This window comes from uncultured Alteromonas sp. (genome assembly GCF_963976965.1).
Taxonomy (GTDB): domain Bacteria; phylum Pseudomonadota; class Gammaproteobacteria; order Enterobacterales; family Alteromonadaceae; genus Alteromonas; species Alteromonas naphthalenivorans.
Map to the genome: position 1 here is coordinate 173,014 of NZ_CAXBMP010000004.1, position 57,671 is coordinate 230,684.

General features: G+C 43.8%; 54 protein-coding genes (2 of these 54 only partly in view). 37 read left to right on the forward strand and 17 right to left on the reverse strand.

Features of this window, described 5'->3' with window-relative positions; all coding sequences use genetic code 11:
• Positions 1-210 carry the 3' end of an urease accessory protein UreG gene (gene ureG / locus AAC006_RS05110; protein ID WP_013786524.1) on the forward strand. It extends 402 nt beyond the left edge of the window, so only the last 210 of its 612 coding nucleotides appear in the window; the start codon falls outside the window, past its left edge; it ends in the stop codon at positions 208-210.
• A gap of 793 nt (positions 211-1,003) precedes the next feature.
• A complete protein-coding gene (gene ppiC / locus AAC006_RS05115; protein WP_013786522.1) occupies positions 1,004-1,282 on the forward strand; it encodes a peptidylprolyl isomerase PpiC in 279 nt (92 codons plus the stop codon).
• 56 nt (positions 1,283-1,338) lie between these two features.
• On the opposite strand, the gene AAC006_RS05120 is transcribed toward ppiC, so the two are convergent.
• Complete coding sequence (locus AAC006_RS05120) at positions 1,339-2,037, reverse strand: hypothetical protein (protein WP_013786521.1); 699 nt, start codon at positions 2,035-2,037, stop codon at positions 1,339-1,341.
• Positions 2,038-2,144: 107 nt separating this feature from the next.
• Positions 2,145-2,345 (reverse strand): DUF6435 family protein, encoded by a 201-nt coding sequence (locus AAC006_RS05125; RefSeq protein ID WP_013786520.1) that lies wholly within the window; start codon positions 2,343-2,345, stop codon positions 2,145-2,147.
• A gap of 403 nt (positions 2,346-2,748) precedes the next feature.
• On the opposite strand from AAC006_RS05125, the gene AAC006_RS05130 reads away from it, so the two are divergent.
• The 5 genes from AAC006_RS05130 to speA all read left to right on the forward strand — a co-directional run bounded on the left by AAC006_RS05130 (position 2,749) and on the right by speA (position 8,311).
• Complete coding sequence (locus AAC006_RS05130) at positions 2,749-3,906, forward strand: NAD(P) transhydrogenase subunit alpha (protein ID WP_013786519.1); 1,158 nt, start codon at positions 2,749-2,751, stop codon at positions 3,904-3,906.
• 2 nt (positions 3,907-3,908) lie between these two features.
• Positions 3,909-4,193: an NAD(P) transhydrogenase subunit alpha gene (locus AAC006_RS05135; RefSeq protein ID WP_013786518.1), complete on the forward strand. Its 285-nt coding sequence runs from the start codon at positions 3,909-3,911 to the stop codon at positions 4,191-4,193.
• Positions 4,194-4,204: 11 nt separating this feature from the next.
• Complete coding sequence (locus AAC006_RS05140) at positions 4,205-5,593, forward strand: NAD(P)(+) transhydrogenase (Re/Si-specific) subunit beta (protein ID WP_013786517.1); 1,389 nt, start codon at positions 4,205-4,207, stop codon at positions 5,591-5,593.
• 241 nt (positions 5,594-5,834) lie between these two features.
• Positions 5,835-6,275 carry an arginine decarboxylase gene (locus AAC006_RS05145; RefSeq protein WP_126873994.1) on the forward strand — a complete coding sequence of 147 codons (441 nt, stop codon included), beginning with the start codon at positions 5,835-5,837 and terminating at the stop codon, positions 6,273-6,275.
• Positions 6,276-6,400: 125 nt separating this feature from the next.
• On the forward strand, positions 6,401-8,311 hold the full coding sequence (speA, locus tag AAC006_RS05150; RefSeq protein WP_013786515.1) for a biosynthetic arginine decarboxylase: 1,911 nt from the start codon (positions 6,401-6,403) through the stop codon (positions 8,309-8,311).
• A gap of 83 nt (positions 8,312-8,394) precedes the next feature.
• On the opposite strand, the gene AAC006_RS05155 is transcribed toward speA, so the two are convergent.
• Positions 8,395-9,543: a serine hydrolase domain-containing protein gene (locus AAC006_RS05155; protein ID WP_126873995.1), complete on the reverse strand. Its 1,149-nt coding sequence runs from the start codon at positions 9,541-9,543 to the stop codon at positions 8,395-8,397.
• 206 nt (positions 9,544-9,749) lie between these two features.
• Here AAC006_RS05155 and AAC006_RS05160 point away from each other — a divergent pair, with 206 nt between their 5' ends.
• The 3 genes from AAC006_RS05160 to AAC006_RS05170 are packed head-to-tail and all read left to right on the forward strand — an operon-like array spanning position 9,750 to position 12,567.
• Positions 9,750-11,162, forward strand: coding sequence for an Ada metal-binding domain-containing protein (locus tag AAC006_RS05160; RefSeq protein WP_126873996.1), 1,413 nt, complete (start codon positions 9,750-9,752; stop codon positions 11,160-11,162).
• Positions 11,163-11,200: 38 nt separating this feature from the next.
• Entirely contained in the window at positions 11,201-11,686 is a 486-nt protein-coding gene (locus AAC006_RS05165; protein ID WP_126873997.1) for a methylated-DNA--[protein]-cysteine S-methyltransferase, read from the forward strand.
• Positions 11,677-12,567 (forward strand): DMT family transporter, encoded by an 891-nt coding sequence (locus tag AAC006_RS05170; RefSeq protein ID WP_013786511.1) that lies wholly within the window; start codon positions 11,677-11,679, stop codon positions 12,565-12,567. The genes AAC006_RS05165 and AAC006_RS05170 overlap by 10 nt, the downstream gene beginning before the upstream one ends.
• A gap of 155 nt (positions 12,568-12,722) precedes the next feature.
• Here the strand turns inward: AAC006_RS05170 and AAC006_RS05175 are convergent, their stop codons facing one another.
• Positions 12,723-14,144, reverse strand: a complete 1,422-nt coding sequence (locus AAC006_RS05175; RefSeq protein WP_126873998.1) for a diguanylate cyclase — start codon at positions 14,142-14,144, stop codon at positions 12,723-12,725.
• 200 nt (positions 14,145-14,344) lie between these two features.
• Between AAC006_RS05175 and glmU the strand changes: the two genes are divergently transcribed.
• The 5 genes from glmU (at position 14,345) to AAC006_RS05200 (ending at position 20,358) form a co-directional block, all read left to right on the forward strand.
• Positions 14,345-15,703 carry a bifunctional UDP-N-acetylglucosamine diphosphorylase/glucosamine-1-phosphate N-acetyltransferase GlmU gene (glmU, locus tag AAC006_RS05180; protein ID WP_126873999.1) on the forward strand — a complete coding sequence of 453 codons (1,359 nt, stop codon included), beginning with the start codon at positions 14,345-14,347 and terminating at the stop codon, positions 15,701-15,703.
• A 245-nt stretch (positions 15,704-15,948) separates the two neighbouring features.
• Positions 15,949-16,728 (forward strand): DeoR family transcriptional regulator, encoded by a 780-nt coding sequence (locus AAC006_RS05185; protein WP_126874000.1) that lies wholly within the window; start codon positions 15,949-15,951, stop codon positions 16,726-16,728.
• A 2-nt stretch (positions 16,729-16,730) separates the two neighbouring features.
• Positions 16,731-18,563, forward strand: coding sequence for a glutamine--fructose-6-phosphate transaminase (isomerizing) (glmS, locus tag AAC006_RS05190; protein ID WP_126874001.1), 1,833 nt, complete (start codon positions 16,731-16,733; stop codon positions 18,561-18,563).
• Positions 18,564-18,591: 28 nt separating this feature from the next.
• Complete coding sequence (locus AAC006_RS05195) at positions 18,592-19,248, forward strand: hypothetical protein (protein WP_126874002.1); 657 nt, start codon at positions 18,592-18,594, stop codon at positions 19,246-19,248.
• Positions 19,249-19,470: 222 nt separating this feature from the next.
• Complete coding sequence (locus tag AAC006_RS05200; RefSeq protein WP_126874003.1) at positions 19,471-20,358, forward strand: hypothetical protein; 888 nt, start codon at positions 19,471-19,473, stop codon at positions 20,356-20,358.
• A gap of 71 nt (positions 20,359-20,429) precedes the next feature.
• Here the strand turns inward: AAC006_RS05200 and AAC006_RS05205 are convergent, their stop codons facing one another.
• The 3 genes from AAC006_RS05205 to AAC006_RS05215 all read right to left on the reverse strand — a co-directional run bounded on the left by AAC006_RS05205 (position 20,430) and on the right by AAC006_RS05215 (position 25,587).
• Entirely contained in the window at positions 20,430-21,110 is a 681-nt protein-coding gene (locus AAC006_RS05205) for a hypothetical protein (protein ID WP_126874004.1), read from the reverse strand.
• Between the two features lie 183 nt (positions 21,111-21,293).
• Entirely contained in the window at positions 21,294-22,799 is a 1,506-nt protein-coding gene (locus tag AAC006_RS05210; RefSeq protein WP_244360145.1) for a carboxypeptidase, read from the reverse strand.
• Between the two features lie 319 nt (positions 22,800-23,118).
• Positions 23,119-25,587: a TonB-dependent receptor gene (locus tag AAC006_RS05215; protein ID WP_208804571.1), complete on the reverse strand. Its 2,469-nt coding sequence runs from the start codon at positions 25,585-25,587 to the stop codon at positions 23,119-23,121.
• Between the two features lie 238 nt (positions 25,588-25,825).
• On the opposite strand from AAC006_RS05215, the gene AAC006_RS05220 reads away from it, so the two are divergent.
• Genes AAC006_RS05220 through AAC006_RS05230 form a run of 3 tightly spaced genes read left to right on the forward strand, consistent with a single transcriptional unit; the run spans position 25,826 to position 28,046 of the window.
• A complete protein-coding gene (locus AAC006_RS05220; protein ID WP_208804569.1) occupies positions 25,826-26,437 on the forward strand; it encodes a DUF2796 domain-containing protein in 612 nt (203 codons plus the stop codon).
• Positions 26,438-26,477: 40 nt separating this feature from the next.
• The gene (locus AAC006_RS05225; RefSeq protein WP_126874006.1) at positions 26,478-26,897 is read left to right on the forward strand and encodes a MerC domain-containing protein; all 420 of its coding nucleotides are present in this window, start codon (positions 26,478-26,480) and stop codon (positions 26,895-26,897) included.
• Positions 26,898-26,918: 21 nt separating this feature from the next.
• A complete protein-coding gene (locus AAC006_RS05230; RefSeq protein WP_339890837.1) occupies positions 26,919-28,046 on the forward strand; it encodes a GTP-binding protein in 1,128 nt (375 codons plus the stop codon).
• Between the two features lie 120 nt (positions 28,047-28,166).
• On the opposite strand, the gene AAC006_RS05235 is transcribed toward AAC006_RS05230, so the two are convergent.
• The 3 genes from AAC006_RS05235 to AAC006_RS05245 are packed head-to-tail and all read right to left on the reverse strand — an operon-like array spanning position 28,167 to position 29,984.
• On the reverse strand, positions 28,167-28,922 hold the full coding sequence (locus AAC006_RS05235) for a DUF3299 domain-containing protein (protein ID WP_339890839.1): 756 nt from the start codon (positions 28,920-28,922) through the stop codon (positions 28,167-28,169).
• 15 nt (positions 28,923-28,937) lie between these two features.
• Positions 28,938-29,393: a hypothetical protein gene (locus tag AAC006_RS05240; RefSeq protein ID WP_339890840.1), complete on the reverse strand. Its 456-nt coding sequence runs from the start codon at positions 29,391-29,393 to the stop codon at positions 28,938-28,940.
• A gap of 3 nt (positions 29,394-29,396) precedes the next feature.
• Entirely contained in the window at positions 29,397-29,984 is a 588-nt protein-coding gene (locus AAC006_RS05245) for a DUF3299 domain-containing protein (protein WP_339890842.1), read from the reverse strand.
• A 203-nt stretch (positions 29,985-30,187) separates the two neighbouring features.
• Here AAC006_RS05245 and AAC006_RS05250 point away from each other — a divergent pair, with 203 nt between their 5' ends.
• The 4 genes from AAC006_RS05250 to AAC006_RS05265 all read left to right on the forward strand — a co-directional run bounded on the left by AAC006_RS05250 (position 30,188) and on the right by AAC006_RS05265 (position 34,750).
• The gene (locus AAC006_RS05250; RefSeq protein WP_339890843.1) at positions 30,188-30,946 is read left to right on the forward strand and encodes an ABC transporter ATP-binding protein; all 759 of its coding nucleotides are present in this window, start codon (positions 30,188-30,190) and stop codon (positions 30,944-30,946) included.
• Positions 30,946-32,181 (forward strand): ABC transporter permease, encoded by a 1,236-nt coding sequence (locus tag AAC006_RS05255; RefSeq protein WP_126874009.1) that lies wholly within the window; start codon positions 30,946-30,948, stop codon positions 32,179-32,181. Before AAC006_RS05250 ends, AAC006_RS05255 begins: the two co-directional genes overlap by 1 nt.
• A 143-nt stretch (positions 32,182-32,324) precedes the next feature.
• On the forward strand, positions 32,325-33,662 hold the full coding sequence (locus tag AAC006_RS05260; RefSeq protein ID WP_126874010.1) for a serine hydrolase domain-containing protein: 1,338 nt from the start codon (positions 32,325-32,327) through the stop codon (positions 33,660-33,662).
• Positions 33,663-33,757: 95 nt separating this feature from the next.
• Positions 33,758-34,750, forward strand: coding sequence for an LLM class flavin-dependent oxidoreductase (locus tag AAC006_RS05265; RefSeq protein ID WP_126874011.1), 993 nt, complete (start codon positions 33,758-33,760; stop codon positions 34,748-34,750).
• 111 nt (positions 34,751-34,861) lie between these two features.
• Here AAC006_RS05265 and AAC006_RS05270 read toward each other — a convergent pair whose 3' ends face one another.
• Positions 34,862-35,377 (reverse strand): cupin domain-containing protein, encoded by a 516-nt coding sequence (locus tag AAC006_RS05270; RefSeq protein WP_201299285.1) that lies wholly within the window; start codon positions 35,375-35,377, stop codon positions 34,862-34,864.
• A gap of 407 nt (positions 35,378-35,784) precedes the next feature.
• Here AAC006_RS05270 and AAC006_RS05275 point away from each other — a divergent pair, with 407 nt between their 5' ends.
• From AAC006_RS05275 to AAC006_RS05285, 3 genes are read left to right on the forward strand one after another with little or no spacing between them, the layout of a single operon-like run.
• Positions 35,785-36,807, forward strand: a complete 1,023-nt coding sequence (locus tag AAC006_RS05275; RefSeq protein ID WP_339890846.1) for an ABC transporter substrate binding protein — start codon at positions 35,785-35,787, stop codon at positions 36,805-36,807.
• A gap of 19 nt (positions 36,808-36,826) precedes the next feature.
• The gene (locus tag AAC006_RS05280; protein WP_339890848.1) at positions 36,827-38,728 is read left to right on the forward strand and encodes an ATP-binding protein; all 1,902 of its coding nucleotides are present in this window, start codon (positions 36,827-36,829) and stop codon (positions 38,726-38,728) included.
• Between the two features lie 47 nt (positions 38,729-38,775).
• Positions 38,776-39,864 (forward strand): diguanylate cyclase, encoded by a 1,089-nt coding sequence (locus AAC006_RS05285; protein ID WP_339890850.1) that lies wholly within the window; start codon positions 38,776-38,778, stop codon positions 39,862-39,864.
• Positions 39,865-39,888: 24 nt separating this feature from the next.
• Here the strand turns inward: AAC006_RS05285 and AAC006_RS05290 are convergent, their stop codons facing one another.
• Positions 39,889-40,887 (reverse strand): NADP-dependent oxidoreductase, encoded by a 999-nt coding sequence (locus AAC006_RS05290; RefSeq protein ID WP_339890852.1) that lies wholly within the window; start codon positions 40,885-40,887, stop codon positions 39,889-39,891.
• Positions 40,888-41,222: 335 nt separating this feature from the next.
• Here AAC006_RS05290 and AAC006_RS05295 point away from each other — a divergent pair, with 335 nt between their 5' ends.
• Positions 41,223-42,578 carry an outer membrane protein transport protein gene (locus tag AAC006_RS05295; RefSeq protein WP_126874014.1) on the forward strand — a complete coding sequence of 452 codons (1,356 nt, stop codon included), beginning with the start codon at positions 41,223-41,225 and terminating at the stop codon, positions 42,576-42,578.
• A 105-nt stretch (positions 42,579-42,683) separates the two neighbouring features.
• On the opposite strand, the gene AAC006_RS05300 is transcribed toward AAC006_RS05295, so the two are convergent.
• The gene (locus tag AAC006_RS05300) at positions 42,684-43,568 is read right to left on the reverse strand and encodes a LysR family transcriptional regulator (protein WP_339890855.1); all 885 of its coding nucleotides are present in this window, start codon (positions 43,566-43,568) and stop codon (positions 42,684-42,686) included.
• A 361-nt stretch (positions 43,569-43,929) separates the two neighbouring features.
• On the opposite strand from AAC006_RS05300, the gene AAC006_RS05305 reads away from it, so the two are divergent.
• From AAC006_RS05305 to AAC006_RS05315, 3 genes are all read left to right on the forward strand, one after another.
• The gene (locus AAC006_RS05305) at positions 43,930-44,937 is read left to right on the forward strand and encodes a 5'-methylthioadenosine/S-adenosylhomocysteine nucleosidase (RefSeq protein ID WP_339890857.1); all 1,008 of its coding nucleotides are present in this window, start codon (positions 43,930-43,932) and stop codon (positions 44,935-44,937) included.
• A gap of 339 nt (positions 44,938-45,276) precedes the next feature.
• The gene (locus tag AAC006_RS05310; RefSeq protein WP_126874016.1) at positions 45,277-47,382 is read left to right on the forward strand and encodes a TonB-dependent receptor; all 2,106 of its coding nucleotides are present in this window, start codon (positions 45,277-45,279) and stop codon (positions 47,380-47,382) included.
• 246 nt (positions 47,383-47,628) lie between these two features.
• Positions 47,629-48,921, forward strand: a complete 1,293-nt coding sequence (locus tag AAC006_RS05315) for an NAD(P)/FAD-dependent oxidoreductase (protein WP_126874017.1) — start codon at positions 47,629-47,631, stop codon at positions 48,919-48,921.
• A 97-nt stretch (positions 48,922-49,018) separates the two neighbouring features.
• Here the strand turns inward: AAC006_RS05315 and AAC006_RS05320 are convergent, their stop codons facing one another.
• On the reverse strand, positions 49,019-49,597 hold the full coding sequence (locus tag AAC006_RS05320; protein WP_339890858.1) for a YceI family protein: 579 nt from the start codon (positions 49,595-49,597) through the stop codon (positions 49,019-49,021).
• 22 nt (positions 49,598-49,619) lie between these two features.
• Positions 49,620-50,147, reverse strand: coding sequence for a cytochrome b (locus AAC006_RS05325; RefSeq protein ID WP_339890860.1), 528 nt, complete (start codon positions 50,145-50,147; stop codon positions 49,620-49,622).
• 262 nt (positions 50,148-50,409) lie between these two features.
• Here AAC006_RS05325 and AAC006_RS05330 point away from each other — a divergent pair, with 262 nt between their 5' ends.
• The 4 genes from AAC006_RS05330 to AAC006_RS05345 all read left to right on the forward strand — a co-directional run bounded on the left by AAC006_RS05330 (position 50,410) and on the right by AAC006_RS05345 (position 52,464).
• A complete protein-coding gene (locus AAC006_RS05330; protein WP_013786477.1) occupies positions 50,410-50,703 on the forward strand; it encodes a hypothetical protein in 294 nt (97 codons plus the stop codon).
• A gap of 52 nt (positions 50,704-50,755) precedes the next feature.
• Positions 50,756-51,319: a CBS domain-containing protein gene (locus AAC006_RS05335; protein WP_013786476.1), complete on the forward strand. Its 564-nt coding sequence runs from the start codon at positions 50,756-50,758 to the stop codon at positions 51,317-51,319.
• 183 nt (positions 51,320-51,502) lie between these two features.
• Positions 51,503-51,952, forward strand: coding sequence for a hypothetical protein (locus AAC006_RS05340; protein WP_013786475.1), 450 nt, complete (start codon positions 51,503-51,505; stop codon positions 51,950-51,952).
• An 86-nt stretch (positions 51,953-52,038) separates the two neighbouring features.
• Positions 52,039-52,464 (forward strand): hypothetical protein, encoded by a 426-nt coding sequence (locus tag AAC006_RS05345; protein ID WP_013786474.1) that lies wholly within the window; start codon positions 52,039-52,041, stop codon positions 52,462-52,464.
• Between the two features lie 42 nt (positions 52,465-52,506).
• Here AAC006_RS05345 and AAC006_RS05350 read toward each other — a convergent pair whose 3' ends face one another.
• Complete coding sequence (locus AAC006_RS05350; protein WP_339890862.1) at positions 52,507-53,463, reverse strand: alpha/beta hydrolase; 957 nt, start codon at positions 53,461-53,463, stop codon at positions 52,507-52,509.
• A 138-nt stretch (positions 53,464-53,601) separates the two neighbouring features.
• Here AAC006_RS05350 and arfB point away from each other — a divergent pair, with 138 nt between their 5' ends.
• The 4 genes from arfB to AAC006_RS05370 all read left to right on the forward strand — a co-directional run bounded on the left by arfB (position 53,602) and on the right by AAC006_RS05370 (position 56,831).
• Entirely contained in the window at positions 53,602-54,015 is a 414-nt protein-coding gene (arfB, locus tag AAC006_RS05355; protein ID WP_126874021.1) for an alternative ribosome rescue aminoacyl-tRNA hydrolase ArfB, read from the forward strand.
• Between the two features lie 150 nt (positions 54,016-54,165).
• Positions 54,166-54,843 carry a hypothetical protein gene (locus AAC006_RS05360; RefSeq protein WP_013786471.1) on the forward strand — a complete coding sequence of 226 codons (678 nt, stop codon included), beginning with the start codon at positions 54,166-54,168 and terminating at the stop codon, positions 54,841-54,843.
• 174 nt (positions 54,844-55,017) lie between these two features.
• Positions 55,018-55,665 (forward strand): hypothetical protein, encoded by a 648-nt coding sequence (locus AAC006_RS05365; RefSeq protein ID WP_339348894.1) that lies wholly within the window; start codon positions 55,018-55,020, stop codon positions 55,663-55,665.
• Between the two features lie 161 nt (positions 55,666-55,826).
• Positions 55,827-56,831, forward strand: coding sequence for a hypothetical protein (locus AAC006_RS05370; protein ID WP_013786469.1), 1,005 nt, complete (start codon positions 55,827-55,829; stop codon positions 56,829-56,831).
• Positions 56,832-56,860: 29 nt separating this feature from the next.
• Here the strand turns inward: AAC006_RS05370 and AAC006_RS05375 are convergent, their stop codons facing one another.
• On the reverse strand, positions 56,861-57,671 hold the 3' portion of the coding sequence (locus AAC006_RS05375) for a S8 family serine peptidase (protein ID WP_208804542.1). Its footprint extends 407 nt past the window's final position; the window shows 811 of its 1,218 coding nt (coding positions 408-1,218); the start codon falls outside the window, past its right edge; it ends in the stop codon at positions 56,861-56,863.

Below are 57,671 nucleotides of genomic sequence, written 5' to 3' on the forward strand. Positions count from 1 at the left end.
AAAGGTGGGCCGGGTATTACAAAATCGGATTTATTAATCATCAATAAGATAGACGTAGCTGACTTAGTTGGTGCATCGCTAGAGGTAATGGATGCAGATACTAAAAAAATGCGTGGCGACAAACCGTTTATATTTAGCAACATGAAAACTCAGCAGGGCCTTGCAGACATAATTTCGTTTATCGAAAAGGAAGGCATGCTGAGCTTGTAAGACTTAACATTAATATTGAGGGATTAAATCATGAGATTACATTACATATTACTGAGCGCTTTTTTCTTTTTTACGAATACTGCGAATGCGCATACTGATACGTTTCTAGGGGAAGGCGCCCATCACAATTTTTACCACATACTATTTTGGGCAATATGTGCAGCAGTAGTGTTTACAATTTTTCGATGGGTACGAGCTAAGCGAATGAATAAATAGGTAAAGCTTATATTTTAGAGGGTTCAAAACCTACGGATATTATTGAGATAGTCGTAGGTTGCTTAAATTATCATAATGACTTACTAGTTCTTACACAAACCAGCATCTTTCATCCAGTTTGGACAGGTGTTCGCATCATCGCATCGCCATCTAACGCCACTCAAATCAAACTTATCTTTTAAAAGGTAAGGCTTAGATTCTAATCTTAGAATTTCAGTGTAGTGGTAATTTTCCCATCGAATAAAGCAGGCATGAGTGGTTGGCAACCTAGGGCGTATTCTTATTTCTATGCCATCGGGAACCACCTGTGTTATTAAGCAGCTAGTACTGCCACACTTATCCGCTTGAGCTGTAGTAGTGCTAAATAGCCAGAAAAAAACGGTTAAAAAAATGGTTATGCGCATGTGGGTATTAACGGAATGATTAAACTTAGTTTCATTATTTTACTCTTTTTGAATACTTAACTTACTTTGTTCATTTTAGTTAGTTATGCAAAGATTTCCTTTTTGATTCGTCAACGGGTTTTACTTAATAGGGTATACTTGCGTCAATTCAATCACTACAAACAGGCGGGCTAATGGCATCGGCATCTGCACTACATATTCTGGTTAAAACTGAAAAAGAAGCTTTTGCGATATTAGAGCAGCTTAAAAAAGGGAAAGATTTTAGTACCTTGGCTAAGCGCCACTCTACTTGCCCTTCCGGCAAAAAAGGCGGCGATTTAGGTGAGTTTCGTCGCGGCCAGATGGTAAAAGCGTTCGACGATGTTGTATTTAAAAAAGAAGTATTAAAGGTGCATGGCCCAGTTAAAACCCGCTTTGGCTACCATCTAATAAAAACCCTATATCGAAACTAGTGTCATCGAAACTAGTGCTATTGTAGCTACTATCAATGCAACTACTATCAATATAGCTAGGGCACCCAACGTTCGCCACAAACGCCATGCTTAGTATAAATACGGTACGGGCTGGTAGTGCTGTGAATATCTTGACGTAACGCTTTGCTATGATCTACTTCAATAAATGGGGTACTTGATGCTGTACCTTGGTTATCTAATACGTAGTAGCGTGAAGCGTACTCCGTTAATTGCATTTTATTTTCTTGAGCTACGTCGGTAAGGCGCACGCGGGTTACGGCTTTAAATCGAGTGTTGGGGTCGGTGATTGAGAGCAGCTTTTTATAAAAATAGCCTTTATCAGCTTGATGCTGAGAAAACGCATTAAGAACGTTAATTAATGCTTTTAGCCCAATGGCTTCGCGCTGCAGCATAAAATCGTGTTGGGTATAATTCGCATTTGCCGTTACCTGACCTGCGGTGTACACCTGCTCTTCTTCTAAGCTGGTTAGATAGTCTTCTCCCTCTTCATTGTAGTTGCTCAGCGCTGAAGTATTCATGTTAATCATGTAGTCACTAATACCAGCAGGTAGTACTTCAAACAACAATACGTCAGGGGTAACAGCGCCACGCTCTTCTGGGGTCTGCGGACCTTTAGGAATGCACTTGTCGGAAATGAAATAGTAGTATTGTCCGGCATCCATCGCCGTTGCCGTAGGCTGATATACGGTAAGCCCCGCCACAATAGCTAAACAAACCAAAAAACTTTTATACATAACGCAATTCCGCAACAATCAGGCATTGCATCATTGGCGCTGCAATACCGAAAACTAATGCCGCTATTGTAACTGGTATGAAAGTGCGCGCTATACTTTACTCATTTTTATTGTGGCTGCTTCTCTAAGGCTTCAATTTCACCCCACAAGGTTTCCGATTCTTCGGTTAATTTTGCGTAGGTTTTCATGTCACCGTTGCGTTGAGCCTGCATGGCTTTCTCCAACAAAATATTGTATTGCTTACGCATTTTTTTAGATGGGTTAGAATTAAAAATACCGAACATAGCCATACTCTCGTTAATTTTCATCTTTATACATCAGTGAAGTGTACTCTGATCATGCTGCATGCCTTAATTATTTGTAACTAAATCCAGCCAACTTCCTCGTAAATACTGACTCATTCATGAAATTAATGGCCGAGTTGTGATTTATTGTTTTTTCCTATGCCAACTCTATATGAATTCTAGTTATGAGTCGTAGCTAAATAATACTAGTTGAGTATAAGTATATATCGTAAGTTCTCTTGCTGAGTAATAACAATAGTCAACTTTAGACGCAATTTTTAGTACTCAGGACAAAGGTGTTTTAGCGCAACTTCGGAATGAAAATAGATTTGATTTCCAAAAGGCATGTTAAGCATAAGTGAATAAAATGGCTTGTTCATCTATAAAGGATGTCATTCTCGTGGAGCCTGGACGTGAGGAGAAGCGTGTGAAAATCATAGTATTAAACGAATCGAAAATACCGATGCCACTATCCAATGTGGAGAAGCGCTGTGCAGTAACCCCATCAAGTGTGCAACGTTTGGTGAAAAAAGGGGCACAGCTTCATATAGAAAGTGGGGCAGGTTTGTTATCGGGATATGCCGATAAAGAATATGTAGATGTAGGTGGAATTGTTATTGATGATGTGAATAGTGCATTATCAACAGCCGATATGCTTGTAAGCGTAAATAAACCGGCTGAATCCCAACTGTCGGTGATGAAAAAAGGGGCCATTGTGGTTGGCCATCTTGACCCTTTCTTTGAGCAACCGCTGGTTGAGTCAATAGCAAACAAAGGCTTAACGGCTATTTCAGTTGAAATGATCCCTCGCTCATCTCGAGCCCAAAAAATGGATGCGCTAAGTTCACAAGCGAGCCTTGCCGGTTATGTAATGGTAATGCAAGCCGCGAACTACTTACCTTCTATATTACCTATGATGATGACACCGTCGGGAACAATAAAGCCCGCCAAAGTGTTCATTATTGGTGCTGGCGTGGCTGGCTTGCAAGCTATTGCAACGGCGAAACGATTAGGGGCGAACGTACTTGCCTACGACACTCGCCCCGTTGTTGCTGAGCAAGTGGAATCTCTAGGCGGTAAGTTTCTTAAAATCGATATTGGCGAAACGGGTCAAACTAAAGATGGCTACGCCAAAGAGCTTACCGATGAACAAAAAGCGAAGCAGCAAGACGCACAGCGTGATGCTATTGCTGATTCAGACATTGTTATTACCACGGCACAGCTGTTTGGTCGCAAACCGCCAGTGCTAATTAGCAAAGAGACTTTGGCACTAATGAAGCCTGGTAGCGTGGTGGTCGATATGGCAGCCCAATCTGGCGGTAACGTTGAAGGTTCTGTGGCCGGTGAAGTTGCGCAGGTTCATGGTGTAACAGTGATAGGCACAGGTAACTGGAGCCAAGCGGTTGCCCGCGCAGCCACTGATATGTACGCGAATAATATTTATAACTTGGTCGATGAATTCTACGACACCGAAACCAACGCGTTTGGTTTAAATCTAGAAGACGATATTTTAAGTGGCTGTGTTATTGCTCATAACGGCGCAATTACCAACGACATGTTAACCAACGCCTACAAAGGAGCGTAATCATGGAGATTATCTATTTACTGTTTATTGTGCTGCTTGCTGGTTTTCTTGGGTTTGAGTTAATTCGCAAAGTACCTGCAACTTTACACACGCCATTAATGTCAGGCTCTAATGCTATTTCAGGTATTACGTTAGTGGGCGCATTGGCAGCGTCTGGTGGCGACAACAATGTGTTGACCACGGTATTAGGAACGGCGGCGGTAGCGCTTGCCAGCATTAACGTTGTGGGTGGTTACCTAGTAACCGATCGCATGCTAAGTATGTTCAAAAAGAAAGATAAAAAATAAGGAGTATGCAAGTGAATGATATCGAAACCATAATCAATCTTGCGTACGTTGTAGCCGCAGCGTTATTTATTTTAGGGCTAAAATTGCTTAGCCATCCAGATACAGCAAAGCGAGGTAACTTTGTCTCTGCTGTAGGTATGTTGATTGCCGTTGTAGTGACTTTGCTCGACCAACAAATAATCACGTACCAATGGATTATTTTAGGTGTTGTTATTGGTGGTGCCTTTGGGGCGTGGAAAGCCAAATCGGTGGAAATGACAGCCATGCCAGAAATGGTCTCGTTGTTTAACGGATTTGGTGGAGCAGCCTCATTATTGCTGGGTTGGGCTACATTGTCTGGCATGAGCATGGTGGCACTTCAAACTGCTACTGCATTTACGTACATTACCTTGTTCTTCACGATTTTAGTGGGGGGCGTAACTTTCTCTGGCTCCGTGGTAGCTTGGGGTAAGTTGTCAGGCAAAATGTCATCTAAAGCCGTGATTTTTACTGGTCTTCGCGAGCTTAGCGTACTGCATCTAATTGCGATGCTGGTGGTAGGGTACTTATTTACCACTGAACCTCAAAATACTCTATGGCTGTACTGCGCGATTGCACTGGCGCTAAGCTTCGGCCTGTGGGCAACCATCTCAATTGGTGGCGCCGATATGCCAGTGGTTATTGCCTTGTTGAATAGTTATTCAGGGGTAGCGGCTACGGCGGCAGGTTTAGCAACCGGCAACACTATTTTGATTGTTACTGGCCTACTGGTAGGTGCTTCAGGTCTTATTCTCACTAACATTATGTGTAAGGCGATGAACCGTTCACTAATGAATGTGTTGTTGTCTGGGTTTTCGAAGCCGGTGGAAGCGGGTGAAAAAATTGAGGGCGAAATTAAGATTTTGTCTGCCCAAGATGCATTTTATGTATTAGAAGCGGCGCAGTCGGTATTGGTAGTACCTGGTTATGGTATGGCAGTAGCACAAGCGCAGCACGCAGTACGCGAAATGCAGTCACTATTGGAAGAGAACGGATGCACGGTAGACTATGCCATTCACGCGGTAGCGGGGCGTATGCCGGGCCATATGAATGTACTGCTAGCAGAAGCCGATGTTCCATACGACCAACTGTATGAAATGGATGATGTTAACCCGCGTATGGAAAACTACGACGTGGTGATTGTTATTGGGGCTAACGATGTGGTGAACCCTGCCGCAAAAGAAATGAAAGGTAGCCCAATTTACGGTATGCCGGTTATTGAAGCGTATCGCGCTAAAACCGTATTTGTGCTTAAGCGCTCTGCTAATGCTGGTTTTGCAGGGGTAGATAACCCGCTCTTCTTTAAAGACAATACCCGTATGGTATTGGGCGATGCAAAAGAAACCATTAACAGCATCGTGAGAGAGTTTGGTGACGATTAAGGTATAAAATATCAGTGGCAGGTATAAAACTGCCTGCTACTGTTTCTATCCCAGTGATAGTTCTTATACCTAAGTTTTTGTTTCTTTGTGTTTTTATTATTTCCTATTAAATTCATCTATCAGCCTGCACCATTTTTTTCTGCTAAAAAGATGAGACATTTCTTGTACAACGACAATAATCACCTTTACCATTGCACATGCTACTTTTGTCGAGTTTTTTAAAGGGATTGCAGTTAGTCAGATGTCAAAACAGCATTATCACATTGAAGTGTTTCAAGATCTTATTTTGGTAACACTGCGCGGGCGCTGGAATATGAGCACTAATATTCAGTATCTAGCAGCACTAGGCGATACGCTCAACGCTAGAAGAGGTCGAGCCTTTGATATCATAGTAGATATGCGTACATGGGAAGTGCCAGACTCTGTGGCTTTTGCTCGAATGAAAGCCCCTATTCAACTCGATAGGCGCAATCAAAGAAGCGAAGTATGGTTTGAGGACGAGACAACAAATGCCGAACATATCGCCGCTAAGTTCTTTAGTGAGCAAAATTTCAAATTAATGCGTACCAAGAACACGGGCGCGTTCCTTAAAACTATAGACCCTATATTTGATGATGAAGCAAAAGCGCACATCATTGAGTGGGCTACACGCCATGATCTTGATGAGCAAGTCTGTCGATAAACAAAATTAGTCGAGACAATCGATATTTTACGTAGCGCCACACTATACGTTGTCTATAATACCGCCCTATTTCGCATTAATTTCTGAACAGCAGCGTTCAGCATAGTTTTTAAAAGGTGACTACATTGTCAGATTGGAGCATTGAAGAAGCAGAGCGCGTCTATGGCGTGTCTCAATGGGGTGGCGGCTATTTTCAAGTTGGTGAAAATGGTAACGTGCATGTGACTCCAGTTCCTGATGATCCCAGTATTCGCATCGATTTTAAATCGGTTGTTGAAGAGATTCGAAAAGAAGGGGTTCAATTCCCTGTAGTGGTTCGTTTTCACGACATCTTACGTTCTCAGGTCGCTAGTCTGAACAAAGCCTTTCGCAGCTCTATTGAAGAAGCTGAGTATAAAGGACTTTACCAAGGCGTGTATCCGGTAAAAGTAAACCAGATGCGTGAAGTGGTAGAAGAAATTGTAGAGGCGGGCGCACCTTTTAACTATGGTTTAGAGGCTGGCTCCAAAGCCGAGCTGCTTACCGTACTTGCCATGAACACCAACGAAGATTCTTTGACCATCCTAAACGGTTATAAAGACGACGAGTTTATGCGCCTAGCATTATTAGGTAGAAAGCTTGGTCGCAAAATAGTCGTTGTGGTTGAAAAGTACAGTGAACTACTGCTGTTAGTAAAAGTGTCTAAAGAACTGAACATAGACCCTATTATCGGCGTACGCGCTAAAATGACGGTGAAAGGCCGTGGTAAATGGGAAAGCTCTGGTGGCGAACGCGCTAAGTTTGGCCTTACCATTACCGAAATTATTAAAACTGCCCGTTATCTTGAAGAACAAGGTATGTCGCATTGCCTTAAATTATTGCATTTCCACATTGGTAGTCAGCTTACCGATATTCGTGCAGTAAAAGAGGCTATGACCGAAGGCGCGCGTATTTATGCCGATTTGCACAAGATGGGCTTCCCACTAGATTATGTTGATGTAGGTGGCGGATTAGGTATTGATTACGATGGTAGTAACTCTACTAACGAGTCTTCTCGTAACTACAGCATGCAAGAATACGTTGCCGATGTGGTTTACGGCATGAAAGAGATGTGCGACCTAGAAGGCGTACCGCATCCAAATTTAGTGAGTGAAAGTGGCCGAGCTATCACTGCACACCACAGTTGTGTAGTAACAGAGATAGTAGGCGAAATTAAGTCGAATGCGGCACAAATCGACACGTCTGAAAATGAGAACGAACACGTATTTTTGAAAAATATGCGTGAGTTGTCAGACGATTTCGAGAATCAAACCAATATGCACGAAGTGTATAACGATGCGTCGCAATATAAAGAACAAGCACTCGGTGCCTTTAAATTACGCGTATTGTCGTTGGAAGAATTGGCGAAAATTGAAACCCTTTACTGGGATATCATGGCGCGTTTGCAAGTATGGTATCGCAAAGAAGAATACGTACCTGAAGAACTGCAAGAGTTAGATTACAGCTTGTCTTCGCAATACTTGTGTAACTTCTCGGTATTTCAGTCGGCTGCGGATACATGGGCCATCGACCAACTGCTTCCCGTAGTGCCGCTTACGCGCATGAACGAAAAGCCTACGGTGAACTGCTCATTGGTTGATATTACCTGTGACAGTGACGGCAAAATTGATCAGTTTTCGATAGGCCGTGAAATTACTGATGTATTGCCGATGCACCCGCTTAAGAAAGATGAGCCTTATTATATTGGCTTGTTCTTAACTGGCGCATATCAAGATGTAATGGGTGACATGCACAACTTGTTTGGTCGCTTGAACGAAGTTCACATCTTTAGCTACGATGACGATCCAGAAGATTTTTACATTGAAGAAGTGGTGAAAGGCTCTTCAGTTGAAGATGTTCTCAACATTATGCAATACAACCCGCGGGCTATGGCATCTGATGTGAAACGTCTTATCGACAGACAAGTGTCAGGTGGGAAAATTAACCCGAAAGAAGGTGTTCGCTGGACCGATTTTTACGAAAATTGCTTAAGCGGTTATACCTACTTAAAGCCGTAATTTTGGCGGGTTAACGTAAGAACAAACACACGGTGGCGCTTAAAATTCGTATTCGTAATAGAAAACGGGTTTTAAGTGCCAGCCTATTCCTTAGCCTCAGCGTGTTTAAAATAACGCTTCCAAAACTCAGCCGTTGTGGAATTGATCATATTCGATTCGGCATTCATCAGCATCACATATCCGGTTTTATAATCGGGCGCAAACGCCACATCAGCACGATACCCTTTTACCCAGCCTCCATGGTAGTTAATGCGCTTGCCGTCAAAATCATAAACTCGCCAGCCTAGTCCGTAATGGGCGTCTTTTAGCATTTTTCGCCAACCTCTGCGCCTAGTTTCGCGCTGGGTTTTAACCCGTGGTGTGGTAACTTCCTCAATCATGTCAGGTGAGATCACTGTAGGGAATTCGCCCAGCAACGCTTGCAAGTAAATGGTCATATCAGTAATGCTTGCGTTTACACCTGCAGCGGGTGAAAAACGGTAGTAGTTACTTTCAACTGCACCTTCACGCCATCGGTCTCTGGCAATAGCAATATGTGGGCGAGCCCAAGACGCAGAAGCAAGCAATCCGCCTTTTCCTACGCTAGCGGTATCCATGCCCAGTGGCGTAAACAACTGAGTTTGAATTTCCCGAGAATAAGACGAATAGTTGTTGGTAAGGTAATATTCAAGCGCACCAAAAAGTGCATTTTGATAGGTGTAGCATTCGCCGGGCACGCACAAGGGCTCGAGTTTACTCAATGAGGTTAACACCCGCTGCAGAGAATAATCAGCTTCAATTAAGTTGTCGTAGGCATTGGGCATAAAGCCACTCGATTGCCCCACAATATGCTGAAGCTGCAATGTTTCCATACCGTCCACATTGAAAGGAATATCAGGCAATAGGGTGGAAATGGGGGTATCCCAACGTAAGCGTTGTTGCTCAACAAGTTTGGCAGAGAGTAGTGCAGTGAAAGTTTTTGATACCGAAGCTAGGCGAAAGACCGTGTCTTCAGTAATGCGCTTTCCACCTTTATGCGTTCTGCCATAAACATACACTTGTGGCGCCTTGCCTTGCTCGTAATAAACAAAGGTATAGCCGGGCACATTATATTTTGCGGCCTCGCGCTGCACATAGTTGGCATAATCAGAAAGCCAATCGGCGCTTAAAGCGGGAAGTGTCACGAGAAGCGTGAAAAAGAATAGGCTAATTCTAATCAGGCGCGTTACTAAATTGCGCGTGGTTTGCAACATGAATTGGGCTCAGTAAGGGCGCACCCCAAAGGTGGCGGGCACTATTATTCTTACGCCATTATGCGGTTGCTAGTGGCGATTATCAACTCTACTGAAATTTTACTGTCAGTTCCGATTTTGTCGCACCCTTGTAAGGGGAACAGGATACAATTCAATCTTAATAGCGCAGTAACTGTTTAAACCCGCACATTAACCCGAGCCATAGTATGAACACTGACATAAAAGATTCAGCGCATGTAGACAATGAGCATCACGATACTTACGCTAAAGCTAGGGTAAGTAGAGATGCCCGCTTTGATGGCCGTTTCTTTGTGGCGGTGAAAACCACGGGCATTTTCTGTCGGCCAATTTGCCCTGCGAAATTGCCAGATGAAAAGAACGTGGCTTACTATAACCACGCTGCTAAAGCCATGAGCGATGGCTTTCGTCCCTGTTTACGATGCAGGCCCGACAGCGCACCGTCTTCTTTTGCGTGGTTAGGGGTAGGCACAACGGTAACAAGAGCGCTAACGCTATTAAGTGATATACCCGTGCAGTCTATCTCCACCATTTCAAGCCGGTTGGGTATTAGTGAGCGTTACTTAAATAAACTCATGGTGTCGCATACGGGGTTGTCGCCCAAACAATATCAAGATTTACAAAGGGTGCTGTTTGCTAAGCAGCTACTACAGCAATCCACCATGAAGCTTACTGACATCGCGTTTAGCGCCGGATATGCTTCTACAAGGCAGCTTCAGCGAGCAGTGCAAACCTATTGCAAAAAAACGCCTACCGAATTACGAAGCAAACGCCATACTGCTTTGCCTGAAATATCTCTTAGGTTGCACTTCAGGCCACCTTATCACTGGCAGCAAGTACGTGAATTTCTCGCTTTGCGCGCTATTCGTGGCGTAGAAAAGGTGTCTGAAGATACTTACTGCCGTTATATCAGCGTAAAGGGTGAATTGGGGTTTATTAGCGCAACTTTTAACGAGAGCGCAAATGGCTTCGATGTAAAAATGCGTCTGCCAAATTTGGCTTACGTGTATAAAACGGTTGAACAAATCAAGCAGCTGCTCGATTTACATGCAGCCCCAGAGTTAATAGAAAAATCGCTATTAGCAGCGGGCTTGCCTGATAACCTTCTTACTAAAGGGTTGCGGCTTCCTGGTACATGGACTGTATTTGAAAGTGGGTGCAGAGCGATTGTTGGGCAGCAAGTCAGTGTGAAAGCCGCGATTAATCAGGCTGGGCTGCTTGCACAGCATTTAGGGTCGGTAGTCACCGGTGAACCCGTCGAGCAAAACCAACATTATTGTTTTCCTGAACCCGAAGCGGTTGCCAATAGTGAGTTAACTTTTTTGCGCATGCCTAATGCCCGTAAGCTTGCGCTTCGTGATTTTGCGGCGTTGTGTTGTAACGGTAACCAGCCTACTCATGATGAAATATTGTCAATCAAAGGGGTTGGTCAATGGACCTTAGATTACCTTAAGATGCGAGGTGAACGTAACCCTGATGTGTACTTGGCTGGCGACCTTATTGTAAGAAAAATGGCCGAGAAATATCCGGTGTTGCCGCAAAAGGCGGCGCCATGGCAAAGTTACTTAACACTACAGTTGTGGCAGTTAAGTAATAGTTAACGCGTTGTTGGGTATAAATCTATCAGTAGGAAAAAGTCATGACAGTATGCAAAAGCTATCTTGATTCACCACAAGGGCTTATTGAAATAGCGGCGACTAGCAAAGGAATTAGTGCGATTGCCTTTGTAGATAGCGTTAATGGTAACGTTGACGGTGGCACTACCAGTAATGATTTCACTGAAGCGGCCAAAGTGCAGCTAGCAGATTATTTTAATGGAAGCCTCACCCAATTCGACTTACCCTTTGATGCTAAAGGCACTGCGTTTCAGCAAGGGGTATGGAAGGCGCTATGTGATATACCCTATGGTGAAACCGCCAGTTATGCAGATATTGCCAATAAGCTAAATAATCCTAAAGCAGTTCGTGCCGTGGGCATGGCCAACGGGCGCAACCCTATAGCGATAGTGGTACCCTGTCACCGGGTTATTGGAAGCAATAAAACCCTAACGGGGTACGCAGGTGGGCTTGAACGCAAGCAATACTTATTAAAATTAGAAGGAGCGCAAGGCGTATTATGGGCTTAAGAGATATTGCTGCACTGTTATTGTTAGCGTCTATTTGGGGCGGTTCATTTATCTTTATGCGTGTGGCGGCGCCTGAGTTTGGTATTTATGTATTGGTTGCCATTCGTACCGTACTGGCTACCAGTGTGTTACTGCCTATTTTGATGATGACCGGTGGCGTGAGCCAAATTTTCAAGCATTGGTTTCCCATTGCTCTGGTAGGGCTAGCGAATACGGCCGTGCCCTTCGTGTTGTTCAACTACAGTAGTTTGCATTTAGAAGCTGGGGTTAATGCCATTTTAAACGCTACTGCGCCAATGTTTGGCGCGCTGGTAGCGTGGTTATGGCTGGGCGATAAACTTACTCCTACTGCAATAGCAGGCTTAGCGCTCGGGTTTTTAGGGGTAACGGTCATTAGCCAGCAAAAGCTAGGGGAAGGTGATATTAGCTTTGTGCCTATTCTAACCGCTTTACTTGCTACTACCTGCTACGGCATTGCGGCCAGCATGATGAAACGATGGTTGCAAGGCGTGCGGCCTTTAGTGGTGGCGACAGGAAGCCAAGCGATGGCATCTATTATGTTAGCGCCGTTCGCGTTAAGTACATTACCAGCTACGATGCCAAGTGCTAATGCATGGCTAAATGCTGTAGCGCTGGCCATTCTAGGTACCGCTATTGCTTACATTCTGTATTTCAAATTGATTGCCAATGTGGGCCCAGCAAAAGCGATTTCTGTGGCTTACATGGTGCCGCTATTTGGCATTATTTGGGGGGTATTATTTTTGCAAGAACACTTGTCGTTACAAACCATTATTGGTGGGGTAATGATATTAACGGGTGTGGCACTCACCACTGGTGTGATAGGCATAATAAAACGTAGCAGGGCAGCCAAAACGGCATAGGCAATTTGTTTGCCCAGTTAAGAAGAGCGTTAGCATCACCTCAGTATACCAAATACAGCTTAATACAATTAAGTGCAGCTATTACATGTGGTGATGCTAAGCGTTATATATTGAAACTTGTACGTTAAATTTCAAACCAAAATTTAGCAGCTTACCTATTCGATAAGCTGCATACGCACTAAATTGTGACCATCTCTTTTCGCCTGATACAACGCATCTTCTGCATGGGCGGTAACTTCATTCATGCTACGAGTGGTAGCAGTGAACGATACACCCAGAGAGGCGGTTAATTGAAGTTGCGGCGACTCACTTAGCGGCGTTAATGTGGCAATGCCATGACGCAAGTTTTGTGCAGTATCGAAGGCTTCATGCGGGCCTGTTTGAGGCAGTAACACAATAAACTCTTCACTGCTCCAACGACCTAGCACATCTTGCTCACGTAAGTGGTCAGAAAGATACGCCACAACCTTATCTAACACATCATCGCCCGCATTTCGGCCATGGGCATCAATAATGTGCCCAAAGTCGTCTACGCTGATTAAAATCACGCTAATAGAGCGCTGCTCTTTTAACAGCGATTGATAGATAAGCTCTAGGTTGGTGCGGTCGGGCAAACGATTAGCATGGCGCACAATTAAGTCGGGCTGCATGTCTCGTCTGAAATAATAAAGTAAGTTATAAATAAGCAAAAAGAGTGAGAAAACAACCACTAACAATGTTACTACACTGAAAATGAAGGCTTGCGATATTTCGGTCTGCCTATCTTCTAAAGGACTTAGTAAAAATACCGTCCATCCGAACTGGTTTAATTTAACTTCGGCAATCAAAAAGTCTTTTTGATCGATAGTCACTAACTTGTTATTAAGGGCTTGCTCGTCTTGCACCGTAATCGGAAGGCTGGCATACCAAGGTAGCTCTGAAAGGTTGGTGAAATCAGAGTACGAGGCTACAAGAGAAGGATCGGAAGACAGCATGATGTCTCCCTTTTCATCGACAAAAAGAAAGTCGTAGCCGTACTGCTCTTTGTAAGAATCGAAGACATTAATGAAGCTGCGCAAGCTTTTACCTATGCCAAAGAAGCCCAGAAACCGGCCATCGTCATCAAAGACCTTAAGGTCGATATAAAAATGGGTGTCTTCCCATTTACCAATATCTGCCACTGCATCCTGAGGTCCATCACGGTACTTAAAATACCAACTGACTTCGCCTTCAATTAAATCGATGGTGGTACCATCGGAATTATATTGTCGTTTGGCGCTTTCGCTGGCAATAAAGAAGGATAAACCAAACTCTCTTTCAAGACGGTTTAGGGTGTTAAATATCGCGGCCTCGTCAACCTCATCACCTTCCATTAGGGTGACTAATTCAGTGGAATGCCCTAATGCTTCAGACGTATGAAGTGGCTTTAATAACTGCTCGACAATAAGAGACACCGCTGGCGATAGTGATTGTTGCTGCGCTCTGCTTTGTTCCGCTACAATCTTAGAAATACTAAAATGTACTAGGGTAACAATCGCTAAAACCACGACCGCAAACAGCACCAATATACTTCGGTGAAGTGTTCGAAAAGTATTCACTGACTACGCAAGCTCCTTTGCTGCTACTATCCAATTCAGTTGAAAGGTAAAGTATACCCGTTGATTTAATGAACTGCTAGGTTGTTCAACGTAGATCTAGACTTAAGAATAACCCTTAAAAAATCAATCGCTGACATATAATCACGGCTTAGATACACTAAGCGCAAAATTCGTCTTCTAGATTTACGTAAAGGAATAGCATGGCATTTTCAGTGGTAGTTTTAGCCGCGGGTAAAGGCACACGCATGAAGTCTTCGTTACCAAAAGTACTTCACAAAGTGGGCGGAGTGCCCATGGTGCAACGTATTATCAACACCGTTCAAGCCTTAGAGGCTGATAGTATCCATTTAGTTTATGGTCATGGAGGCGACAAGCTAAAGGCTACACTAACGGGCGAAAACTTAAACTGGTGTTTGCAAGAAGAGCAGTTAGGCACTGGTCATGCGGTGCAGCAAGCCGCGCCTCACATTAACGATGATGAAGATGTGCTTGTGCTAGTTGGCGATGCCCCTCTTATACGTCAAGAAACCTTGGCTCAACTAAAAGCCGTAAAAGCCGAGTGTGATCTAGCCCTGCTAACCGTTGAATTAGACGACCCAACAGGTATGGGTCGAATTATTCGTCAAGACGACAACATTACCGCCATTGTTGAGCACAAAGATGCCACCGATGCGCAAAAGCAAATTTGTGAAATCAATACGGGCATGATGATGATGGCCGGAAGCGATTTAAAACGTTGGTTGGGCGCGTTAAGCAATAGCAACGCACAAGGTGAATATTACCTTACTGATGTCATTGAAATGGCAGCTAATGAAGGCAAGCGTATTCAATCAGCACAACCCCAAGAAGTGGTTGAGGTTGAAGGCGTAAATAACCGCATTCAATTAGCACATCTAGAACGCGCATTACAACTTCGCCAAGCGAACGAATTAATGACCAATGGCGTGGCATTGGCCGACCCTCTGCGTTTTGATTTAAGAGGCACGCTAACCACAGGGCAGGACGTGACCATTGATATTAATGCGGTGGTAGAGGGTAACGTTATTTTAGGTAATAACGTGACGATCGGGCCAAACTGCGTTTTGAAAAATTGTGAAATTGCAGACAACGCAGTCATTGAGGCAAATTCTATTATCGAAGAAGCCATCGTAGGTGAAAGCTGCACGGTAGGGCCATTTGGCCGCTTGCGCCCTGGCGCTGTTATGCATGCAAAATCTAAAGTGGGTAACTTCGTGGAAATGAAGAAAACCGTGCTAGGTGAAGGTGCGAAGGTTAATCACCTTACTTACCTAGGTGATGCGGAAGTGGGCGCTAATGCCAATATTGGTGCTGGCACTATTACTTGTAACTATGACGGCGTGAATAAATCTAAAACCGTTATAGGTCAGAATGCCTTCGTGGGCTCTAATTCTTCGTTAGTGGCTCCCGTAACGATTGGTGACAATGCCACGGTAGGTGCTGGCTCAGTCATTACCACCGAAGTAGAGAGTGCGGCATTAGCAGTAGCACGAGGCAAGCAGCGTAATATCGCGAACTGGCCCCGCCCGACTAAAAAATAGCGAGTATGCAATAGCTTTAGGGCTTTTTACCACTTAATGGAAGGACAACTAAGGTTGTCCTTTTTTGTGCCCACTTGTTTCTACCCTCGTTCGCCTCTTTATAAAAGTTGTGCAAAAAACTTGCGAAATAAAGTCGAATAGCTTACATTTCTTTCACTTTGTAAATCATAACTTTCGTTTTGAAAGTTATGATTTAGGGATGCTGTAGAAAAAGCACTGTGCTTTTCGTCATATCGGGGTTGAGTTTGAAAACGAGTCGTTCTGTAGATCAGCGCCGCGCTGGCATTATTAAATGGGTAAATACTCACGGCTACGCGCAAGTTGAATTCCTCGCGGCCCAGTTCAGCACATCTGAAGTGACCATCCGAAAAGATTTAGCCGCCTTGGCAGACCAAAAAAAGCTTATTCGCCAATTTGGCGGTGCCGCGCCATTGCCTGCTTCTCAAGGCGAAACCAATGTAGTGAATTTACCTTCATCGATAAAACAGAATATAGGTAAGCTTGCTGCTAGTCGCATTCAACAAGGCTCAAAAATAGTATTAGATTGCGGCAGTACTATCGCAGCGCTTTTACCTTGCCTTCGTGACATACCCAATCTGGTAGTGATGACCAATGCCTTAGATGCAGCGAGTCAGCTGACCAAAAGCAATAACGAACCCACTATATTAATGACAGGTGGTACCTGGGACTCGGCATCTCGTTCATTCCAAGGTGCAATGGCCGAACAATTAGTCTCGGCATATAGTTTTGATATGGCGTTTATTGGCGCGGCGGGTATTGATGTAAGTCGCGGAACGACTACCTTTAATGAATTAACAGGGCTTACTCGCGCCATGGCACGTGCTGCCCATGAGGTTGTTGTAATGGCAACGTCAAATAAGCTTTCGAACAAAATGCCCAATTTAGAATTGGGCTGGGAAAATATTTCTACGCTGGTGACTGATAATGGCATTAGCGACAAAGATATAAATCTAATTGAACAACAAGGCGTAACGGTGCTGGTCGCTGCGCAAAACGGAGAGTAATTATGTGTGGAATTGTCGGTGCTGTTGGCGAGCGTAACGTTGTTGAAATTCTATTAGAAGGCTTAAAGCGACTTGAATATCGTGGTTACGACTCTTCAGGCGTGGCCTTGTTGCAGCAAGACGGCACACTAAATCGCATAAGAAGTACCGGCAAGGTACAAGAGCTCGTCGATATTATTGCTAACGATGAAGCGTTAGGGACTACCGGTATTGCACATACTCGCTGGGCTACCCATGGCGGTGTTACTGTAGCCAATGCCCACCCTCATTTCTCTAGCGACCGCGTTGCAGTAGTGCACAACGGTATTATTGAAAACTACCAAACGCTACGCGAACAGCTTTCAGCAAAAGGCTATGTGTTTAGCAGCGACACTGATACCGAAACTATTGCACATACCGTTCACGAAGCGCTAGATGTTGGCAAAGACCTATTGGCAGCAGTACAGAGTTCAGTAAAAACCTTCCATGGCGCGTACGGCACTGTAGTTATCGATAAAGAAGATGCAGGCCGTATGGTCGTAGCGCGCTCTGGTAGCCCGCTAGTAATTGGTTTAGGGCTAGGCGAAAACTTTGTTGCGTCTGATCAAATGGCACTGTTACCCGTTACACGCCGTTTTATCTTTTTAGAAGAGGGCGATGTTGCCGATATTACTCGCCGCACCATTGCTATTTATGACAAAGACGGTAATGCCGTTGAACGTGAAATTATAGAGTCGAACGTTGAACACGACGCCGGCGACAAAGGCGCCTATCGCCACTATATGCTCAAAGAAATTCACGAGCAGCCAGTAGTGGTGCGTAACACACTAAAAGACAGACTAACCGAAAATGGATTAGCGGCAGATGTGTTTGGAAACGGTGCCGATGATATTTTTAGTAAAATTAAACATGTGCAAATTGTAGCCTGTGGTACCAGCTATCATTCCGGTATGACCGCCCGCTACTGGTTAGAACAATACGCCAATGTGTCGTGTAATATCGAAATTGCCTCTGAGTTTCGTTACCGCAAATCGGTAGTACACCCAAATAGCCTGCTTATTACTATTTCACAGTCGGGCGAAACAGCCGATACTTTAGCGGCACTACGTTTAGCCAAAGAAATTGGGTATAGCGCAAGTTTAGCTATTTGTAACGTACCAGGCTCATCGCTAGTGCGCGAATCAGATTTAGCCTTTATGACCCGTGCAGGCGCCGAAATTGGTGTGGCATCAACCAAAGCCTTCACTACCCAGTTAACTGCATTCTTAATGCTAACCCTAGCGTTAGGTGAGAAAAACGGTATGGCTGAAAGTGACAAGCAAGATATTATTAGTGCACTTCAAAGCTTGCCAGCTAAATTAGAAGAAACCCTTACCATTACCCAAGGTATTGAAGATTTAGCCGAAGAATTTGCCGATAAACAACACAGCTTATTCTTAGGCCGTGGCGATCAATACCCTATTGCCATGGAAGGCGCGCTTAAGCTAAAAGAGATTTCGTATATTCACGCAGAAGCCTATGCTTCAGGTGAATTAAAGCATGGGCCATTGGCACTTATCGATGATGAAATGCCGGTTATTGTGGTTGCGCCTAATAACGAATTGCTAGAAAAGCTTAAATCGAATGTGGAAGAAGTACGCGCTCGTGGTGGCATCATGTATGTGTTCGCTGATAAAGACGCCGCGTTCAAAGGTGATGACACCATGCGTGTAATCAACGTGCCACACTGTGAAGCGCCTATTGCCCCTATCATCTATACCTTGCCGCTACAATTATTGTCGTACTACGTAGCCTTAATTAAAGGTACTGATGTTGACCAACCTCGTAACTTGGCGAAGTCGGTTACTGTGGAGTAGTTCTCTATAAGCGGCTGAGGAGTCTCTTTTGTTGTACCATATTTTAGGTACCGTGAGCGCAGTCGCTTTTTTGCTGACGTGGTACGGGTTAGCAAAGCAAATCGCTAATATAGAGGCGCTTCGCAAAAGTCATCAGAGAGCTACCCAAAGCTTGTCGGTAAACCAGTTTGCCTCAAGCTTTTTTGCGTTTTATGCCAATTTTATTTTCGGTATTGCGATAGAGCCGCTTAGTCATTATCTCGTGTGGACTCGCTTTGGTGCGCTTCTTCTGATATTGGCAATCCTTTATCAGGTTTGGCGAGACAGGCGGTCAATCTCAACTGGTTTTATAGTCAGTTTGTGTGCCGTTGCTTTGGTGATAGGGCTCTGTTCTATAGGCTTTCGTCCTTACCCCAATCTGGCCAAACTCGGGGCTAACAGCTTAATGTTGGTAGTAACAGTGCTACTTGTGCAGGGCACACTACACCAAATAATGGTGTTAAGACGCAGTCGGGTTATCGGCGCGCTGTCGCCAACCTTATTTCGCAGTATTCTAATTAAAGATGTCACTACACTCGCGTTCGCATTTACGATGCCTATTGCCATCGCTTGGCCCCTTATTCTTCTTAATGGGGCCAGCGTACTCACTCGCGGTAGCTTGCTCATTCAAATGAAAAGAATAAAAAATGTTCGAAGCACCGTTTAACGTGTGCAGCTGTCCACTTCCACTAAACTTCTAAACTAACAAGAACGCTGCCAGCTTAAAGTAGGAAGCTAAAACGGTCAGAATAAGAGCAAGTTCTGGTATATAGCACTAAACTAGACAATGACGATTACGCACCGTTAGGATGAGTTGTATAAGTTCGTGTTACCTCTAGATCTAGATATCTCTAACTATCAATAATGGATTTTTCTTGAAGGAGCCCAAATGAAAAAAGCTATCATGCTATTCACTTTGTTGTTTAGTGCTGTAGTTACAACGGCTGAGGCCCAATCAGTTCCTAGGACCGATATTTTTGTCGCGGATCTGTCAGTTCAAAATGGGCAGCTCAAGTTAGGGGAGCTCAAAAATATCACCAGCCGTAAGGGATATGATAATCAACCTTATTTTGTGGATGATAATCAAAGCTTGCTATATACCTCTGAAATAGGCGAGCAAACCGATATTTTAAGGTACAACCTTAAAACCCAAGAAATTGAAAATTTAAGTAACAGCCCTGAAAACGAATATTCTCCCACTCCGATGGAAAATGGTACGGAGTATTCTGTGATATACGCTGTTGATGGTAAACAAGAATTGTGGGCGTATCAGTTGAACGGCGAACAAAGGCGGCCTTTATACTCTGGTGAAGCATTGATTGGCTATCACGCTTGGGTTGACGATAAACAGGTGCTGGTAACTGTTCTAAAAGGTAAGGGTATGAATTTACAAACCTTCGAGTCGGAAAAAGAGCAATTAACCGAGGTTTACCCACTTACTGGCCCGAGCTTGTATAGAATACCGGGAAGTCAAAATATGAGCTTCAATACGCTTATAGATGATAAGCACTGGTTGATGCAATTGGATACCCAGACTGGAAAGGTGCAAAAGCTAGTGGAACTGCCTAGAGAAGCACTTTATTACACCTGGACAAGCGATGGCAAAGTCATTGTCGCGAGTGAATTGCAACTCTGGTTCTGGAATAGCCAAGCAAAAAAATCTACGCTTAGCGCTTTTGCGAAAATTGGGGCTTCCTGCCCTAGCGGAGCCAGCCGTTTAGCAGTAAATACGCAGCAAACAAAGTTGGCTTTGGTCTGTGATGGTGAGAGCTTTTGAGCCGTTAGAAATAATTGGGTCGCAGTTATTTAAACCTAAAATCGCTCTAACCTTTTTAACCCCAATCTTTATTAACCGGGTTTTCTAGCCAAGAAAATGGTGTGCTTACTTCCTTTACCCTTGCGTGCTCTGGCAATACGAGTGCTCACTACGTAGCCGGCATTTTTTAAGCGTACTGAAAACAAGTAATCGGGCCCAGCAGACCATATGGCTAGCATGCCATTGGGTTTTAGCACTTCATAAATATCTTCTAAACCATCGATTGAATAAATCCAATTATTGTCAGAATGGGTTAACCCTTCAGGGCCATTGTCTACATCAAGTAATATGGCGTCGTAGGTGGGTGTTTTAGTATTTAAAAGGTGTTTTACATCACCTACTTTAACATTCGTTCTAGGGTCTTGAAGTGGGTTTTTAGCGCAGTTACCCAGTGGGCCTTTGTTCCATTCAACCACCTCAGGAATTAATTCGGCTACGGTGACTTGCGAACTAGGTGTCACTGCTTTTAGCGCCGCTGCAAGGGTGTATCCCATCCCTAAACCGCCTACCAAAACGTGTGCGTTAGGTGTGGATTTAAGGTGTTCGCAGCCCATTTGTGACAGTTCTTTTTCTGAGTTGTATACACGGCTATTCATCAACTCGCCACGAATACCGGATAGACGAATACTGAACTCTTCATCTCGCTGAGAAAACGTTAATTCACCACCGTTATTTGGAATTTGAGCTGTACCTAATTTAACCCATGGAACCATGTGAAGGCTTTTCCTTTTGACCGCAATTTTTTGCTTGAACTGAATCTAGGCGCGCAGAATAGCACATTTGCCGAGCATTGATGGAGTTAGCGCCTTTAAAGGCGCAAAGTGAAAATTGAGTAAATAGGGTCAGTGTCAATTAGCCTTGAAAGTACACTGACCCAATATTTTTTCTATCGCCTTTTATCGGCGATACATCGCGGGTTCACCCTTTTTAGGGGTGCTGTTATTGATAAACTCACGTAAGTCTTGATTAGACTGTTTTAAATCGTCTCGTCGCAAGTACATCATATGCCCGCTTCTATAGCCTTTAAAGCTTAAACGGTCTTGCATAATGCCGCTTTGATCAAGCTGCCACATAGTATATTTGGCATCAAAATAGTTGGTGGCGCCGTCGTAGTAACCTGCTTGAATCATCACATTCAAGTATGGGTTTTGTGCCATGGCAAGACGTAGGTTTTCGCCAGATTTATTGCCACTTCTGTCCCACGGGTGAACATCGCCAAACATATTGTATTTGGTGTCAGTTTTGTAATTTAACTCTTCTCGCAAGTAGTAATTAATGGCGGGAGTAAACGAATGTAGCCACGACGTTAGTTCGGCCCAGTAATCGGGTCTATCACCCGCTTGCTTAGCATCTATACCCAAATAGCGGCTATCTAAGCGGCCGAGTGTTTTACCTTCATCACGAAGTAACGATTTCCAAAAATAAGCGGTAGTTACATCAAGGTTGTTTTGTGAAATCGCGTCTTGTGATAAGCCTGAATAACGTGCCATTTTTGCAAGCACATCGCGTTTTTCCTCAGCACCAATAAAGCCACCTTTCGCCAGCGCTGGAATAAGTGTGTTGATGGTGAAATCTTCTACTTCAGGAAGCAGTTCGGTTAAGTCTTTATTTTGGAGTTCAGGGTCTAACTTTTTGTGATACCAGGCGGTTGCAGCGAAATAAGGTAGGCGATTCGCGGCTTTTACTGGTCCATTGCGTTCAATACCGATATCGGTAGGTGATACTAATATTACGCCATTTAAATACATCCATTGGCGGTTTTGTAATTCAAGGGCTAAACCCGAAACCCGCGTCGTACCATAGCTTTCACCAATGAGGTATTTAGGCGAACGCCAGCGGTTATGGCGAGTGACAAAGGTATTTACCCAATCTGCAAGGTAGCTGATATCAGCGTTGACGCCAAAAAACATGCTCTTTTGTGCATCCTTTGACGGCATTTCACCTTCTTCATTCTTAAGTACGCGGCTGTAGCCAGTATTAACGGGGTTAACAAATACGATGTCTGCTACATCTAATATTGAATATGGGTTCGTCTGCACGCCATAAGGCTGTACGGGGTAGCCTTCATCATCAATATTTAAAATTCGAGGGCCAGTATACGCCACGTGCATCCATACTGATGCTGAACCCGGGCCGCCGTTAAAAGAGATGACAAGCGGACGAGACCCATCGTCTTTTATATCGGTGCGCTGATAGTAGGTGTAAAACAAGGTAGCGACCGCGTCATCCTTGCTATTCCACACCGGTTGCGTGCCTGTTGTAGCGCTGTATTTCACGCGCTTACCTAATATTTTAGTTTCATGCTCGGTTACTACACTACTATCGATGTCGATAGTGCGTTTATGTGTTTCTTCTGCTGCATTAGCGGTAATAGCGAACAATGCCACTAAAACAAACCACATAGCTTTGCTTTTGATTATTGAATTTATTGAGTTCATCGCGTTTTCTTGTCGTTGTTATTCATTTAATAAATGCCACATACCTCACTATACCTTGCCGCAGAGGTATAGTGATATTTGCACGATAAAATAGCCAATATTTCCGACTTATGCCTGTGTGCCTTCCAGCTGAATAGAAAGTGATGGCATAAGCGAGTGTAGCTAGGAAATGAGCGAAATCCCAAATGCTCGTGCTACGAAAAAAAGCAATTAAATACATCAGTAAAATAAGAATGGCAGTGCTTACACTGCCATTCTAAGCGTCAAATTTTAACGACTTCCTTTAGAAATACCCCCTCACACCAAGTGCAAAGCTGCGGCCAGGTCGTGGAGCTATATCTTTTAAGAATGAAGTATGTACTCTGGCTTCGGTATCGGTCAGGTTTGTGCCTTTCAAATACACTGAAATATCTTGATTAAGTACATCTAAGTCGTATGACACGCTGGCATCTACTAGGGTATAGCCATCGGTTGCGGTTTCACCTTCACCAATACGGTCTTGCTCTTCGTAACGTGTAATATCTAGGTGAGCACTTAATCGTTCAGTTTGGTAACTAAACTGCGTACCAACTCGAAGCGGTGGAGTGCGAGGTAAGTCGCCTCCATCTTGCAAACGTGCTCTCACGTAGTCGGCAAATACTGTGGTTTTGAATTCATCTGTAGTTTGCCAAGCAACTTGTGCTTCAAAACCATGTAATATCACATCATCAGTTTTGAAAATATAGACTGGCAGTTCATCAGTGTGCTCGTCGTGATCATCACCCTCTTCTTCGCCATGGTCGTGTCCGCTTTCAGCAAAAAGGCCGGTATTGGTTTGGTAGTAATAGTTGTCGATTTGGTTATAAAACGCATTTAATACAAACCCTAAGTTACCTTCGGTTTTACGTAAGGTAAGGTCGATATTATTCGCAGTTTCAAGTTCAATACTGCCTTCACCAAGCTCGATATGCGCTTCGCCTTCCTCTTCATGAAGGGCAAATAAAGCCCCAACTTCATAAGTACTGGTGCCAATATGGGGGCCAAATGAAAGTAGCTCAGAGGCTGATGGCGCGCGCTCTGAACGAGATACTGAGATTCCCACGTTGTAACCTGGTGCGAAGTCCCATACCAAACCCGCCGAGATGCTTAATGCAGTAAATGATTCATCGATAGGGAATACCAAGGTGTCTTCATGCTCGTCTTCATGCTCGTCGTCGTGGCCCTCATCTTCATGATCATCATCGTGTTCTTCATCATGATCATGGGTATCTAAAGAAGGTAATAAAACGTTATCCGCTTCCAACGATACATGTTCTATACGGGCACCGAGTTGAATGAGTACATCATCAAAGCGCTTTTCTTCCATGATAGCCATCGCAATGGTTTCAGTCACCGAAGGGGGAGTAAAGGCTTCTTCTCCTTGGGCTGATGCATCGCTGTTTTTATAATGAAAGCTCAACGCGCCATTCCAGTCATTTATAGGAGCGTGTAAAACATCGAGTTTTAACTCATGGGTTTCATTTTCAAACAAGGTGCCTGCTTCACCTTCTTCAATTTCAGCGTGTTCGTAGTCGGTAAATCCGCCACGTAGCTGAATTTGTTTTACCCAACTGCCTGCAATATTGTATTCACCTTGAAGTTGAACACGGGTTTGCTCAAGGTCGGCAAAAACAGATTCATCCTCATGATGCGTTTCATCAAGTTCTTCCTCGTGGTCGTCATCATGCTCTTCTTCGCCATGGGTATGGCCAGGAATGCCGTATTCACGATTAAATTGCTCAACTGAAAGCCCTACATAGCCTTTATCGAACAAATAACTGGTGCCAACGGTAAAGCCACTCGACGCTTCGTTACTGTTCTCTACAACTCTTGACTGCTCTTCATCATGCTCTTCTTCGCCATGATCGTCGTGCTCTACTTCAGGTGAAACAGGAACATCATAGTCGTTAGATTCGCGCCAATAGCCATCAGCATAAAAGGCGAAAGACTCATTCCCTGTGGTTACATTGAAAGAGCCAAGCTGTTGATCATCAACCGAGTTGGTTTCAAGTAACCATTCGCCTCGCGTTGTACTATCAGTTGGTATGCGACCATCTACTACATTCACAACACCGCCAACCGCGCCGCTACCGTAGAACAAGGTTGCAGGGCCACGAAGTACTTCGATTTGCTGAGCCGTTGAAGCCTCTGATGCCACCGAATGATCAGGGCCTACTCGTGAAACATCACTCACGTCTAAGCCATTTTGCGCAATAAGTACTCTAGGGCCACTTAATCCACGAATAACCGGTGTACTGGCTACTTTTGCGTGGAAGCTAGTGTGTACACCGGCCACTTTTTCTAAACTATCGCCTAGGGTGGATGTTTGTTGGCGACGAAGGGTATCGCCCGCTAACACACTCACCGGTGATGCAGACTCCATCACTGACAAATGAATGGGCGTAGCAAGTACGTCCACCACTTCAATTGGAGAACGATTTAACGTAAGTGAAAGTTGCAGCGGCTCGCCTTCAGCCAGCGTAATATCTTGATGAAGATGCGCAAAGTTCGGTGCTGAAATATGCAACTCGGCTTTGCCGTTGCTAACGTCACGAAGCGAGAACTGACCTTCGCTGTTAGTTACCGTACGTTGGTTTGTTCCTTCTACTTCTACCTTTGCACCTACTACGGCACTTCCATTTTTATTCAGCACAGTGCCCTCTATATTCTGTGCTAAAGCGCTGGTCGACAATAATGCGCTTACTAATGCTGCTACCTTGGTAACCCTAACCATTCTTAACCCCGATACTAAGTTATAATTTTAATCTTATTTATTGTTATGTTATAATGTATCAAAATGCAATCAAAGAAAATGAAGAATTAGTTCAAGATCGAGAAGCGTCCAAATTTAAAGTACAACCACTTACTCGTTGTAATCAACGTTTCCCGAAAAGGCGCTTAAGTGTATACACTCCACTTCGGTAAACAATAAAGTCGCTCACCATTGAAAAAATTTATAAAAAGGTAGATTCATGAAAAAGCCCTGTTTAGCAGTCTCTTTACTCTTTTTTTCTAGTGTAGGATTTGCCGTAAATGCACAGCCGCATGTGCACGGGCAAGGCGAGCTTTTAGTTTCTCAAGAGGGCAGCATGCTTCACCTTCAGCTTGTATTACCTGCCGCAGATGCTCTTGGCTTTGAGCACGAACCTGAAACGACCGAGCAACTAAATAATCAAAATTTGCTTGCCGAAAGGTTCACCTTAAATACCAACGTGATTGATGTAGAGGGTAAGTGCGAGTTAGTGGGTGTTGAGCACACATTAGAAGCGCATGAAGACCATCATAAAAGCGACCATGAAGATACTCACGAAGCTCACTCGGGTGATCATGACGAGGCGCACAAGAACGAGCATGCTTTGCACAAAGAACATGACGAGCATGAAGGGCACGATGAACACGAAGAAGAAAATCATCAAAATATTGAAGTTGAATATCAATTTCACTGTGATGATGCGGTGTCTGGCATTACCGTTACCCTATTTGAATCGATGCCATCGCTAAGTGCTATCCAAGCTCAGTGGATCACTGAACGTGGACAAGGTCTTTCTGAGTTATCTGCCGGTCAGCCAACGTTACGCTGGTAAGCTAAAAATCTGGTAGGTTAAAAATAAGGAACCATACTGAATGAATTTTCAAAAAATAAGCGATAAAGCTGCCATAGCACTGTCTATGCTATGCGTGGTGCACTGCTTATTATTTCCTGTTTTATTACTTCTTCTCCCGCCGCTAGCGGGCATATTAGCTTTAGATGACGAGTTGTTTCATAAAACGTTGCTGTTTTTCGTAGTGCCCATCAGTGTTATTGCACTCATGATGGGCTATCTTTACCACCGAAATCACACCATGCTTTTGGTGGGTGGTGTAGGGCTATCATTGCTTATTTTAGCCGCAGTGTTAGGGCACGATGTGTTGGGCGAATACGGTGAAGTGGTGTTAACGGTAATAGGGTCTAGCTTTATTGCATTTAGCCATATTCGAAACCTAAGACTACGCCGCCAAACAGATAATGAAACCGATTACCCGCACATCATTACACATAAATAACGGCGTCAAGGAAGGGGGTGTATGACATTAGGCAAGCTTGAAAAATTAAGTGCTATTCCAACCAATATTATCAGTGGTTTTTTAGGCGTAGGGAAAACAAGCGCCATTTTATCCTTACTAGAGGCTAAGCCAGAGCATGAGCGGTGGGCTGTTTTAGTTAATGAGTTTGGTGAAATTGGTATTGATGGTGGCTTTTTTAAGGGCGTACATACCGAACAAAGCGGTGTGTTTGTGCGTGAAGTACCCGGCGGCTGTATGTGCTGTGCTTCAGGGTTGTCTATGCAAATTGCGCTTAATCAGTTACTTGCACGCGCTCGACCCCATCGTTTACTCATAGAGCCTACGGGGCTAGGGCACCCAAGGGAAGTCTTAGAAGTGTTGTCAGCCGATCATTATCAAGAGGTGCTCAATATTCAAAAGAATATCACCTTGGTAGATGCCCGAAAGCTCACAGATATACGCTATACACTTCATGAGACTTTCAACCAGCAAATTGATGTTGCGGATATTGTCGTAGGTAACAAAGAAGATTTATACCAAGATGAATCTAAACAGCTGCTCATTGATTACGTTGCTAACCGCCGCGACCCCATGCCGGATATTGTTTTTGCACAGCATGGGAAGTTAGCGCCATCGTTGCTAGAGGGGGCTTCTGATGTGGTTAAAGCAATGAAGCAACCTATACCTCGTCATTCTCATGGTGATGAATATCACACCCATGTAAACACTGGTAGCGATCATCAAGATCATCACGACCATAAGCACAATCAAGCTAGTAATATTAACGAAGCGCCCCTACCTGAAACCGGCTTTGTTAAAATTGAAAATAGTGGAGAAGGCTTTCAAAGTATGGGGTGGCGTTTTTCACCTTATATTGTCTTTAACCGAAACGCGTTACATGAATGGTTAGGCAAGCTAAAGGTGGAAAGGCTTAAAGCAATAATGATCACCCATGAAGGTATTTTTAGCTACAACATTGTAGACGATGCAATATCAGAAAAAGAATTGGATGATTGTTTAGAAAGCCGCATAGAAGTAATTTTTAATGAATTGGATGCTTGTGGAGCAGATACTTCCAAATCGAACGCCGGTGACATTAGCGAGCTGTGGGAGCAGCAATTAGTTGCATGTCAGCTAGATGAAAACTAAATGCACTCTGCATTAAATGTTTACGAAATGCTCACTAAATTCACTTTAAATGCTTAGGAGAATAGCTAACGCAAACCTGTCAGCGTTTGTGAAAAATAGCATCTATTGTTCTTGATAAACCTAGTGAGCTCGAAAGTCATCAGGCTGACCATGGTAAGCCTCAATGTCGTACACGTTAAGGATATACGCTGAGGTTCCAAGGGGGTCTTCAAACATACCCTGTTCTAAAATACCCGTTAACGTAAATGCGTCGGCTAAATTGTGATGGGCAAATCCATCGGGCAGTTGTACAAAAATAATTTGATTGGGTGGTGGAGGGGGAAAGTGAATACAAGCGCCGTAGTAAGGCACCACGAAAAAGCTTTGTAGTGTGCGATCTTCATTCACTTCTATCGGTACAATAAAGCCGGAAATAGAAATCGCTTTGCCTAAAATGGTGTGTACTATATTGGTTGAGTGAAGGGCTGAAATGTAATTTTCATCGCTACTGGCTTGAATAGATAATAGCAATTGATTCGTTATAGACTGAACGGTGCCGATTTGGGTAGGCGATAAGTCACTTGTGTCGTTCCCTGATTGATATTGACGTAAGGTGGCTTCTTCTTGTTCTGGCAGTAAGTCTTGCCAACCTAAGCGCATTACACTTTTTTGTTCAACTTCTTGGCTGAATAAGGCCTGTAACTCAGGGTTGTTGGTCTGATAAAGTGCTTCGCTAGTGTACAACTGATGTTTTATGCTGGGCCAATATAGTTGAACTAGCCTGGCGAATACACTGCCAGCCACTAAGAAAACGAAAAGAAGTAGTACTATCTTCAATGGTTTGCGCTTAGCGTTAACTGCAGCCAGCTCTTTTTCTTTAGCAGCGACTTTACTCACTCCTTTATCCACTTTTTATGCTGAGCGTAGTTCAATTTTTTGACTCAGTGAAAAAGGCTTCCCGTCACTAAATCCATTTATTTGGATAGAGATGTGCGATTGGCCTGGGCGCTTTACCGTAAACGTTAAGTTATAAACGCCAGAGTCTTGTTCCAGTAACACAGCGCTATCTCCCACTATTTCTACGCCATCGCTACCTATAAAACTAACGTTTACATCACGATAGCGTAGCGGTATCACGTAAGATATTTTCGCTGTGGCGGCTTCATCAACAATAACGTCTACCTGTTTAGCGTGTTTAACCGACAGGGTTTTGAACGCCGACGCCTGATAATGTTGCTGAGCAAGGGGGTGTAACCGATTAAAGCCAAAGCCCAAATTACCGCCGCCATGTAGGTCGCAAGCATGTGCGGCAGAAACAACCGTTAAAGAGGCTAGCAGGGCAGATAATAGTTTATTAAATCGTGTCATCAATTATCCCTCGTATGGTTTCACATTGACGTGCTCTAAACGGTACGCCGCGGTGCCCATCGCATTTTCAGTGGTGTCGATAGCCAAGGTGCCTTCGAACCAGAATGGATCGTACAAACTTTCCAGTTCAACACCTTGCTCAATACTCACGTAAATAATCTGATTTGGCGGTGGTGGAGGCATGTGAATGCATGCACCGAAGTAAGGTACGATAAAAAACTCTGTGACCATTTGCGATTTGCTGCTTTCAAGCGGAACAATAAAGCCCGGAATACGGATAGATTTATTCTCAAAGGTTTTAACGACTTGCGTTGATGTCAGCGCTTGTTGAAAGCGATTGGTAGTTTCGTTATCAAAATCTTGATTGCCAAAGGCTTCCACGGAATCTTCTTGAGAGCCGTCTTCAATACCAGCTAAATAATCTGGTGGATTTAACAGCGCCGCCAAATCTTCTTCAGGCATTAACTGCGTCCATTCCACCTCTTGGTAGTCAGATGCTTCGATATCTTCAGCATATGTTGTAGGATAAAAAAGCATGCCTGTTATCGCGACAAAAATACCAATGCGGGCGCGTAAGAAGAACTTCATCATTTTATTTAGCCAAGAATTATTATAACGGTTAGTATAAAACGTTATAACATAACATGGCTGGGTTGTACATTTGTCGTCTGACTGAGCGTACCCTTACAGCAAGTAGGCTTAGTTTTGGCTTGAATGGCGACCTAAAAGCGTTAGTGTCAGCTACATCCACTCTTACGCAAACATCGCGTAATGCAAAAAGGAGATGATTCACATTGTCAGCAGCACCAGAGCAACCTTTGAAAAATAAAGCACACGCCAAAAAGGCAGTGCCTAACCACGGCAATGCTATTGCGCTTAATGACGTTAAATATCATTACGCAGATTCAAACAGCAGTGGGCTGCATATACCTACGTGGAAGGTGAATTACGGTGATCGTGTTTTCCTACATGGTCATTCAGGCTCTGGCAAAACCACCTTGCTTAATCTGTTAGCAGGGGTGCTAACGCCACAAAGCGGCGAGTTATCGTTACTGGGCAAGCCATTTTCCGCCTTGCCTGCCAGGCAGCGCGATAAGTTTCGCGCGCAGCACATTGGCGTGGTTTTTCAGCAATTCAATTTGATTCCCTACCTAAGCGTGCTTAAAAATATTGAGCTGGCCACATATTTTGCAAAGGCAGGCAAAACCAATGTGGCCGATGCGGCCGAAGCATTGCTGATAGGGCTTAATTTGCCCGCTACTATTCTTCATCAGCCCGCTAATTCACTGAGTGTAGGGCAGCAGCAGCGGGTAGCCATTGCCCGTGCATTAATCAACAAACCAGAAATATTACTTGTAGATGAACCCACATCTGCCTTAGATGCCGCCGCACGAGACGCCTTTATGACCATTCTTATCGATATGTGTAAGCAGCAGAACACAACACTGATATTTGTAAGTCACGATATGTATTTGAAAAAGTTTTTTGAAACCAGTGTAGAGATGTCCTCGCTAAAACAGTCCTCGCTAAAACAGCCAGCGGAGGCCAAGTAATGTTAGTGTCGTTAGCGTGGAGTAGTTTAGGTAGTCGCAAAAAATCAGTGATATTAACGTTTCTTTCGTTGCTGATTAGTATCAGTGTATTGCTAAGCGTTGAGCATATTCGCCAGCAGGCAAAAGAGAGCTTTAACCGAACTATTTCAGATGTTGATCTTATCGTTGGCGCCCCAAGCGGTCAGCTCAATCTCTTGTTGTATTCAGTGTTCAGGATGGGAAGCCCCACCAGTAACATCAACTATGCAAGCTATGAAGCACTGCAGGAAAGTAAATTAGTAGCGTGGGCAATTCCTATCTCTTTAGGAGATTCTCATCGCGGCTTTCGGGTAATGGGCACCAACGATAACTATTTTCAGCATTTCAAATTTGGTAACAAGCAAGCGCTCAGTTTTCAAAACGGTAAAGCTTTCGCGAGCTTATTTGAAGCGGTGATAGGCGCCGATGTGGCCAAAGATCTAGGGTATAAAGTGGGGGACAGTGTGGTGATTTCTCATGGTATTGGTAACACCAGTTTTACCAATCATGACAATACCCCTTTCACTATCACCGGCATACTTTCAGCCACTGGCACGCCAGTAGATAAAACCGTGCACGTAAGCTTAAACGCCATTGAAGCTATTCATTTATCGGCTTCAAAGCAAAACCAATTGCTCAACGATGCAAGCTCGGTAAATACCACGCCAGACAGTGTAACAGCGGTCATGCTTGGGCTAACCTCAAAGTTTGCGACCTTCAAACTTCAGCGCGATATCAACAACTACAAAACAGATAGGCTTATGGCCATACTGCCTGGCGTGGCGCTAACCGAGCTTTGGCAAATGATGGGTACGGTAGAAAACCTACTGCGAGTAATTAGCATTTTAGTGCTTATATCTTCATTGTTTGGCTTATCGACTATGTTGTTAGCTTCCATGCAGCAACGCAAAAACGAAATTGCCGTACTGCGGGTGTTAGGTGCAGGGCCTGGGGTTATTTTTACCTTGGTGTTAGTAGAAGCGTTAATTTTAGTATTGTTAGCGATTGTGGCGGCGATTGGGCTGCTTAGCGCAGCGTTAACCTTATCGAGTGATTGGCTTGCGTCTCAGTATGGTCTATTTTTAAGTGCAAATTTGCTTACAATAGAGACGTTAAAAGTGGTAAGTGTGATTACTTTGGCAGCCATTGTTACCTCGGCAATTCCTGCATTTGAAGCGTATAAAAACGCACTGCATAGTTCACTTTCTTCGAAGTAGCGGGTGGTACTGTATACTGATGGGTGACTGGTCAGCAACTTAGTTTACAGCGGCGAGCGTAGTCTTCACAAAGCACGCTTACGCGCTTAGTTAAATGGAATGATTTATATTCGCTCATAGCATGAGCCTGCAAGGAGCAAAAAATGAAAAAGTGCTTTAGTTTACTTCTCTTTATCTGCATTTTTAATGTGTCTGCGCAAAGCTTTGATACCGCTAAATTAGATAAGTATCTAGCTGCGCTTGATGAAAATGAAAAGGCAATGTTTAGTTTGGCAGTGGTAGAAGATGGCAAGCCTGTTTACGAAAATTCAATAGGTTATGCCGATTTAGCCACGAAGAAGAAAGCCAATAAACACACTCAGTATCGCATAGGGTCGATTACTAAAGTGTTTACATCTGTAATGATTTTTCAGCTCATCGAGGAGGGGAAACTTTCTTTAGATACTACATTGGCAGGCTTCTATCCCAATATTAAAAATGCCGATAAGATCACAATCTCTATGTTACTTAGCCACCGAAGTGGGATTCATAATTTCACTAACAAACCTGAATTTAGTCAATATATGACGTCACCCAAGTCAAAGGGTGAAATGATAGGAATTATCGAAGCGCTAGAAAGTGACTTTAAGCCAGGCAGCCAAACGCGCTATTCGAACAGCGGATATTTACTGCTGGGCTTCATCATAGAAGATATTACGAAAGCGACTTACGCCCATCAACTAAAACAGCGTATTAGCATGCCATTAAACCTAACGAGAACGATTTATGGTGCGGCTATTGATGTAAAGCGCAATCAAGCTAACTCATATAAACCTATCTCATCGGGTTGGGCTCCTGCAAGCCTCTCCGATATGAGTATCCCCCATGGCGCAGGTGCAATTGTCTCTACGCCCACCGAGGTCGCCTTGTTTCTCTCTGCCCTTTTTTCCGGTGAGCTAGTTTCTGAGGATTCGCTGAACCAAATGAAACAGGTAAATCAAGGTATAGGGCGTGGCTTGTTGCAATTCCCCTTTCACGACAAAAGGGCTTTTGGACACAACGGGCGAATTGACGGTTTTAATTCAGTCGTGGCTTATTTTGCTGACGATAACGTTGTTTTAAGCCTGGTTTCCAATGGGTTAAATTATGCGCTGAACGATATCAATATAGCCGTATTGAGTATTTATTATGGCCTTGATTATGAAATACCTGACTTGACCCAGATGCCAGTGGAGCTTGCGCAAGAATACCTTGTTAACTACGAAGGTGTGTTTATCTCCCCAGACATTCCTCTGAATATCACGTTAAAAGTCGATGATAGTGTGCTAACGGCGAAAGCTACAGGTCAACCGGTACTTGGTCTTACTCCGTATTCAGCCTCGGAATTTCGTTTCACGCCAGCAGGTATTGTTATTGTGTTTGAAAATGCCGGCGGTCTAGTTGACTATACTCGCTTCGAGTTACAACAAGGCGGCGGGAAGTTTAGGTTTACTCGAGAGTAAACCTAATATCGCGTATCTCGTGTGAACCGTGGCAAAGCCTTTCGGCGTATATTGAGTTTGCGATACACTGCAAAAAAACGTTTACGAGGTTAGCCATGTCATTACCCCTTTCACTACTCGATCTTGCCCCTATTTCAGACGGGCAAAGCATAAGCGATGCATTAAGTAACTCGCGAGAGTTAGCTAAGCAAGCTGAGCGTAGTGGATATCAACGTGTGTGGTTGGCAGAACATCACGGTATGCATGGTGTGGCGAGTTCTGCTACCGCCGTTATGTTAGGCAACATTGCCGGCGCTACTAACCACATTCGTGTAGGTGCAGGTGGTGTAATGCTACCAAATCACGCACCATTGGTTATCGCCGAGCAATTCGGTACGTTGGAAACCTTGTACCCAGGTCGCATAGATTTAGGGCTTGGCCGAGCCCCAGGTACCGACATGGCTACCGCAAAAGCATTGCGTCGCAACCTTAGTAGCAACGCGCATGTAGACACCTACCCTGATGACATAAAAGAGCTTCAACATTATTTGGGAGCCCCAGAGCCTGGGCAGAAAATTATCGCGGTGCCGGGTGCCAACACACATATTCCGTTATGGTTGTTGGGTTCAAGTTTATACAGTGCGCAATTGGCTGCATCGGTTGGGTTGCCTTATTCTTTTGCGTCGCACTTTGCACCAGACCAGCTGTTCGATGCCTTGCATGTTTATCGTTCTATGTTTAAACCATCAGCGCAGCGAGAAACGCCTCACGTGATGGCGGGGTTAATGGCGGTTGTAGCCGATACCGATGAAGAAGCTCAGTACTTGTTCACGTCGGTTCAACAGCAGTTTATGAATATGCGGCGCGGGCTGAATAAGCTTTTCGCTAAACCTGTAGATGATTTATCTAATATTTGCAGCGAAGCCGATTACGCTATGCTGTCTCATGTATTGCGTTATGCGTTAGTAGGCTCAAAAGCGACGGTAACCACGCAGTTAGCTAAGTTTGTAGAAGCCACAGAAGTGGATGAGTTAATTGTTTCAATGCCCATTCATAATCTAGAGGCACGACTAAAAAGCGTTGCGCTTTTGGCCGAAGTGAAAATGTAGTCGAAACCAACGTCTAGCAGAAATGCGCCTATCTCTAAATGTGGATATGACACTTTGAATGGAATTAAAAAAGCCTGCTAAGAGCAGGCTTTTTACGTGTAGCAACGGGCGTTATTTCTTATTCGCAAGACGCTCAATAAGCGCTTTGTGCTGCGGGAATTTTTCTAGCAATTCATGCTGAAAAACTTCAATCATATCTTCAGGCTCCCACCCAGGGGATACCGCTTCGCTCACCAAACCATAGTCGCCATCAGTTAATTCGGCCGCTTTATAAGTGCCACCGGGAACAGCAAGCTGCAACTGCTGGCCGTTGGCAATATCAGGCCCTACTACCACTTTTTCGTAATGGCCATCTGGGTAAATCATATGGTAAGTAATGGGCGAGCCCATATGGTAAAACTCAATGCCATCGGAATACTTAGTATGAAAATGGTCAATACTATTGTCGTTCGTAAGCATATAATAAATAGCGGTCATGGTGGTGCGTTCACCACGCGCCGTTGTTACTTTGTCTCTGTGATCCGCTTTAAAGCTTTGGCGAAAATACCCACCTTCGAAGTGATGAGAGAGGTTGAGTTGTTCAATGACTTGTTCTTTCGTTAACGTCTTCATATTATTGTTCGTCATTTTCTGGTTCCTCATTTCGTTGTTAGCGATAGGCGAAAAGCTTGCCAGGCATAGGCTTAAACCTATACCTAGCGTTGTCATTTTTTTGCTAGAACATATATTTGGGGGAGTACTAGGGATAAGAGATTTTATTCGCCTCATAATATGGTTATTATCCTTGATAGGTTTAGCCGTAACGGGTTAGGCATTTTATATGGCCCTTAAATTATAATGGGCTCCAAATCATAGATGGTTAGTACGCTAGGGCACTTTTTAACGCTTAATCTAGCGCAAACTACCTACAATCACACTGATGGGTGTTTTAAGCCTATATTATACGAACTTCAGCTATGCAGCGAAGTCGATTAACACTATGATATTTCAAACTAATCACCTACTCACAAGCTTAATAGTTGGGCTAAATAAAGATGAAAAAAACGTCACTACTCATTGTGAGTATACTCCTTTGTTTTGTATTTCACGCTCAGGTTAACGCTAAACCACTACGTGTGGTCATAATAGAAACGGGTCCTTTACCGGTAGTGATAAATACAAAAGATGCCTTTATCGATGAACTTACGCTGGTTATGCCCGATCATGAAATAGACGTAGAAATATATAATGCAGAGGGTCTAGAAGAAAAGGCGAGGTCTATTGTGGAAACAATCACCGAGCAAGCAGCGCCGGACCTGTTAGTACCAATTGCTACGCTTGCCACTAGGGCGGTTTACAACTTTTCCGCTGCGGCTGAGATTCCTACTTTATTTATGACAGTGGCAGACCCTGTAAAAGAGGGCATAGTCACTGCGTTTGGCGAACATAGCACGTCAAACATAACCGGTGAATCTCACGTATTAGATGCCAAGGTGAAGTTGGATATGCTTGATGGCTTACTAAAAGCCTCTGCACTGGAGGAACCCATCACTATTGGGCTGGTGCACTCAGAATACCCATCTTCAAAAAGTTCGGTAGAAAGCCTGTTAGCACTCGAGAGTCAGTATGATAACGTGAAGTTTGTGACGGTGAGCACCGCCTATGTTGAAGGCACTTTAGGGTTAGGTGCTATGCGTGCTGGTATAGTGGAAGTGCTTAAAGAAAAAGTAGAAACATCTGGCCTCGATGCTTATTGGCTTTCCACTGGCCCCTTGCTTCAAGCCGACGATCTCATTAATGTTATTTACAAAGAAACTAAACTATTACCGATTTTTGCCGAAAGTATAGAGTCTGTACAGCAAGGTGCGTTACTTGGCGTTGTAGCAGATGAAAAGAGTATCGGTAAATCAGGTGCATTACGCGCCAAGAGGATCTTAAGTGGCGAGAGGGCGAATACCATGGCTGTCACTAGAATGGATAAATACACAATAGGGGTGAATGTATCTACCGCCATAAAGATGCATATTCCTATTCCCTCGACGTATTTAAAGTTATCGAAAGATCACGTTTATCAATAAAGAGTAGTACCAGATATCTATGCGAATTAAGTCGAAACTTTTAGCTATATATATCCCCATTCTGTTTACAGGGATGGCGCTAACGGGCTATTGGGCCTATTTGACGGCTTATGACTCAGTGAGAGAGCGAGAATATCAGTTACTTACTCAAACCTTATCACTCACCTTTATTGAGTTCGTGCGAGAGCGGCACGAATTGCTGGTGAATTCTGGTTTGGAAAATGTACCTGTATTTCGAGATGCCTATCAAAAAGAGGTGTTTGACGAGCTAGCAGAGCTTCATCAATCAACCGGTAAGCATTTTGCGGTAAGTGACAAGTCAACGGGTGCTGAGCTATTTAGCACCTATGAAGAATGGGCACCCATCAATACTGCCAACGCCACCATCACCACTATTAATGCTACCGATATTGCATTTGGTGAATCTGAGTGGAGAGACCAAGATGTACTCTTTGCCTGTAGCAAGTTCGACCCTTGGAACTGGAAGCTTACGGTTAGCCAATCTACCGATGAGCTCGAATCATCATTATCAAAAATAGCTTGGCTAACCATCGCTATTACCTTGTTTACGGTTATTTTAGTGAGTTTATTCATAGGGAAAATTACTCAGTATTTTGTGGTATCCCCAATTGGCAAAATTAAAGATGCAACGAGCAGTATTGCCGGTAATCACAAGCGGGTTAGCATTGATGTAAGCGGCAAAGATGAGCTGAGTGAATTAGCCCAAGATGTAGAGGCCATGTCAGCAGACATCGAAAATTACGTGGAACGGGCACAAGCTGCCAATAAAGCCAAAACGGACTTTCTTGCCGTTATGAGCCACGAAATTCGCACGCCGTTAAACGGTATTCAAGGGCTTGCTACTTTATTGCTAGACACGCCGTTAGATGACAAGCAAAAGCAATATGCTTCAGATTTACGTTCTTCAGCCACCATTCTTGCCAATGTGATAAACGATGTACTCGATTTATCTAAAATTGAGTCTGGCATGTCAGAAGTTGATGTGACCGAATTTAATTTAGATAGCATGCTGAACGATCTTATTACCTTGCTAGGTATCAATGCGAGTGCAAACCACACGCGGTTAGAATATAAAAGTAAGAATTTGGACTCGGTAATGGTCACGAGTGATGTGACTAAACTGCGCCAGATAGTGATTAACCTAGCCAGTAACGCCATCAAATTCACACACAAAGGCACGGTGACGGTTACAGCAAGTCTTAAAAAGGTAGCTGGTCCATCGGTAGAAGAAAATCGTTTAGTCATTTCTGTGAAAGATACAGGCATTGGTATAGAACCCGATAGGCTTGAACATATTTTCGATAAGTTTACTCAATCCGACTCTTCTATTTCACGTCGTTATGGCGGCACAGGTTTAGGTTTGTCCATTGCTAAAGAGCTCTCACAGATACTAGGTGGCGATGTTAAAGTTATGAGCCGAGTGGGTGAAGGGTCGTGTTTTACTATGTCTGCTATGGTTAGCGCCCGCACTATTGATAGCGCGTCACTACAAGAAGCGCAAAGTAACCTAGATAAAAATACAATCCTTAAACCGGGTATTAGCGTACTACTGGCAGAAGACAATGCGATAAATGCCGTGGTGGCTCAGGCACTACTAGAACAGCTTGGGTGCACGGTTACTCATGTCGACAACGGTTTAAAAGCGGCCGTTAAAGTTGAAGAAGAGACCTTCGACGTTATCTTTATGGATATTCATATGCCAGTGATGGATGGTGTTGAAGCCACTAGGCGCATTCGAAGTTTACCGAGTGACGTAAGCCAAATTCCTATTATTGGGCTTACAGCAGAAGCTTTTAAAGAACGCCATGATGCCTTTAAACAAGACGGTATGAACGACGTTGTCACTAAACCTATTACCATTGAGGCATTAAAAGGTAGTCTACTTAAGCTAGTCCTATAGAAGTGTCTATACTTACTGAAAGATATTACCCGTGTCTGGAGAAATAGGTGGAAGTGGTAACAAAGCATAAAGAGATTTTAAGACTTCGAGTTGCTCTTATTATCGGTGCTTTGTTGCTCGCCTCTTTCATATTGGCGGATATAGTGTTGTTACCTTCCCCTTTGTACGAGTTTTATCTTCAAAACCGCCTTTTGTATCAAATTCCAGTTATCTTTGCGGTTATCGCCCTTTCGTTCTCTAAATTCTTTTATGCTGCCAGAAGCTGGATATTTGCAGGGCTGATGGTCATGTTAACCTTCGCGAACTATGTGCTTATTTACCAAAGTTGGGTGCTATACGAGTTTGCTTTTCCTTACGAGGGCACCATTTTATATGCATTCTATTGTGTATTTGCATTAGGTGTTACCTACAAGTTGGCGTTGGCAGCATCGACTATAAGTATCGCTGGGTTTATTGGGTTAATGGTAATCGCGCCTGTTTATGGCGACCGCGTGATGATTTCAACGTCATTTGTGGTTGGGTCTTTGTTTATATGTGCTTATGCAAAATATCGTTTAGATAGAATTGTTATTCTTCTAAAATCAACAAATAAGAAGCTAAACACCTTAAGCCGTGAAGATCCGTTAACCCATCTTCTTAATAGACGTGCGCTGATGAAAGAAGGCGAGAGATTGCTGTCGCTCAGTAAAAGACAGAACCTTTCTTTCGCTGTTTTTATGCTCGATTTAGACGACTTTAAAAAATACAACGATGCCTTTGGTCACCAGCAAGGTGATGATGCCATTGTGGCGCAGGCTGATGTGATGCGCGCTGTGTTTCAACGGCAAACCGATATTCTGGGTCGTTATGGCGGCGAAGAGTTTATGGTTATCGTCAGTGGGGTCTCTGCAAGGCAAGTAGAACAGAGTTGCCAGCAAATACTCGATACCTGGGATGAAAAAGCCTTACCGCATGCACCAAATGCATCAGCGAAAACCGTCTCTTGCTCTATTGGTGCTGTGGTCGTTAATAATGTGAAACGGCAAACTCTAGAAGGCTTAATTAACCAAGCTGATAATGAGCTTTATCAAGCAAAGGCTGCGGGGAAGGGGACTTATTTACTATCGACGCTAAGTGAAATTAACGTCGATAGTTAACGCAGAAAGCATAAGCGTGTGTGATTAAAGTTTAACGATCATTTTCCCTTTATTGTCGCCAGAAAATAGCATCTGTAAACCCTCTACCGCTGACGCTAAACCCTCAACCATGTGAGAACGATATTGAATCTTTCCTTGTTGTACGTAGGGCGATAGCTTTGCAACAAGTTGAGGTACTTCGCCCCAATGATCAGGCATAGCAAACCCTCGAACGTTAATGCGCTTTTTAATTAACGGTATCCAATTTGGACCGGGAGCCGGGTTTTCTGATTGATAGTCGGCAATCATGCCGCAAACCACAATACGGCCATGGGTATTCATACGATTGAAAATATGATGCTGAATAGGGCCACCGGTGTTTTCAAAGAACACATCAATTTTATCGGGGGTGAGCTCAGTTAATTTTGCTTCCAAATCGTCAGTTTTATAGTTTACTGCACCGTCGAAGCCGAGCTCGTTGACAATCCAATCTGCTTTTTCGTCACTGCCCACGACACCAATAACGCGAAGGCCGTCAGCTTTAGCTAGCTGACCTACAATTGAGCCCACCGAACCCGCAGCGCCAGTGACAACTAAGGTTTCACCTTCTTTAGGCTCACCAAAGTTATATAAGCCTGTGGTAGCAGTTAAACCAGGCAAAGCGAATACGCAAAGGGCCATCTCTTCGGTAATACCGGGCTGTAGCTTGTTGAAGCCTTCACCATTACTGACCAAGTATTCTCGCCAGCCGGTCATTCCCATGACTTTGTCGCCAACAGAAAAATCAGGGTTGTTCGACTCAATTACTTCACCCACACCGCTTGAGCGCATGACTTCACCAAGCTCAACAGGCGGAATATAACTTTCACGATCTTCACTCATCCACCCTAGCATTGCTGGGTCGAGCGACATGTAAGTTTGTTTAATCAGTATTTCACCTTTACCCGGGGAAGGAATATCTTGCTCACGAGTTTCGAACAAATGGGAGCCTATTTTTCTATCGTTTGGGCGATTGACCAATAGAATTTCTTTATTGCTAGACATGTGAATCTCTCCTTAGGCTGTTGAAATTATCTTGTACCACTGTTGTGGGGCTAGAAACTGCTTATACAAGCGTAATCACTAGAAAGGTCAAAAATAGCGTGATTAATCAAGTCTCCTCCAATTGAATATAGTGATAGGCAAACTCACCTGTTCACAAATAATATCAATTTTTGCAATCTATTATTTTCAAAGTGTTTACATCTTCTTTAATTGTGCCGCTAAAATTGTAAAAAATGCGATAAAACAGCGTGAATGGCGTTAACTTGCATTGAACAAAACATACCGTAATCGTAGAATGCGCCACTGCATATTTCCTGTTCTATAAGAGTATTTTTATGAAGCAACATTTTTCTTTACGCGCCTCTGTATGCTTAGCATTAGCCTCTATGGCATCTTCTTCTGTGCTAGCTGCTGGTTTCCAAGTAAATGAGCATAGTGCGAATGGTTTGGGTCGTGCCATGGCGGGCCAAGCGGCGAAGCCAGAGAATGCCTCTATTTTAGCAACCAATCCAGCTGCGATTGGTGTATTTAAAGAAGCTGAGTTTAGTGCATCAGTAAGCTTTATAGACCCGAATGTAGACATTTCCGGTAATGTGACTTATTCATTTGGGGATACCCTAGTTGGTGGTGGCGTTGCTAAAGAAGATAATATTGCTGAGACAGCATTTGTTCCAGGTTTCTTCTACGTTTCACCTATCAACGACAATTTTTCTGCTGGTGTAGGTGTTTTCACCACTTATGGCCTCCGTTCTGATTACTCTGATGACTTCGGCGCTTTACATTTCGCTGATACTGCAGAAGTTAAAACCGTTACGGTAAACCCAGCTTTGTCATATAAAGTGAACAAGCAGCTTATGGTCGGCTTTGGTTTAAACGTGACGTATGCAGAAGCTGAAATTGGTTCAGGTGTATCTAATACATTGGCAGCTACCATTGAAGGTTTAGAACCAACCGCACAGGCTTTAGGTATAACACTTCCCTCTCTTAACGCTGGATCGTCACTGTTTAGCATGGAAGGCGATGATGTGGGCTTCGGTTGGAACGTAGGTGTTTTCTGGCAGCCTAGTGAGTTAACTAACATCGCGTTGTCTCATCGCGCTGAAACAAAACTAGAGTTGGACGGGGCCGTATCATCAGAAACGCCTGTATTCCCGATAGAACTCAACCAGCCTGGTAGCCTAGACTTAAATCTTGCGGCTATTACAGAGCTTGCTATCGACCAGAAAATTGATGACCAGTGGTCTGTTCAAGCGAGTCTTACCTTCACTGATTGGAGTACTTTCCAAAAACTTGAAGCTAACTTAGAAGATGGCGAAAATTTCCTTATTAAAGAAGAAAACTTTGACGACTCATGGCGCGGATCTATTGGTGTAACGTATATCCTAAATGATGAGTTTACTTTACGTGCAGGTTACGCTTACGACGATGGAGTAGTATCGGTGGAGAATCGTTCATTGAGTATTCCTGATACTGACCGTCATTGGATATCAGGTGGTTTAACTTATACTATGAGCGAAAACACATCGATTGACGCTGCGTATGTATTTATTGATGGTCGCGAAGCGTATATTAATAAAGATAGAACTATCCTTAGCGATGTTTTACCAAATACAGACTTCACCACTAACTTTACAGGTACGCAGTCAGCAACAGCACATATTTTAAGTGTACAGATGAACACACGCTTTTAAGCTAAATCATCAAAAAGTGGCAGCGTATTGGTTTGCTACTGACTGACGAAAAAGGCCTAAACGCAAGTTTAGGCCTTTTTAGTGAAAGCGATTAATTCGTAAAACCTAAATCTCAGAGAACCAATCTTGCAAGCATGTAATAGCTGCGCTTATTTTAGCAGGAACCAATTCCCGCTTTGGCGTAACCGCATATACGGTGTAATCAGGTAACGACCAGTCAGTGAATAGCTGCTTCATTGAACCCTCACTAAGTAAGTGGCGCACCTCTGGTTCAGGCAACACTGCATATCCAAGACCATCACGGGTAAGCTGAATTAAGGTCTGCATTGAATCAAGCTCAATACGGCTCGACGTTAGTGGCACTTTATCAAACTTGTCGTGCTTCATTACATATTCTTCTATATGACGGTGAGAAATATAGGAATACTCTTGAAGAATTTCGGGCGACTCAAGAGGCGATTTTGCCAAAGGGTGGTCAGCCGATACACAAAGAATTCGTCGCCATGTGGCCAACTCTAAACTGCTGAAGTTAGTATCAGATACTGGGGTGAAGCCAAGCAGTAAGTCGGCACCGGAAACAATAATGTCTGTAGGTTGGTCGGTTAGCGTCAGCGATACATTTATTTTTGGAAAATCCTCACATAACTTCTGCAAGGGCTGACTTAATAAGCCTCCACCAAAACCTTCTGGGGCAATAATATTGACTTTACCTGAAGGCGCATCTTGAAGCGTTTCAATACGCTCTTGTGCTTCAACCGCGGTATCTAACATCTTTTTGCTGGTGTCGTAATAGATCCTTCCAGCCTCGGTAAGGCTCAAATTTCGTGTATTACGGTTAAATAAACTCAGCCAAATGTCTTGTTCAAGTTTTCTCAGTTGTTGGCTAATGGCCGAGACGGTCATATGCAGGTTTCGGGCTGCAATACTCATGCTACCGCTTTCAGCGACCTCAACAAAAATTTGCAGAGAGCGAAGTAGTTTCATGTTCATTGGTATTTGTATCCTCATCGATACGAGTCAGTTGGTCTCGCGTTGCTTTTTTAAGTCCTTTTATCTCCTATAAATGTAATCCAATAAGGGTAACTACACATCCATATTCAGCTTATGAAACTGCAACTAAGCGCGTTTTATTCTATTGAGGATAAAGAATTAGTTTAAAAAGCGAAATAAGATAGTCTTTGCAGAATGTCATTTGTTAGGGGGGTGTATCCAGTGTTTTTAATATTTGTAAAATGCGGATATAACACTTTCTTTAACACTGAAAACTGGTACGTTAAGAATAAAACAGCGAAGAGCGAGCATGCTATCGCTCTCCACTCGTTCCACTAAAAATCAAATAAGAATGGTGATTATGAAACTTCGCGTTATTTCGCTTCTGCTGTGTATGTCATTTGTTGTGGTGATATCAGGGTGTACTACAACTTCAACTAACACGACACCTCAATATGGGCCAGCTACTTTCACGGGTGATGAATTTACTGCGGTTGTGGTTGCATACGCGCCAGAAATGGAAGGTATTTTAGGTAGGATTGCGTCCGATCCAGATGCACAAATTCATACTACTACCACAATTAAAGGCATTACTTACCGAATTGGCACCTATCATGACGAGCCAATATTGGTTTTCGCTACTGGGATGAGCATTGCAAACGCGGCAATGTCTACGCAAATGGCACTCGATTATTTCCCTGTTAAGCAAGTGGTCTATATGGGCATCGCGGGCGCGGTGAATCCAAAATGGCAGCCGGGGGATGTTATCGTACCCGAGCGTTGGTACTACCATGACGAAAGTGTATATACCAACGAAGACCCAGAAAATCCTGGTGAATACGTGTTACCCGCCTATTACGAAAAATTTATGGAAGAGCAGCCTTCTCGTTTAGCAGCCGACCCTCATTATCCTAAATATAAGCCTTTTCACTTTATCCACCCAGATGAAGTATTGATTGTAAAAGACGGTATGGATAAGCCACAAGATACGCCTTATTTCACTGCCTCGCCAAAGCTACTAGCCGCGGCGAAAACAGCAATGGCTGAAATGCCAATTCAACGTATTTTGGATGAACGTGATGCCAAGCTTCATGTAGGTGGAAATGGTGTTACCGGCTCGGTGTTTATGGATAACCGAGAGTATCGTAAATGGGTTAGAGATGTGTTTACGGCTGAAGTCACCGAAATGGAATCTACTGCGATTGGCCAAGTGTGCACAATCAACAATGTGGACTGGGTTATTATTCGCGCTATCAGTGACTTAGCGGGTGGCCAAGAAGGCGTGAATACAGAAAATTTGTATGATAAAGAAGTGTCTCGCGTAGGCGCAAATGTATTATTTGCTGTGCTAGACGAGTTAGCTGAATAGATAGATTCTGATCTATTCAGAAGGCTAAATAGATTAGCAGCCGAGGATAAATAACATCCTTTCAAATAAAAAGGGCGAGGCAGACTTATAACATTATCGAGTTTGCCTCGCTTTTTTGTTTTCTCTTTCGCTTTTTAGCGAATAGTACGCACCATATTGATGGTGGTGGTAGCCAGTTTCACTTCCACAAGAAATACCACAAGCGCACAAATTAGAAACATCATTTCATCGCTAAATAGTTAACGATACAATTGACCTTATAGTTAGCAACAACGTTGTGGTCGAATGACACGCATTATACGTATGTTAATCTCGCCAAATCTTTAGAAAGGACAAGCAATGAGCTCCACATTTAGGTTATTTTTACATGGCCTTAGCACCGTGACAGTGGTGTCGTTTTCTTCTTTTGCTGCCGCGCAAATCCCAGAGGGCTCAAACAGTGGAAAAAGCATAGCGTCAATAGAACGCGTGGTAACAACGGGAAGTAGAATTGCTAATTCCACCGCAAACTCAGGGTATGTGGTGTCTACGGTTTCAAGCGATGACATAAACTTTGTTTCACCAAGCCATATACAAGAAGTGTTGAATTTTATTGCAGGTGCTGGTGTTCAGCGAGGTAATGGGCAGGAATACCTACCTGCTTTACGCTCGCCAGTGCTTACCGGTGCTGGGGCATGTGGCGGTATATTGGCCGCTGAAGATAACATTCCCTTACGCGCAGCAGGTTTTTGCAATATAAACGAGTTGTTTGAAGCGCATGGTGAAATGGCAGAACGCATAGAGGTGTTAAAAGGTCCTGCTTCCCCCTTGTATGGCTCTAACGCTATTCACGGCGTGATTAATGTTATTACCCCCGATGTTACCCAAGATACTGCCTTATATGGAATTGACTATGGTTCTTATGGTTATAGCAGGTTGAAACTGCGGCAAGGTAAAGACTTTGGTGAGTCTGGTATAGGCATTAATGCGAGTATTACCCGCGACGGCGGGTATCGAGACGAAGAAAGTGTAGATCAAGAAAAGGTTAATCTCAGGCATCGCTACGAAGTTGATAACCTAAAAGTAACCAGTGGGTTGACGTACACCCATTTAGATCAAGAAACCGCCGGTTACATTACCGGGTTTGAAAGCTATAAAGATGAAGATATCGCCCAAGGTAACGACAACCCTGAAGCCTTTCGAAAAGCGAAAAGTTTGCGAATATGGAGCAAAGTAGATGTGGCGTTAAGCGGCGACAACGCATTGTCTATTACGCCGTATTATCGCGATCAAAGCATGGAATTTCGCATGCACTTTTTACCCGGTACACCGCTTGAAGAAAATGAGCAAGAAGGGTTTGGTGTACTTTCCCAGTATCACCATGTGGTGAACAACACGTTAAGTTTTGATGCCGGTTTAGACGCTGAATATACCCAAGGTAGCTTGGTGCAAGCACAAGATGGCGCTACGATTGGCTCTGCATTTTTAGTGGAAACCGTACCGACGGGGCTTCATTACGATTATCAGGTAGACGCTACCCTTTATGCTCCGTTCATTGCGTTAAATTGGCAACAAGCGTCGTGGGCGGTTTCTTTAGGGGGGCGTTATGAATATATGGACTATGATTACACCAACAATATGCTATCGGGTCGTACCCGCGACGATGGCACCGAATGTGGTTTTGGTGGATGTCGGTACGCAAGGCCTGAAAGTGGCACCAACGATTACAGTAACTTTAGCCCTAAACTCTCGGTAAGTTTTCAAAGCAGTGAAACAACCCAATGGTATGCAGGGTTATCTAGAGGTTATCGTGCCCCGCAAGCGACAGAGCTTTATAGGTTACAGCGCGATCAACAAATTGCCGACTTGGACTCGGTCACCGCCACCAATGTAGAAGTGGGTGTTAAAGGGCAACACAAAGCCTTTAGCTATGTGGTGTCTGCTTATAGCTTAACCAAAGACAATGTAATCTATCGTGATAGTGATTTTTTCAATGTAAGCAATGGAGAAACCTGGCACAGAGGGGTAGAGCTAACCCTAAACTATCAAATCAGCCAAGGGTTTGATTTGGCGTTTGCAGGCAGCTATGCCAAACACACCTATGAGCACAGTGAAATTGTGGGCGAAGTTGATATTAAGGGCAACGATATTGATACGGCGCCAAACCTTACCTTCAATGCTCGCGTAGGGTACAGCTTTACCCAAAGTACTCGGGCTGAACTCGAGTGGCAGCATGTCGATGAGTATTATACCGATGCTGAAAACCTTAACGAGTACGAAGGGCATGATTTATTGAACCTTCGAGCCTCTTGGGCAATTTCGCCTGAACTTTCAGTGTATGCAAGAGTAAATAACTTGCTCGATACCGCCTACGCTGAGCGAGCCGATTACACGTCCTTTACCGCCGATAGATACTTCCCTGGGCGGCCAAGAAACGTAATGTTCAGCGTTGATTATCAGTATTAGTTAAAACCATTATCTACTCTGGTATAAAAAGCGGTAGCGTGTATCTCACGGTTACCGTTTTTTTTGGCCTTTTTTATCGTACGCCTTACTAGAACCAACCTGTCAGGCTTGCGAGAAAATGCGTTCAGGCGTACTGTTAACCCCACATATGCAGCGAATACCTTTAGTCGCGCCAGGTATATCATTTCAATAATTTTGGATTATGAAAGATGAGATACGTGGAATGATTAAATTATAGGTAAACCCATGCAAAAAATAGTTGTTGTCGGTGGTGGCGCTGGAGGTCTTGAACTTGTAAGCCGCTTAAGCCGCACCCTCGGGAGAAAGAACGAAGCAGAAATAACCCTAGTTGACAGAAGTCGCACTCACATTTGGAAGCCCTTGCTTCACGAAGTGGCTGCTGGCGTTATAGACAAGCACTCTGATGGCGTTGATTACGCTATTCATGCTGCGGCACACCACTATCGCTTTCAGTTAGGGAGTATGTGTGCCATTGATGCAGAGGCCAAAACTATCACGCTTGCGCCATTATTCGATGATGAGGGAGTGTCGATATTACCCGAACGTAAAATACCTTACGACCAATTGGTATTGGCGATTGGTAGTGTCAGTAATGACTTTGGAACGCCAGGCGTTGCGCAAAATTGTTACTTTCTTGATTCATTGGTTCAAGCTGAACGCTTTCACAAAGGGTTGTTGAATCAGCTAATTCGTATTAATCAGCAAGAAGATGAAAATAGCTTTATGAAAGTGGCTATTGTGGGCGCGGGCGCGACGGGTACTGAATTAGCCGCTCAGCTTCATCATGTTGCTAACTTATCGAAAACCTACGGCATGCCGGGTATGTCAGCGTCCCGTTTAAAGATAACTATTGTAGAAGCGGGAGAGCGGATATTACCTGCGCTACCAGAGCGTATCGCCAATTCTGCTCGTAAGGCGCTGCATAAACTCGGTGTAGACATCAAAGAAAGCACTATGGTGGCAGAGGCTGATGAAAATGGCCTTATCACAAAAGATGGAAGCCGCGTAGATGCTGATTTAATGGTATGGGCGGCAGGGGTGAAAGCGCCGGATTTCGTCACCGAAATGGGCATTTTTGAGACCAACCGCGCAAACCAAATTCTTGTTAATAAGCACTTACAAAGCACTGGCGACAGTAACATTTGGGTTATTGGTGATTGTTGTGGCTTCAAACAAGAAAACGGTAAATGGGTACCACCTAGAGCCCAGTCTGCGCATCAAATGGCAGACACGGCGGCAAACAATATTATTGCATTACAGCGGGGGAAAGAATTAAAAGGCTATGTCTATAAAGATTATGGCTCGCTAGTGCATTTAAGTAACTACAGCACCGTAGGTAGCTTGATGGGGTCGTTATCAAATTCAAGTATGTTCATTGAAGGGCGTTTAGCCAAGATAGTTTATATCTCTTTATACAACATGCACCAATTTGCAGTACACGGAAAGCTAAGAGGCGCACTAAAGCTGCTACTTAAGAAGCTGAGTTATGCGATTAGCCCTAAGTTAAAGCTGCATTGATTTACAAGGCATAACTCATGTCTGGGTAAGTTATATCTAGCCTGTAAACGTAAAAAGCCCGCATCAGCGGGCTTTGTTATTTTATAAGTGTAGAACGTTACTGTTTAACACCTTCAACGTGAAGAGAAAGCTCAACGGTTTGTGACGCGGGACCTAAGTCATAGTCAATGCCGTAGTCTTTTAGCGCAATAGTAGTAGTGCCTGAAAAACCAGCACGATAACCGCCCCACGGATCGCTACCTTCACCAATTTTTTTGGCTTCAATAGTCACGAGCTTAGTCACACCATGCAGCGTAAGGTTACCCATGATGTCTAACATGCCGTTGCCTTTGTCAGCCACTTTTGTGCTAACGAATTTAGCTTCTGGGAAGTCATCTGCATTTAAAAAGTCGTCGCCTCTTAAATGCTTATCTCGTTCTGAATGGTTTGAATCTATGCTATCGGTCTCGATAGTCACTGAGACAGACGCTGTAGCAGGGTTATTTTCATCGTAGCTAAATGTGCCTTTAAAGTCGTTAAAGCGACCGGTTAGCCATGAGTAACCTAAATGCTGAATTTTGAAATTAACTGATGCATGAGCACCTTTGGAGTCAATAATATAATCAGCGGCGTGAGCTGAACTTACCGCTGTATTGAGTGCTGCGGCCGTCACTAGTGCAAGTGTTAACTTCTTCATAAAATCTCCTTAATATTAGTGTTTAGCGAAGCCTCAACATCTGCTTCAGCGTGTCGTCTTTATCAATGAAATGGTGTTTCAATGCCGCTAACCCATGTAAAGAAGTCAGCACGATTAATGTCCAAGCCAGGTAGAAATGCACCTCGCCAGCCAGGTCTTCTTGATGTTCTATAAACTCACCAAGCCCTGGTACCGCAAACCAGTTGAATACATCTATGGCTCTGCCATCGGCAGTTGAAATAAGATAGCCCGAGGTAAAAAGCGCTAATAGAACAAGGTAAATAGCACTGTGCCCTAATTTACTGGCCAACTTCTCAAACTTGCTGCCAAAGGTCGGTGGTCGCTGGGTAGAGATGCGCGAAATCAACCTCACTAAAGTCACAGAAAACAACAGTAGCCCTACACTTTTGTGCCAATGGGGCGCGGTTTTGTACCAATCACTATAGTAGGTTAAATCTACCATCCATAGCCCAGAGGCAAACATACCTACCACAACCAGAAAGGTGAGCCAGTGAATTAAGATCAGCCAAAGAGGCCAGCGTTTTTTCATAAATGAATGAGCAATAGAACTAAATTTTAAAATCAGTCTACTGGAACAGTTCAAGAGTGAATATTGCAAAGCTTATAACAGTGCGTTCTATTTATTAGAATGAATGCGTAGGGTGTAACGTCACTTATATTTAGTAATTAGATAATAAGCGATAAATCGTCTAAAAATTGAGGCGGGCTTAAGTGATAGTGAATAAAAAAGCCATATAGTATTAGGTAAGGGTGAGTTAACCCGTTTTTTAAATGTTGCTGGAGTTCTTCTTTTGAATCTTTTGCTGTTGCTACTCACAATGTCGTTCTTAGTACCTGAAAATGGTGCTGGCAATGTATTGAGCAAAGAGATTTCACAAGTATCGAATGACATTAGCATTCAATATTTAGCCTCTTCAAATCTAGATCAAGCCAGTGATAAAGACGAGCTTGATGATGGCGCCTACTTTTTAAGTGCTTTCTTCGCGAGTAGCAAGGTTCCCAATACTCGCTTTTTTACTTACACACTTCTCAGCGATGCAGACTATGCAGCGCACCCTATTCGCGCGCCACCCCACTTTAGTTAAACAAAGTTTTCATCCATCTATCTAATTTGTTTACTATTTTAAGGGGAAGGTAATGCATACCTTACAACTTCATAAAACCGATGCCGCCGATCGTCTAGCTTGGCCTGTTGTTGAAAATAAAGTGTCTGTCACTTCGTCAGCGATGGCGGTGTTCACAGATTTCAAACAATACATGCCACACGTGATTGACGAAAATGCACCTGCTACACGCGTTGAAAAAATCATGCGTCAATCTCATGTCCGTATGATGCTGGTGGTAGATGCCAATAATGCATTCACCGGCATTGTTACGTCACAAGACGTAAGCGAACAGCATATTGTGCAGAAAATTGCTGAATTAAAAGTGCCTAGAGATGGGTTAGTGGTGCGTGATTTCATGCAGGCTAAAACGTCACTAATGTCATTTGATTTCACAGAATTGACAAAATCGTCAGTCGGGGATGTGGTAGAAACCCTTAGAGACTATGGGCAGCATCATTGTTTAGTGCTCGATAGAGATTCTCACGAGGTGCGCGGTGTTATTAGCGTAAGTGATATTGCTCGAGAATTAAGAGCGCCTCTTGATGTTCAAGATAAGCCTACGTTTTCACAGTTGATTCGGGTGTTAGCTGCATAGCTTACTCCGTTTACCCCTGCCAAATGCCACGGCAGAGGCTTTGACTATGCCCGCATCACGCTTGTAATTGCTTCACTTTACCATCATGCCCTCACAATATTGAGGGCGCGATGGTTTACTACATTTCGAATTTTGAAATCATTGACTATAGTTTGATTGTGAAGCATTGAAGAGCGGAGAATTATGAAACCAGTACATGGCTCATTTGTAGTTACTCGGTGCGGTAATATTATGCTTACTCAAGCTTATGGCCCCTGGAATAGTGAGTGTGTCAATGGCTTAGTGCTTGATTACCGAGATAAGTCTATCGATATGCATGGCAGTAATTGGGGTGATATTGTCGTTCTTGAAGGGGAGTCCCTGCTTATTCCCGATGCCGAAAACCTTCTGGCTGAACGTATATCCGCAGTACGTCACCTTGGGTTAACACATCTAGCGTTGGTACTTGAATCATCCTTAGTAAAATCAACCACCCGAAATCAACTTGACGCGGTATACCGTCAAACCGGTGTAGACTTTACTTTCTTTGATACCTACCCGGAAGCAAGGGCGTGGTTAACTCAACTAGGTTACACTCTTGATGAAGATGCTGAGCGCTTTCATTTTGTAAAAACCAAACAACATTGTCAGTAGCTGTAGGCGGCTCGGCAAGTTGGAATGATTTTCGCAATATTCTCGATAAGTAAGATGTTTTAAACGAATGAAATCGAGGCCAAACTATGATCCATAGCACCTATCCACCCAGTGTTGTTATAAAAGCTTTCACTTGGGCTTACCAAGAAGTTGGCTTGAATCAAGCGGAGGCTGCTGATTTACTTGGCGTTTCTGAAACATCCCTATCGCAAACAACGCTACTTGGGTTCGAGCATGGCACGACAGAGTATCGTAGACAGCTCTCTTTCATCCGTATGTATCATTTACTCATTGCGTTGTCAGAAGGGGACAGTGCGTCCATGCAAACATGGTTTCAGCAATACCAAAGTGAAATAAAAACCACGCCTAAAAACTTGTGTTTTACATCAGATGGGATTGAAAGAGTCACTGATTACTTACGAGAGCTAAAGCAAACTGTTGAGCTAAGACCAAGTCTGTCACATTTACGAAGTGCTAACGCGAACTCTACCGCTAGAGTGGTTACGCACTAAAGGCAATAATTTGTGCGCTATTAGATGAAATGCTTAACACGATTAAGCGAGCTCGCCCTGAGCGTCTAATTTGTTCACTTTGTTTATGAAGTTAAAGCAGGCTTCAGGCTGAGTGTTAATTATCATATGACCCGCATTGGGGATAATTTCAGCCATGCTGTCGGGAAGCGATGTAGCAATATATGACATATGCGCATCGGGAGATAAGATAGCGTCTTGTTCACCATACAAAATACCCACCGGGCAGGAAATTTTTTCGTAATGTTCAAACTGTTTATACAAGCTTTCCGTTGATGCTACCATGTCACAGCTAGCTTGATAAAAACTCTCTGAATGCAGCGCTAGCGCCCCACCGCTTTCAATTCCAAAGTTCGAGGGTACCCGCTCTGGGAAAAAGATTTGAGCGACTTGTTTCTTTCCAAAAAGTATACGCAGCGGCGCGGCCAATGTACGACTGATAACCCTGCGCAACCCTTGATAAGGAATGTACAGCATAGATAATGGACCTGGTCCTTTCGTTAAGGGCACGGTTAAGGGGCAAAGCAGCGAGACAGATTTAATTTTATCCGGTGCGTCTAGTGCCATACGTAAAGCAATAGCGCCTCCCATAGAGTGCCCAGCGACATAAGCGTCACGTATGTTTAACTGCGACATCCAATCTAAAATAGTGGCGCTTTGGACGTTGAAATCTGCTGGTATGTTACGATGACGAGTAGAAAAGCCACTTCCAGGGCGGTCAATACTGTATACGGTATAGTGCTTAGCTAACTGATTCGCTAAGGCTGTAAAATTAAGCGCATTACCGGCCAGTCCATGAATAAGAATAAGGGTAGGGCCTTGCCCTTGTTTGGTGTAGTGAATTTTTTCATGCTGCACATTTAAAAATTGGCCTGGTGGACGGAAGTTTTTTTCGATTTTTTTATCGATATGCTGAGTGAAAAGCCACGACGCCAGTAACAGGCAGAAGATAAGTGCGACAATAATATAAATGACCACCACAATATGTTTCCTTTATTAGCGTAATTAGTAAGCTAATAAGAAATGAATAAACAGTCAATGTAAGCCTTTTTCCATGGGGCTGGGTGCAACGCATAAACTGTCAAATAACTTACAAGTGAAGAATATAACCGTTAAGCTATGATTACGATTACCCCTACTATTACGCTAGAAGATAGCGACATTGAAATGCAAGCCATCAGAGCACAGGGTGCCGGTGGGCAAAATGTCAATAAAGTGAGCAGTGCTATCCATCTGCGCCTTGATATACCTGCCTCGTCTTTGCCGCAAGAGGTAAAAGATACGCTGCTAAATACAAAAGACAGCCGAATTTCTAACGATGGCGTGTTTGTGCTAAAAGCGCAGAATTCTCGAACCCAAGAACAGAACCGGGAAGATGCTATTGTGCGTTTGAAAGCGTGGATAGTCAGTGCCACCAAAAAACAAAAACCAAGGAAGGCAACCCGCATGAGCCGTGCGGTAAAAGCAAGACGCGGCGAGGCCAAAAAGCAACAAAGTGTGAGAAAGTCTATGCGGAAAAAAGTGGATATTTAAGCGACTTTAGCCTAAAGTATAGCTCTTCAGCGACGTCGTTTCGTGAAATGAATGGAACATTCTACGTATTAATGAGTTAGATACGAAAAATATACGATTAAAGAATACGTTTTGCGCTCAAGCTGTTGTGGATATTAGGGAATTTCTTCAATGACACGGTCTGACATTATACCTATGGTACTTTTCGCTGCCATCGTTGTCTCGCTTGGGATAAATACGCCACAAGCCGCCAACGAAATTATCGCGAAACTCTTCGGTAAAACTATTTCAAATAGCGAACTACAACCTAGCCAAAGTGATGTAGATCGCTTCCAGTCAATTCTTAGTGACAAATCTGAAGTTGAGATCCGTAAACTTTTAGCTCAGCGTGCGTTAGGCACTAAAATTAGCGAATCTGTTATTGCTGACTTTGCCGACGAGAACAATATTGAGCCTTCAAATAGTGAAGTTGAGTCTGCTTACGCGGTTATAAAAACCTGGACAGTCGATTTAAGCCACAATGCTGAATACTCAGATGAAGAAGTTGAACGTTATCGTTTAGCCATGGCAGAAGGCATGGCTAAGAGTTGGAAGGTGTCTAAGTCACTGTATGAAACCTTTGGTGGAGACGTTGTTTTCCAGCAAAGTAATCCGCTTACCCCCGTTGGTGCCTATAAGGATTTGTTCGAGCAATATCGCTCACAAGGCGAGTTTGTCATTTACGATCCTGTTTTCAAAGCGGCTTTTTGGGAGTCGGTAAGAATGCGTTACTCTAATGTACTTCCTCAAGAAAATATTGATTATTCATCACCTTGGTGGGAAGCTGGACTCAATGCCTCTGGTGATTAAGATGTCTTCATTACGCTGTTTTGTATAGCTTTTTTAGATTTTTGAATTAAATGAAACACCCCGCCTAAAGCGGGGTGTTTTTGTTTGTGGAAAATTTTTTATCGCTTGTTGGGAATAAACTCTGAGGTTCATTCGTTATTTAAGTGTCTTTGATGAAAAACAGGAAATAAACGAATGAACAAACTACATACTGCTTTAATTGTTGCACTAGGTCTTACTTCAAACGTGGCGCTAGCTCAGGCTGTCGATACATCTGTTTCAGTGTTCAATAGCACCCAAGCTTCAACCAATGTATCTGGTGAGCAAGCAAGTGCTACTCAGTCAATGTCCTCACAAACTTCAGCTTCTGCAAACGTAGATGCACAGTCAAATAGTGTTACAGAAACTGAAGCTAGCAGCGAAACGCAAAACGCAGACCAGGCTGATGCTACTGCCACTACTAACGACACATCAGAAACATCTGATGCGGCAAGCGGCGAAATGCTTACTCAACTTACCAGTGCCCAAAGTGCTCTAGTAGGCAGCGGTGCGGCAACGCAAACCATTGCTTCTAATGCTGCAGGCGCCTTAGATATTACCGCTTCAACTGCCACAGATATGGTATCAGGCGCCGTTGATAGCAGTGTTTCGCAGGCGGCGGATGTCAATGCCATAGTCTCCTCAACACTTACCCAATCAGTTGAAGCAGTAGCGCAATCGCAGGTTGAAGAAAGCGTGGCTAGCCAGGTATCTGGCCAAGTAAGTGGGCAAATCGAAAATACGGTTTCCACCACCGTTGAAAACACGGTGAGCGGAAGTATTGCTGGCATTTTGAACCAGTAAAAGTCACGCGGTTCAAGGTAATAGACGAATCTTGAACCGCCGCCACCTCTGGTTATTCCAATAACTATGAAGGTTATATAAACAAGGGGGGCGCTACTCCCAGCCCCGCCCTTACTTCCATGTGTTAATTCCGTGAGCATTCGATTTAGTAGGACACCTGCATGAGCCTTAAAACCTCCACATCATTATTAAGCGTATTAAGTCTATCTATTGCATTAAGCTTAATTGGCAAAATTGCCATGGCGAGTCAGTCAGAAAACAGCGCAGAAACTGACGGACACAAGTTGATAAAAGTGACTGGAGAAGCCTATATCGGTGCTCATCACGACTCAAATGTGAACGTTAGTGAACTTGATACGAATACCGACACATCCGACTCAGCAATTAAAGGGAATGCGAAGCTTAAGCTAGCGTTAATGCCTACCGATAAATGGCAATTCAGTGCGTCTGCACAGCATAGTGAAACGCGCTACAATGCACTGTCGAATTTTGACCTAGCTATCACTACCTTGTCGGGCGAGGCGAGTTACCAATTGTCTTGGACTAAAATTGGCGTTCATCACTATTACGCAAATGCTGACCTTGATAACAATGCTTTTCTCACTTACCAACAAAGCGGTGTTTCATTGGCCAACAGTGCGTTTACGCAAGGTTACTGGCGATTAAGTGTCGACACCATCGATAAGTCGTTTGAATCGGTGCCAGAGCGCGACGCCGATGCGCTATCTAGCCGCATTGACGGTTTCTGGTTTTTTAAAAACCAAAGCTTTATGCAATTGGGCGCGAAATATCAAAATGAAGATGCCTTGAACCAAGCGTTCGACTATTCCAGCTATGGTATTGACGCCAGTTATGCTTACCCCGCCAGCTTGTGGGGTAGCGCACTCGATATCAAGCTCGGTTATGAAATGGAAAACAGACACTATGGTCAAGGTAGCCTAAGCAGCGAGCCTACTGCTTCAGGAGCACCTTTCAGTGAGTTTGAACAACAAGGCGGCAGGCGACGAGAGGATGATAGGCATGTTTTCAAAGCGAGCATAGAATATGCTGCTATGGAGAACGTAGATTTTATCGTAAGCACGCAATACAAAGACTATGGTTCAACCTTAGTATCGGCAGACTATCAAGAAACCATTGGTGAAATTGGTGTTAGATTTCATTTTTGATAGCACAATAGCATTCACTGTTGATTTAACTAATGGAGAATACCTACGCCAAAAACCGGGTCTCGTCCCGGTGCTCCAGCATCTATAGCTTGGTCGCGCAATGTGACTAACGCTTGGGCTGGATTTGAACTAGCGCGAAATAGACAGGCATAGCGGGCTGAAACAAAAGGCGTTGCCATCGATGTGCCGGTCTCACGGCTAGTCGTACCATCTGGATGTGCGACTTCTACTGAAACACCGCTGGCCGCAAAATCAACATAGTTACCTTGATTGGCCCATCGATAGATAGCGTGGTTATTGTCTACTGCTGTTACCGCAATAGTTGACGGGTATGCCGCGGGAAACAAAGGCGGAGAGGCTGGTCCTTCGTTTCCAACTGCTGCAATAATTTGCACCCCTTGCTCACTGATTTTTTGTATAACGTTGGCCAGTACCGAGTTTTCTGGCCCTGCTAAGCTCATATTAATAACATCAACCTGTTTGGCGACTAAATAGTTGAGACCATCAATTAATGATAATAAGGTCGCGCCCTGACTAATACTGTTTCGCGTATAAAAGACGCTAGCGTTATAGAGGTGACTTCCTGCACGCATATTATCTGCCAATAAGCTGGCTACTGACGTACCGTGTACTTGGGTAGTTGGTAAAGCTTGTGGAAGAAAAGGCTGTTGTTCAATAACAAGGTGTTCCAGTGCTTTGTGGTTTTGCGCAATGCTGGTATCTATCATTCCAATACGAACAGGTATTTGGCAAACGCCTGGTTTATCAGTAGTTGTAATGTTAGCTAGCATGTCTTGGTTGTTGTTTTTGATTTTAGCGCTTTCTGCTGCGCCCATGCCT

What these genes read in the sequence shown, in the direction of transcription:
- AAC006_RS05135 (WP_013786518.1), top strand. Translation starts at nt 3,909, where the DNA reads ATGGAGATTATCTATTTACTGTTTATTGTGCTGCTTGCTGGTTTTCTT.
- AAC006_RS05270 (WP_201299285.1), bottom strand. Translation starts at nt 35,377, where the DNA reads ATGACGAACAATAATATGAAGACGTTAACGAAAGAACAAGTCATTGAA.
- AAC006_RS05300 (WP_339890855.1), bottom strand. Translation starts at nt 43,568, where the DNA reads ATGAACATGAAACTACTTCGCTCTCTGCAAATTTTTGTTGAGGTCGCT.
- AAC006_RS05120 (WP_013786521.1), bottom strand. Translation starts at nt 2,037, where the DNA reads ATGTATAAAAGTTTTTTGGTTTGTTTAGCTATTGTGGCGGGGCTTACC.
- AAC006_RS05215 (WP_208804571.1), bottom strand. Translation starts at nt 25,587, where the DNA reads ATGGTTAGGGTTACCAAGGTAGCAGCATTAGTAAGCGCATTATTGTCG.
- ppiC (WP_013786522.1), top strand. Translation starts at nt 1,004, where the DNA reads ATGGCATCGGCATCTGCACTACATATTCTGGTTAAAACTGAAAAAGAA.
- AAC006_RS05345 (WP_013786474.1), top strand. Translation starts at nt 52,039, where the DNA reads ATGATCCATAGCACCTATCCACCCAGTGTTGTTATAAAAGCTTTCACT.
- AAC006_RS05210 (WP_244360145.1), bottom strand. Translation starts at nt 22,799, where the DNA reads ATGTGGTTTGTTTTAGTGGCATTGTTCGCTATTACCGCTAATGCAGCA.
- AAC006_RS05125 (WP_013786520.1), bottom strand. Translation starts at nt 2,345, where the DNA reads ATGAAAATTAACGAGAGTATGGCTATGTTCGGTATTTTTAATTCTAAC.
- AAC006_RS05340 (WP_013786475.1), top strand. Translation starts at nt 51,503, where the DNA reads ATGAAACCAGTACATGGCTCATTTGTAGTTACTCGGTGCGGTAATATT.
- AAC006_RS05230 (WP_339890837.1), top strand. Translation starts at nt 26,919, where the DNA reads ATGACATTAGGCAAGCTTGAAAAATTAAGTGCTATTCCAACCAATATT.
- AAC006_RS05360 (WP_013786471.1), top strand. Translation starts at nt 54,166, where the DNA reads ATGACACGGTCTGACATTATACCTATGGTACTTTTCGCTGCCATCGTT.
- AAC006_RS05245 (WP_339890842.1), bottom strand. Translation starts at nt 29,984, where the DNA reads ATGATGAAGTTCTTCTTACGCGCCCGCATTGGTATTTTTGTCGCGATA.
- AAC006_RS05260 (WP_126874010.1), top strand. Translation starts at nt 32,325, where the DNA reads ATGAAAAAGTGCTTTAGTTTACTTCTCTTTATCTGCATTTTTAATGTG.
- AAC006_RS05310 (WP_126874016.1), top strand. Translation starts at nt 45,277, where the DNA reads ATGAGCTCCACATTTAGGTTATTTTTACATGGCCTTAGCACCGTGACA.
- AAC006_RS05365 (WP_339348894.1), top strand. Translation starts at nt 55,018, where the DNA reads ATGAACAAACTACATACTGCTTTAATTGTTGCACTAGGTCTTACTTCA.
- AAC006_RS05165 (WP_126873997.1), top strand. Translation starts at nt 11,201, where the DNA reads ATGACAGTATGCAAAAGCTATCTTGATTCACCACAAGGGCTTATTGAA.
- AAC006_RS05265 (WP_126874011.1), top strand. Translation starts at nt 33,758, where the DNA reads ATGTCATTACCCCTTTCACTACTCGATCTTGCCCCTATTTCAGACGGG.
- glmU (WP_126873999.1), top strand. Translation starts at nt 14,345, where the DNA reads ATGGCATTTTCAGTGGTAGTTTTAGCCGCGGGTAAAGGCACACGCATG.
- AAC006_RS05335 (WP_013786476.1), top strand. Translation starts at nt 50,756, where the DNA reads ATGCATACCTTACAACTTCATAAAACCGATGCCGCCGATCGTCTAGCT.
- AAC006_RS05315 (WP_126874017.1), top strand. Translation starts at nt 47,629, where the DNA reads ATGCAAAAAATAGTTGTTGTCGGTGGTGGCGCTGGAGGTCTTGAACTT.
- glmS (WP_126874001.1), top strand. Translation starts at nt 16,731, where the DNA reads ATGTGTGGAATTGTCGGTGCTGTTGGCGAGCGTAACGTTGTTGAAATT.
- AAC006_RS05290 (WP_339890852.1), bottom strand. Translation starts at nt 40,887, where the DNA reads ATGTCTAGCAATAAAGAAATTCTATTGGTCAATCGCCCAAACGATAGA.
- AAC006_RS05200 (WP_126874003.1), top strand. Translation starts at nt 19,471, where the DNA reads ATGAAAAAAGCTATCATGCTATTCACTTTGTTGTTTAGTGCTGTAGTT.
- AAC006_RS05280 (WP_339890848.1), top strand. Translation starts at nt 36,827, where the DNA reads ATGCGAATTAAGTCGAAACTTTTAGCTATATATATCCCCATTCTGTTT.
- AAC006_RS05205 (WP_126874004.1), bottom strand. Translation starts at nt 21,110, where the DNA reads ATGGTTCCATGGGTTAAATTAGGTACAGCTCAAATTCCAAATAACGGT.
- arfB (WP_126874021.1), top strand. Translation starts at nt 53,602, where the DNA reads ATGATTACGATTACCCCTACTATTACGCTAGAAGATAGCGACATTGAA.
- AAC006_RS05305 (WP_339890857.1), top strand. Translation starts at nt 43,930, where the DNA reads ATGAAACTTCGCGTTATTTCGCTTCTGCTGTGTATGTCATTTGTTGTG.
- AAC006_RS05220 (WP_208804569.1), top strand. Translation starts at nt 25,826, where the DNA reads ATGAAAAAGCCCTGTTTAGCAGTCTCTTTACTCTTTTTTTCTAGTGTA.
- AAC006_RS05160 (WP_126873996.1), top strand. Translation starts at nt 9,750, where the DNA reads ATGAACACTGACATAAAAGATTCAGCGCATGTAGACAATGAGCATCAC.
- AAC006_RS05295 (WP_126874014.1), top strand. Translation starts at nt 41,223, where the DNA reads ATGAAGCAACATTTTTCTTTACGCGCCTCTGTATGCTTAGCATTAGCC.
- AAC006_RS05240 (WP_339890840.1), bottom strand. Translation starts at nt 29,393, where the DNA reads ATGACACGATTTAATAAACTATTATCTGCCCTGCTAGCCTCTTTAACG.
- AAC006_RS05320 (WP_339890858.1), bottom strand. Translation starts at nt 49,597, where the DNA reads ATGAAGAAGTTAACACTTGCACTAGTGACGGCCGCAGCACTCAATACA.
- AAC006_RS05225 (WP_126874006.1), top strand. Translation starts at nt 26,478, where the DNA reads ATGAATTTTCAAAAAATAAGCGATAAAGCTGCCATAGCACTGTCTATG.
- AAC006_RS05255 (WP_126874009.1), top strand. Translation starts at nt 30,946, where the DNA reads ATGTTAGTGTCGTTAGCGTGGAGTAGTTTAGGTAGTCGCAAAAAATCA.
- AAC006_RS05325 (WP_339890860.1), bottom strand. Translation starts at nt 50,147, where the DNA reads ATGAAAAAACGCTGGCCTCTTTGGCTGATCTTAATTCACTGGCTCACC.
- AAC006_RS05155 (WP_126873995.1), bottom strand. Translation starts at nt 9,543, where the DNA reads ATGTTGCAAACCACGCGCAATTTAGTAACGCGCCTGATTAGAATTAGC.
- AAC006_RS05145 (WP_126873994.1), top strand. Translation starts at nt 5,835, where the DNA reads ATGTCAAAACAGCATTATCACATTGAAGTGTTTCAAGATCTTATTTTG.
- AAC006_RS05275 (WP_339890846.1), top strand. Translation starts at nt 35,785, where the DNA reads ATGAAAAAAACGTCACTACTCATTGTGAGTATACTCCTTTGTTTTGTA.
- AAC006_RS05370 (WP_013786469.1), top strand. Translation starts at nt 55,827, where the DNA reads ATGAGCCTTAAAACCTCCACATCATTATTAAGCGTATTAAGTCTATCT.
- AAC006_RS05170 (WP_013786511.1), top strand. Translation starts at nt 11,677, where the DNA reads ATGGGCTTAAGAGATATTGCTGCACTGTTATTGTTAGCGTCTATTTGG.